Here is a 50566-nt window from a genome sequence, read left to right on the forward strand (position 1 = left end):
CGTTGCGATTAACGTCGCACGACGGGTTCGGGAGGAGGTCGCTGGGAAAAGGACCAGCCCCACAGGCTGGCACCTCGCCCGGCGGCCCACCTCACGGTCAGAGGTGGGTCGGGGCGAACATCTTGAGGGTGGCCGGGAGGACGAGGACCGAGGGGCCCGGGGCGGCCAGGGACTTCGCCAGGTCCTCGCGGAGGGACTCCGGGGTGGTGGTGGCCGCCGGGACGCCGAAGGAGGCGGCCAGGGCGACGAAGTCGGGGCGGGCCAGGTCCGTGCCCGTGGCGCAGCCGTACTCGCGCAGGATGCCGTAGCCGCCGTCGTCCACGATCAGCCAGGTGACGTCCAGATCGTGCTGCCGGGCGGTGGCGAGGTCGGCGATCGAGTACATCGCGCCGCCGTCGCCGGAGACCGCGAGGACCGGGGTGCCCGGTTCCGCGACGCACGCGCCGAGGGCCGCCGGGAAGGCGTAGCCGAGGCCGCCCGCGCCCTGCGCCGAGTGCATGGTGTTGGGGTGCTTGGCGTCGAAGGCCGACCAGGCCCAGTAGGACAGGATCGTCATGTCCCAGAAGGACGGGGAGCGGGCCGGGAGCGCCGCGCGGACGGCGGTCAGCAGGGACCGCTCCAGGGCGACCTCCTGCGCGTCGAGGCGCGCCGCGATGTCCGCCAGGACCAGGCGGACGCGCTCCGGGGCCGTCGGGTCCTCGCGCTCGTCCACCGTCTCCAGCACGGCCTGGAGGGCGAGGCGGGCGTCCGCGTGGATGCCGAGGCCGGCGTGGTTGGCCTCCAGCTTGCCGAGGTCCGCGTCGATCTGGACGACCCGGCCCTCCGGGAAGAACGTGTGGTAGTTCGAGGAGAGTTCCCCGAGGCCCGAGCCCACCACCAGCAGGACGTCCGCGTCCTCCAGGAAGTCGGTCATGCGGCGGTCCTCCAGCCAGGACTGGAGGGACAGCGGGTGGGTCCAGGGGAAGGCGCCCTTGCCTCCGAAGGTGGTGACCACCGGCGCGTTCAGGCGTTCCGCGAGCTGCTTCAGCTTGCCCGAGGCGTCCGAGCGGACCACCCCGCCGCCCGCGATGATCACCGGGCGGGAGGCCCGCGACAGCCAGTGCGCGGCCAGCGCGGTCAGCTCCGGGCGCGGGGCGAGTTCGTGCGGGGTGGCGTCCACGCCCGTGACCTCGGGGACGAGGGTCTCGGCGCGCAGGACGTCCTCCGGGATCTCGACGAAGACCGGCCCGTGCGGGGCGGTCAGCGCCGATTCCCAGGCCTCGGCGATCACCGACGGGATCTGGGAGGGGGTGCGGGCCTCATGGACCGACTTGACCACGTCCCGGAAGGAGGCCGACTGGTCCCGCAGCTCGTGCAGGTGTCCGCGCCGGCCGCCGCCCAGGCCCGCCACCGGGACCTGCGAGGAGATGGCGAGGACCGGGGCCGAGGCGGCCGCCGCCTCGGCCAGGGCGGGCAGTGCCATCAGCGCGCCCGGGCCGGTGGAGAGGAGGAGGGGGACCGCCTCGCCCGTGATCCGGCCGTACGCGTCGGCCGCGAAGCCCGCGTTGTTCTCCGTACGCAGTCCCACGAGACGCAGGTCGGAGCGGCCGACCGCGTCGAAGAGGGCCAGCGCGTGCTGGCCGGGCAGCCCGAAGACGGTGTTCGCGCCGAGGGAGCGCAGCGTCTCCACGACCAGGTCCCCGCCCGTCCGCCCGGGCGGTGGCGCGAGCGCTGCCGCCGTCTGGGCCGCGGTGGGACGGAGTACCAGGTCGTGGTCGTGCGTCACGTGTTAGTTGCCCTTCGCCTTCGCCGCCGCGCTGTGCTTATCGACCCTGCCTGGCGGCAGCGATCTGACGGCTCATGATCGTGGTGAGCTCGTACGCGGTGTGCGAGGCCGCGACCGAGGTGATCTCGGCGTGATCGTACGCCGGGGCGACCTCGACGACGTCGGCCGAGACGAGGTTGCAGGAGGACAGCCCGCGGATGATCTCCAGCAGCTCGCGGGAGGTCATGCCGCCCGCCTCGGGGGTGCCGGTGCCGGGCGCGTGCGCCGGGTCCAGCACGTCGATGTCGATCGAGATGTAGAGGGGGCGGTCGCCGATGCGCTGGCGCAGCTGGTCGGCGACCTCGTCGGCGCCGCGGCGGTAGACGTCCGCCGAGGTGACGATGCCGAAGCCCATCTTGGCGTCGTCGTCCAGGTCCTGCTTGCCGTACAGCGGGCCGCGCGTGCCGACGTGGGAGAGCGCCTCGGTGTCGAGGATGCCCTCCTCCACCGCACGGCGGAACGGGGTGCCGTGCGTGTACTCGGCGCCGAAGTACGTGTCCCACGTGTCCAGGTGCGCGTCGAAGTGCAGCAGCGCGACCGGGCCGTGCTTCTTCGCCACCGAACGGAGCAGCGGCAGCGCGATGGTGTGGTCGCCGCCGAGGGTCATCAGGCGGGAGCCGTTGCCGATCAGCTCGTCGGCCGCGGCCTCGATCGTCTCGACGGCCTCGTTGATGTTGAAGGGGTTCGCGGCGATGTCACCGGCGTCCGCGACCTGCGCGAGGGCGAAGGGGGAGGCGTCCTGCGCCGGGTTGTACGGGCGCAGCAGGCGCGAGGCCTCGCGGATGGCGTTGCCGCCGAAGCGGGCGCCGGGGCGGTAGGAGACGCCGGAGTCGAAAGGCACGCCGACGACGGCGACGTCGGCCTTGCCGCCGACCTCGTCGAGGCGCGGCAGCCGGGCGAAGGTCGCCGGGCCCGCATAGCGCGGGATGCGGGAGGAGTCGACGGGGCCGCGCGGCTGCGTGCTCATGGGGGGTGCCCTTCTGGAGGTCCTGCTGGTGCGGTGCTTCGAGCGTAAGCCGACACCCCGGGGGCGCGAAGTGTACGTTTTATCCACTGCGCACCCCCCGATATGTACGGAGCATCCATGGAGGCCCCGCCCACCCCACCGGTCCCGCTGGCCGCGCTGCTCGCCGATCGCGAGCTGGGGCTGCGGCACCTCGCGGGGCCCACCGAGGCCTATGTGCACGGGGTGCACGCTTCCGAGATGGCGGACCCGTCGCCGTACCTGCTGGGCGGAGAGCTGCTGCTCACGGCCGGTGCGGAGCTGCGGGCCGGCCCCGACGGCGGGGTGGGCGACCTCGACGGCGGGGTGGGCGACCCCGAGGGCCGGCTGGGCGACCCCGACGGCTACGTGACCGGGCTCGTCGCGGCGGGCGCGGCCGCGCTCGGCTTCGGGGTGGCGCCCGTGCACGAGGAGGTGCCCCCCGCGCTGGCGGCCGCCTGCGCGCGGCACGGGCTGCCGCTGCTGGAGGTCCCGCAGCGCACCCCGTTCACGGCGGTCGCCCGGACCGTCTGGCGGCTGATGGCGGAGGCCCGTACGCGGGAGCTGCGCCGGGTCACCGAGGCCCAGCAGTCGCTCGCCGCGGCGGCCGCCCGGCCCGATCCGGTCGCGGCCGTGCTCTCCCGCTTGGCGGCGAGCCTGGGCGGCTGGACGGCCCTGCTCGTCCCGGGCCGGGGCGGGGCGGCGCGGACCGCTGTCGGGCCCGGCCGCGCGGCGGCCGGCGGCGCTCCCGGCGAGGCGGCGCTCGCCGCCGTGGGCGCGCTGGCCGAGCGGGTGGCCCCGGGGGCGACGGCGACCGCCACCGACACCCTGGGCGGGACGCACCTCGCCGCCTACGCCGTGGGCGGCGGCCGGGTACTGGCCCTGGCCACCCCGGGGCGGGCCCCCGGCGACCACACCATCGCCTCCGTCGCCGCGGTACTGCTGACCCTGCTCACCGCGAGCCGCCCCGCGGGGGACGAAGCCGCCGCGCTGACCCGGCTGCTGCTCGACGGGGATCCCGCGGACGCCCTCGCCCCGGGGCCCTGGTACGCCGTCCACGCCCGCGGCGCCGGGGATCCGCGGGCCCTGGCGGCCGCGCTGGGCACCGTACTGCTGGACCCGCGCGAGGACGGCGTACGCCTGCTCACCGACCGGGAGCCCGCCCCGCAGCCCGGGTGGCGCCTCGGGGTCAGCGCCCCGGCCGCGCCCGCGGAGCTCAGTACGGCCGGGGCGCAGGCCGGGCGGGCCCTGGAGCGCGCCGAGGCGGCCCGGACGCCGCTGGCCCGGCACTCCCCCGGCGGCCTCGGCACCCTCCTGGACCCGGCCGAGGCCCGCGCCCACGCCGAAGCCCTGCTCGCCCCGCTGAACCCGGCCCACCGGGAGACGCTGCGCGCCTGGCTGGCCCACCACGGCAGCTGGGACCGCACGGCCGCGGCCCTCGGGGTCCACCGCAACACCGTGCGCCAGCGCGTGTCCCGCTGCGCGGAGCTCCTCGGCACGGACCTCGACGACCCGGACACCCGCATGGAGCTGTGGTTCGCGCTGCGGTGGGCCTGATCCCCTCAGGGACCGCCTCAGGGAGCGCCTCAGGGACCGCCTTGCCTCAGCGGGCCCGGCGGATCGCGGCGACCGTCGGCACCGGCTCGTTCAGCAGGAAGTCCAGGACGATCGCGTTGACCGGTACTCCAGGCGGAACTCACCGGCGCGCGCCACGTTATTTGCGGGCGGTTGGGGCGTGTGGGGATCCACACTCTGGACAGCGGGGACAACTCGCCGGTAACTTAGTCTGAGCAAGCGCTTAGCCATAGGCGGCGGACCGCCGCGACCGAAGGGAGTCGGCCCGTGCGCCGCACCGTTTTCAACGAGGACCACGAGGCGTTCCGCGAGACCATCCGCGCCTTCATCGAGGCCGAGGTCGTCCCCGTCTACGACGAGTGGTTCGCCGCGGGCCAGGCGCCGCGCGACTTCTACCTCAAGCTCGGCGAGCTGGGCCTCTTCGGCATCAACGTCCCCGAGGAGTTCGGCGGCGCGGGCCTGGACACCCACAAGTTCGAGGCCGTTCTCTACGAAGAGACCTCGCGCGCGGGCGTGCAGTTCGGCGGCTCCGGCGTGCACGTGCTGCTGGCGCTCCCCTACATCAAGATGCTCGCCAACGACGAGCAGAAGAAGCGTTACCTCGAAAAGTTCGTCACCGGCGAGGAGATGTGGGCCCTCGCGATGACCGAGCCGGGCACCGGCTCCGACGTCGCGGGCATGAAGACCACCGCCAAGCTCTCCGAGGACGGCACGCACTACGTCCTCAACGGTGCCAAGACCTTCATCACCGGTGGCGTCCACGCCGACCGCGTGATCGTCTGCGCCCGCACCTCCGCCCCGACGGCCGAGGACCGCCGCTTCGGCATCTCGCTGTTCGCCGTGGACACCAAGTCCGAGGGCTACTCCATCGGCCGCAAGCTGGACAAGCTCGGCCTGCGCACCTCCGACACCGCCGAGCTGGCGTTCGTTGACGTGAAGGTCCCGGTCGAGGACCTGCTCGGCGAGGAGAACAAGGGCTTCTACTACCTCGGCGCCAACCTGCCCTCCGAGCGCTGGGGCATCGCCTTCGGCGCGTACGCGCAGGCCAAGGCCGCCATCCGGTTCGCCCAGCAGTACGTGACCGAGCGCACCGTCTTCGGCAAGCCGGTCGCGCACTTCCAGAACACCAAGTTCGAGCTGGCCGCCTGCCAGGCCGAGGTGGACGCCGCCGAGGCCGTCGCCGACCGCGCCCTGGAGGCCCTGGACGCCGGTGAGCTGACCGCCGCCGAAGCCGCGTCCGCGAAGCTCTTCTGCACCGAGGTCGCGCACCGCGTCATCGACAAGTGCCTCCAGCTGCACGGCGGCTACGGCTACATGAACGAGTACCCGATCGCCCGCCTGTACGCCGACAACCGCGTCAACCGCATCTACGGCGGCACCAGCGAGGTCATGAAGTCCATCATCGCCAAGTCCATGGGCCTGTAAGGGAATCGGGCGCTTGGCCTTCCCTCCATGAACGAGGCACTGACGACGCTCCTCGATCTGCTCGACCTTGAGCAGATCGAGGAGAACATCTTCCGCGGTACCAGCCGTTCGGCGCTGGTACCGCGCGTGTTCGGCGGACAGGTCGCGGCCCAGGCGCTGGTCGCCGCCGGGCGGACCGTGCCCGAGGACCGGACCGCGCACTCGCTGCACTCGTACTTCCTGCGCGCCGGGGATCCCGGCGCGCCCATCGTGTACTCCGTCGACCGGATCCGCGACGGCCGCTCCTTCACCACGCGCCGGGTCGTCGCCGTCCAGCACGGGCAGCCGATCTTCCACCTCTCCGCGTCCTTCCAGACGTACGAGGAGGGCCTGGACCACCAGGCCGCCATGCCGGACGCCCCCGACCCGGAGACCCTGCCGACCGCGGCCGAGTCCCTGCCCGGGTACCGCGAGATCTTCCGCGACCCGGGGACGGTGGAGCGGCTGATCGAGGCGCGTAGCGCGGTGGACCTGCGCTACGCGACGACCCCGCCCTGGGGCAGCGTCGGGGCGCCGGTGGAACCGCGCTCGCAGGTGTGGTTCCGTACGGCCGGCAAGCTGGAGAGCGACGACGCGCTCCTGCACACCTGCCTGGCCACCTACGTCTCCGACATGACGCTGCTCGACTCGGTGCTGCTCGCCCACGGGCGCGGCGGCTGGGCCGTCGGCGACGTCGTGGGCGCCTCGCTGGACCACGCCATGTGGTTCCACCGGCCCTTCCGGGCGGACGAGTGGCTGCTGTACGACCAGGAGTCCCCCTCGGCAGCCGCCGGGCGCGGGCTCGGGCAGGCCCGGATCTGGACGCAGGACGGCCGGCTCGCCGTCACCGTCATCCAGGAAGGTGTCGTGCGCGTACCGCGGGCGCGGGCGTAGGCGACGCGCGGGGCCGGCTCGCGCGGGCGGACATTCGGACATACCGTCACTTCATGCCCAGCAGCGAGCCGTCGCCGACCGGACCCGTACACAGACCGGTGACGGACGAGAGCCTCGGCACGGTCCTCGTCGCCGTCGTCACCAACCTGGGGATCGCGGCCGCCAAGGCGGTCGGCGGGGTCGTCAGCGGATCGAGCGCGATGCTGTCCGAGGCCGCGCACTCGGTGGCCGACACCGTGACCGAGGTGATGCTGCTGGCCTCGCTGAAGCGCAGCACGAAGCCCGCGGACGAGGCGCATCCGCTGGGGTACGGGCCCGAGCGGTACATCTGGGCGCTGCTGGCGTCGATCGCGACCTTCGTCGGCGGTGCGGTGTTCGCCGTGTACGACGGCATCCACACGCTGGTGCACGGGGAGGAGCCGGGCGACCCGACGCTCTCCTACGCGGTCCTCGGCCTCGCCTTCCTGCTGGAGGGCTACTCCCTGCTGGTGGCGTGGCGGCAGGTCAAGGGCGAGGCGGCGCGGATGGCGGCGCCGGTCGGCCTGTACGTGAAGCACACCCCGGACACGGCGGTGAAGGCGGTGCTGCTGGAGAACGCGGCCGCGCTGATCGGCCTGGCACTGGCGGCGGGCGGCCTGCTGGGGGCGCAGCTGACGGGGTCGGGGGCGTACGACGGGGTGGCGTCGCTGCTGATCGGGCTGCTGCTGGTGTGGGTGGCGTGGGAGCTGGGCCGCTCGAACGCCCGGTACCTGGTCGGGCGTCCGCTGCCCGCGGCGATGCGGGCGGAGGTCCGGGAGGAACTGCTGTCGGTGCTGCACATCGAGGGGGTACTGGAGCTGACGACCCTGGTCCAGGGCCCGGCGGAGGTGCTCGTCGCGGCGAAGGTCGACTTCCATGACCTGGCGTCGGCGCGGCAGGTGGAGGCGGCGTGCGAGGACGCGGAGGCGCAGCTGCGCGAGCGCTTCCCGGCGATCCGCCGCGTGTACCTGGACCCGACGCCCACGCCTTTGCCTCCGCCTCCGCCCCCGGACTAGTCCCACCAGAAGGACCAGTGGGCGGAGCCCGTCAGGGCCTCGTCCGCATAGGCGCGGATGCTGCCCGAGCCCTGCCAGACGTTGTCGGGGCAGAAGGCGAAGTGCTCGGCGGCGACCGCGAGCGCCTCGGCCCGCGTCCTGGGCGGGGCGGCCACCGAGACGTGGAGCTCGTCGAAGCCGAGCGCGACGACCCGGGCGCCGAAACGGTCCTCCCAGGACCGCAGTACGGCGGCGATGCGGGCGGTGTCGTTCTCGTGGTTGGCCGGTCCGCCCCAGCCGATGGCCGCGAGTACGTCGGCCCCGCGCCCGGCGGGAACGAGCGCGAGCCGCGGGCTCGGCAGGCAGCCGCCGTCCCGGACCAGGTCGCGGGCGAGTGCGCCGGCCGCGGCCTCCGGGTCCTGCCCCGCGATCAGCGGCGCCGCCTGCCCGGGCCAGTCCCTGCCGAAGGGGGCGATGAGCTCGGCGCCCTCCGCGCCCTCCTCGGGGTCGGGCACCGCGCCGCTCCAGTGCTCCCGGAGGACCTGCCTGGCGTCGTGGTCGCCGGGGTCGGACATCCGCTCCGGGTACAGCTCCCGCAGGCGCCACCACTCCTCCAGCCCGCGCCGGTCCTGGAGCAGGACCGGGTACAGCCCGAGGGCGGCCGGGGCCCCGCCGCGGTGACCGGCCAGGCAGTCGCCGCCCACCGCGGCGTCGGACACCCACAGCAGCGGCACCGCCCGGCGCAGGCGCCTGCCGGGCCGGGTGATCAGGGCGCCCGGAGGCAGTCCGAGGTCCGGACCCCGGCCCCGGCCCCGGGAGTCCGCGGCGAGGACGTCCAGGGGGCTCCGCGCAGCTCTCATGCGGGCGACCGTAGCCGCCGCCACCGACAACGCGTGGGCCGGCCGCATGCGCTGCGGCCGTCCCGGCGGGGACACTGCGGCCTTCGGCCCCGCCCCGCGCCCCCCGGCGGACGGAGTTCGCCGCAGCGGCCCGAAGCCCGCGGAGCGGTGCGAGGGGCGCCTAAGGAAGGAGACCCGCGGCAGCCAGCAGGTACGCCACCATCGGGTCGTAGAAGCGCGGGTCCCGGACGTGGTCGTCCAGGGGGATCGCCACCTGGAGGGTTCCCTCGGCCTCACCGAGGAACAGCGCCGGGTCGTTGCAGTCGGCGTAGCCCACCGCGTCCAGGCCCCGCTGGGCCGCGCAGCCCGCCCAGCCGTGGTCGGCCACGACCAGGTCCGGCTGCGGCCGGCCCTCCGCCGCGAGCCCGTCGAGGATCGCGGCCATCGGCGCCGGCGAGTGCGTGTGCCACAGGGTCGCGCCCCGCTCCAGCACCGCCACGTCGGCGAACTGCCACACCGAGCCCTCGTCGGCGATCAGGCCCTGCGGGATCCGTACGATCTCGCAGCCCGCCGCGCGCAGCGCGTCCGCCGTCGCCCGGTGGACGTCCAGCAGGCCACCCGGGTGCCCGGTGGCGAGCAGCACGCTCTGCCGGTCCAGCGCGGCCTTGCGCAGCCGCGCCGCCAGCCGGTCCAGGCCGGCCACGGTCAGCTCCGGGTCGATGGTGTCCTGGCCGAAGCGGTACGCCGGGTCGTCCACGACTCCGCAGCGCTCCGCCATCACCGCGAGCACGTCCTGCTCGTCGGTCCAGCGGTCGCCGAGCTCCAGCCCGAGCCAGTAGTGCCGGTCGCCGTTGGCGAGCTTCCTGTAGTGGGAGAGGTTGTTCTCGCGGGGGGTCGCGACCTGCCCCGCGATCCGGGTCCGGACCAGGTGGTCGATGAGTTCGGCGCGGCTCGGCGGCTGGGCGGCTTGTGCGGGCGTCTCTATCGGCTTCGGCATGGGGTCCATTCTGCCGTCGCCGGGCCGGAGCCGTCTGTTCCATTCCGACCACCGGACCCGGGGGTTCACCCCGACAGGGCCCCGAACGCCCCGTGCGCGAGCCGCCGCAGCAGTGCCTCCGTCGCCTCCCGCCCCAGGGCCGCCAGGTGCGGGGTGGAGTTCAGCAGTCCGAAGACGGCGTGCACGCAGACCCGTACCTCCGCCTCGCCGACCGCCGGGTGCAGGGCCCGCGCGACGTCGACCCACAGCTCCACGTACTGGCGCTGCAGCTGCCGTACGAGCTTGCGGTCGGCCTCCCGCAGCCGGTCCAGCTCCCGGTCGTGCAGGGTGATCAGCGCCCGGTCGTCGAGGGCGAAGTCGATGTGGCCGTCGATCAGCGAGGCCAGTACCGCGGTCGGGTCGCCCGCCGCCTCCGCCACCCGGTGGCGGCCGCCGGTGAGCAGCCGCTCGCTGATGCCGACCAGCAGCTCGGCGAGCATCGCGTCCTTGCCCGCGAAGTGCCGGTAGAGCCCGGGGCCGCTGATGCCGACCGCGGCCCCTATCTCGTCCACGCCGACGCCGTGGAAGCCGCGCTCGGCGAAGAGACGAGCGGCCTCGTTGAGGATCTGCTCGCGACGGGTGGGTGCGGCCGCTCTGGTGCTCATGGGAATCCATTCTAGACAGGGCCGTTAGCGCTCGTTAACCTAAGTCCCACATGCGTTAACGCTCATTAACAGCGTGCACCGAGCAAGGGAGCTCGACCGATGCAGCAGGCACCAGTGCTGACGAGCGCCGCGGACCCGGCGTCCGAGGCCTGGCGGGCCAACGAGGCCGCCCACCGCGAGCTCGCCGAGGGGCTGCGCGCCCGGCTCGACGCGGCCCGCCTCGGTGGCGGGGAGAAGGCCCGCGCCCGCCACACCGCCCGCGGGAAGCTGCTCCCCCGCGACCGCGTGGACACCCTCCTGGACCCCGGGTCCCCCTTCCTGGAGCTGGCCCCGCTGGCCGCCGAGGGCATGTACGGGGGCGCGGCCCCGGCCGCCGGGGTCATCGCGGGCATCGGGCGGGTCAGCGGCCGCGAGTGCGTGATCGTCGCGAACGACGCCACCGTCAAGGGCGGCACGTACTACCCGATGACCGTCAAGAAACACCTGCGGGCCCAGGAGGTGGCCCTGGAGAACCGTCTCCCCTGCCTCTACCTGGTCGACTCCGGCGGCGCCTTCCTCCCCATGCAGGACGAGGTCTTCCCCGACCGGGAGCACTTCGGCCGCATCTTCTACAACCAGGCCCGCCTGTCGGGGGCCGGCATCCCGCAGATCGCCGCCGTCCTCGGCTCCTGCACCGCCGGCGGCGCGTACGTCCCGGCGATGAGCGACGAGGCCGTCATCGTCCGGGGCCAGGGCACGATCTTCCTCGGCGGCCCGCCACTGGTGAAGGCGGCCACCGGCGAGGTCGTCACGGCCGAGGAGCTCGGCGGCGGCGAGGTCCACTCCCGGGTCTCCGGCGTGACCGACCACCTCGCGGAGGACGACGAGCACGCGCTGCGGATCGTACGGAACATCGTGGCGACCCTGCCCGAGCGCGGGGCCCTGCCCTGGTCGGTCGAGGCGCCCGAGGAGCCCAAGGTGGACCCGTACGGGCTCTACGGCGCGGTTCCGGTCGACTCCCGCACCCCGTACGACGCCCGCGAGATCATCGCCCGGATCGTGGACGGCTCCAGGTTCCAGGAGTTCAAGGCGGAGTTCGGGCAGACGCTGGTCACCGGCTTCGCCCGGATCCAGGGGCACCCGGTCGGGATCATCGCCAACAACGGCATCCTGTTCTCCGAATCGGCCCAGAAGGGCGCGCACTTCATCGAGCTGTGCGACCAGCGCGGGATCCCGCTCCTCTTCCTCCAGAACATCTCCGGCTTCATGGTCGGCCGGGACTACGAGGCCGGCGGCATCGCCAAGCACGGCGCCAAGATGGTGACGGCGGTGGCCTGCACGCGGGTCCCCAAGCTCACGGTGGTGGTCGGCGGCTCGTACGGCGCGGGCAACTACTCGATGTGCGGCCGGGCGTACTCCCCGCGGTTCATGTGGATGTGGCCCAACGCCAAGATCTCGGTGATGGGCGGCGAACAGGCCGCGTCCGTGCTGGCCACGGTCAAGCGGGACCAGATCGAGGGCGCCGGCCAGGAGTGGCCCGCCGAGGACGAGGAGGCCTTCAAGGCCCCGGTCCGGGCGCAGTACGACGCGCAGGGCAACGCCTACTACGCCACCGCCCGGCTGTGGGACGACGGGGTCATCGACCCGATGGAGACCCGGCAGGTGCTGGGGCTGGCCCTGACCGCGTGCGCGAACGCCCCCTTGGGCGACTCCGCTTTCGGCATCTTCCGTATGTGACGTGAGGACCTCTTCGATGTTCAGCACTGTTCTGGTCGCGAACCGGGGCGAGATCGCGGTCCGGGTCATCCGCACCCTGCGGGAGCTCGGCATCCGTTCCGTGGCCGTCTTCAGCGACGCCGACGCGGACGCCCGGCACGTACGGGAGGCCGACACGGCCGTCCGGATCGGCCCGGCGGCCGCCGCCGAGAGCTACCTGTCGGTGGAGCGGCTGCTCGATGCCGTCGGGCGGACGGGCGCCGAGGCGGTCCACCCGGGCTACGGGTTCCTCGCCGAGAACGCGGCCTTCGCACAGGCCTGCGCGGACGCCGGGCTGGCCTTCATCGGGCCGCCGGCGAGCGCCATCTCCCTGATGGGCGACAAGATCCGCGCGAAGGAGACGGTCAGGGCGGCGGGCGTGCCCGTGGTCCCCGGCTCCTCCGGCAGCGGGCTGACCGACGCCGAACTCGTCGCGGCGGCCGAGGAGATCGGCATGCCGGTGCTGCTCAAGCCCTCGGCGGGCGGCGGCGGCAAGGGCATGCGGCTGGTCCGCGACGCGGCGGCGCTGGCCGAGGAGATCGCGGCGGCCCGGCGCGAGGCGAAGTCCTCCTTCGGCGACGACACGCTGCTCGTCGAGCGGTGGGTCGACCGCCCGCGGCACATCGAGATCCAGGTCCTCGCGGACTCCCACGGGAACGTCGTCCACCTGGGCGAGCGCGAGTGCTCGCTCCAGCGGCGCCACCAGAAGGTGATCGAGGAAGCGCCGTCGGTCCTGCTGACGCCGCAGCTCCGGGCGTCGATGGGCGCGGCGGCCGTGGAGGCGGCGCGCTCGTGCGGGTACGTCGGCGCGGGCACCGTGGAGTTCATCGTCCCGGGCGGCGACCCCTCCTCGTACTACTTCATGGAGATGAACACCCGCCTCCAGGTGGAGCACCCGGTGACGGAGCTCATCACGGGCCTGGACCTCGTGGAACTCCAGCTGCGGGTCGCCTCCGGCGAGGCCCTGCCCGTCACCCAGGACGGGATCCGGCTGACCGGGCACGCGATCGAGGCCCGCGTCTGCGCGGAGGACCCGGCGCGCGGCTTCCTGCCCTCCGGCGGTACGGTCCTGGCCCTGTCCGAGCCGGACGGCGGGGCGGTGCGCACCGACTCCGGCCTGACGGCGGGCGTGCCGGTGGGCTCGACGTACGACCCGATGCTCTCGAAGGTCATCGCGTACGGGCCCGACCGCGCGGCCGCGCTGCGGGTGCTGCGGGGCGCCCTCGCCGACACGGTGATCCTGGGCGTGCAGACCAACGCCGGTTTCCTCCGCAGGCTCCTCGCGCACCCGGACGTCGTCTCCGGCGACCTGGACACGGGCCTGGTGGAGCGCGACCTGTCCGAACTCCTGCCGGAGGGCGTCCCGCCGGAGGTGTACGCGGCGGCGGCGCTGCTGGCGCGGCCGGACGCCCCCGCGGCCGGCGGGTGGCTCGACCCCTTCGACGTGCCGAACGGCTGGCGCCTCGGTGGTACCCCGGCCTGGACGGTGCACCACTTCCGCCTCCCGGGGCAGGACCCGGTGCAGGTCCGCAGTCGCCCCCTGGGCACGGACTGCGAGCTGCTCGTCTCCGACCCGGCCGAGCCGAATCCGGCCGCACCGGCCCGCGCCCGGATCGTGGCCCGCGCCACCGGCACCGTCACCGTCGAACTCGACGGCGTCACGCACCGCTTCAGCCACGCCACCTCCCCGGAGGGGACCTGGCTCGGCCGCGACGGCGACAGCTGGCACGTGCAGCACCACGACCCGGTGGCCGCCAAGGGCGCGGCGAGCGCGGGCGCGGACACCCTGGCAGCCCCCATGCCCGGCACGGTCACCGTCGTCAAGGTGGCCGTCGGGGACAAGGTCGTGGCCGGGCAGGGCCTCCTCGTCGTCGAGGCCATGAAGATGGAGCACGTCATCTCCGCCCCCCACGCCGGCACCGTCACCGAACTCGACGTCACCCCCGGCACCACCGTCGCGATGGACCAGGTCCTGGCCGTCGTCACCCCGGAGGAGGAGGGCGAATGACCGGGCTGCCCATGACCGTTCCCGCCGCCGGGCTCCCGGCCCGCGTGAGGATCCACGAGGTCGGCGCCCGCGACGGGCTGCAGAACGAGAAGACGGCCGTTCCCACGGAGGTGAAGGCGGAGTTCATCCACCGCCTCGCCGCGGCCGGCCTCACCACCATCGAGGCCACCAGCTTCGTGCACCCCAAGTGGGTGCCCCAGCTCGCCGACGCCGAGCAGCTCTTCCCGCTGCTCGGCGACGTGGAGGCGGCGCTGCCCGTGCTGGTCCCGAACGAGCGCGGGCTCGACCGCGCCCTCGCCCTCGGCGCCACCCGCATCGCGGTGTTCGGCTCGGCCACCGAGACCTTCGCCGCCCGCAACCTCAACCGGACGGTCGCCGAGTCCCTCGCCATGTTCGAGCCCGTCGTGGCCCGTGCCCGGCAGGAGAAGGCCCATGTGCGCGGCTACCTGTCCATGTGCTTCGGCGACCCGTGGGAGGGGCCCGTCCCGGTCCACCAGGTCGTGGCGACCGCCAAGGCCCTGCTCGACCTCGGCTGCGACGAGCTGAGCCTCGGCGACACCATCGGCGTCGCCACCCCGGGCCACGTCCAGGCCCTGCTCGCCGCGCTGAACGAGGCAGGCGTCACGACCGACCGCATCGGCGTGCACTTCCACGACACCTACGGCCAGGCCCTGTCCAACACCCTCGCCGCCCTCCAGCACGGCGTGAGCACCGTCGACGCCTCCGCAGGCGGCCTCGGCGGATGCCCGTACGCGAAGAGCGCCACCGGCAACCTCGCCACCGAGGACCTGGTGTGGATGCTCGACGGTCTCGGCATCGAGACCGGGGTCGATCTGGCCGCCCTCACCGCCACGAGCGTCTGGATGGCCGAACGGCTGGGACGCCCCAGCCCCTCCCGTACCGTCCGCGCCCTCTCCCACAAGGAGTAGTCACACCATGTCCCTCGACCACCGGCTCACCCCCGAGCACGAGGAACTCCGCCGTACCGTCGAGGCGTTCGCGCACGACGTCGTGGCGCCGAAGATCGGCGACCTGTACGAGCGCCACGAGTTCCCGTACGAGATCGTCGCCGAGATGGGCCGCATGGGCCTGTTCGGCCTGCCCTTCCCCGAGGAGTACGGCGGCATGGGCGGCGACTACCTCGCCCTCGGCATCGCCCTGGAGGAGCTGGCCCGCGTCGACTCCTCGGTCGCCATCACCCTGGAGGCCGGGGTCTCCCTCGGCGCCATGCCCCTCTACCTCTTCGGCACCGAGGAGCAGAAGCAGCAGTGGCTGCCGAGGATGTGCTCCGGGGAGATCCTCGGCGCGTTCGGCCTGACCGAGCCCGGCGCGGGCTCGGACGCGGGCGGCACCCGCACCACCGCCGTCCGCGACGGCGACGAGTGGGTGATCAACGGCTCGAAGTGCTTCATCACCAACTCCGGTACGGACATCACCGGTCTGGTCACCGTCACCGCCGTGACGGGTCGCACTGTGTCCGATTCCTCTGGGTCCGGCCGCCCGGAGATCTCCTCGATCATCGTCCCGTCCGGCACCCCGGGCTTCACGGTGGCCGCCCCGTACTCCAAGGTCGGCTGGAACGCCTCGGACACCCGTGAGCTGTCCTTCTCCGACGTACGGGTCCCGCTGGCCAACCTGGTGGGCGAGGAGGGCCGCGGCTACGCCCAGTTCCTGCGGATCCTCGACGAGGGCCGGATCGCCATCTCCGCGCTCGCCACGGGCCTGGCGCAGGGCTGTGTGGACGAGTCGGTGAAGTACGCCAAGGAGCGGCACGCCTTCGGCAAGGCGATCGGCGACAACCAGGCCATCCAGTTCAAGCTGGCGGACATGGAGATGCGCGCGCACATGGCCCGGATCGGCTGGCGCGACGCGGCCTCCCGGCTGGTGGCGGGCGAGCCGTTCAAGAAGGAGGCGGCCATCGCCAAGCTGTACTCCTCCACGGTGGCCGTCGACAACGCCCGTGACGCCACGCAGATCCACGGCGGCTACGGGTTCATGAACGAGTACCCGGTGGCCCGAATGTGGCGGGACTCCAAGATCCTGGAGATCGGCGAGGGCACGAGCGAGGTCCAGCGCATGCTCATCGCCCGCGAGCTGGGATTCGCGGGCTAGTCGGGCGGGTTCTGCCGTACGACGAAGGGGGCCCGAAAAACTTAGGGCCCCCTTACCGTTTTCGGCCAAGGTTAGGCTAACCTTCGTTCCGAACGGCCCAGTGGCGGCCCGGTACGTACGAAAGCGGACATCGACATGCCCAAGTCCCGATCCACCCACTTCTCCCGCCGCGGTCTCATCGCGGCCGGCGGCGCCCTCGGCCTCGTCGCGGCGCTCACCGCGTGCGGCGGCTCCGACGCGGCGAAGGGTGACGGCGGGAAAGACAAGGGCGCCGCCGCTTCGGGCCCGTGGTCCTTCAAGGACGACCTCGGCAAGGACGTCACCGCCAAGTCCACGCCGAAGAACATCGTCGCCTTCACCGGCACGGCCGCCGCGCTCCACGACTACGGCATCCACGTCAAGGGCGTGTTCGGCCCGACCAAGACCGCCGACGGCAAGGCCGACGTGCAGGCCGGCTCGATGGACATCTCCAAGGTCGAGATCCTGGGCAACGTCTGGGGCGAGTTCAACGTCGAGAAGTACGCGGCCCTCCAGCCCGACCTCCTCGTCACCAACACCTGGGACGGCACCCTCTGGTACGTCCCGGAGGAGTCCAAGGACAAGATCACGGGCCTCGCCCCGGCCGCCGCCATCTCCGTGGGCGGCGACGCCACCCTCGACAAGGCGCTGGCCCGCACCGCGGACCTCGCCAAGTCGCTCGGCGCCGACATGAACGCCAAGACCACCGTGGACGCCAAGGCCCGCTTCGAGGCCGCCGCCGCGAAGGTCCGCGAGGCCACCAAGGCCAACCCGGGCATCAAGGTGCTCGTCGGCTCCGGCTCCCCGGACCTGTTCTACGCCTCAACCCCGAAGACCTCGGCCGACCTGAAGTACTTCGAGAGCCTGGGCGTCGAGTTCGCGATCCCGGAGAAGCTCGACGAGGGCGGCTTCTTCGAGAGCCTCAGCTGGGAGAACGCCGGCAAGTACAAGGCCGACGTCATCCTGCTCGACAACCGCACCGGCACCCTTCAGCCGAACGACCTGAAGGCCAAGCCGACCTGGGCCGAGCTGCCCGCGGTCAAGGCCAACCAGGTCATCCCGCGCGTGACCGAGCCGATCTACTCGTACGAGAAGTGCGCGCAGATCCTGGAGGACCTCGCGAAGTCCATCCAGAGCGCCAAGAAGGTCAGCTGACCCTCGGCTCCGGCTCGGGGCCCGCGCGGCCCCGAGCCCCGCACCGACTCCCAGGGGGGACTCACCGCATGACCGTCACCGCATCCGACGCACCGGCGATCGCGCACTTCCGCTTCTTCGAGATGGAAGTGCTCCGTACGCGCCGCCTGGGGCACTCGTTCCTGCGGGTCACGTTCGGCGGCGAGTCCCTCGCGGACTTCCGCTCGGGCGGCTACGACCAGAGCCTCTCGCTCTTCCTGCCGCCCCCGCACCGGGAGCACACCGCGCTCCCGTCCACCGACGAGGACACCTGGTTCGGCGCCTGGCGCGCGATGGCCGACGGGGAACGTCCGGTGATGCGCTCCTACACGGTGCGCGAGCAGCGCCGTACGCCCGAGGGCGTGGACGAGGTCGACATCGACTTCGTCCTGCACGGGGACTCCTCCCCCGCCTCCTTCTGGGCCGGGCGGGCCGTCACCGGCCGCCGGATCATGGCGATCGGCCCCGCCGTCGCCGAGAACAAGTCCGTGCGCTTCCAGGCGCCGGCCGACACCGACGCGCTCTACCTGTACGCGGACGAGACCGCGCTCCCCGCGGCCGCCGCGATCCTGGACCGGCTCCCCGCCGGCATCCGGGTCCGGGGCTGGTTCGAGGTCCCGCACGCGGACGACCGGCTCGCGCTGTCGACGCTCGCGGACGCGGACATCACCTGGGTCGTACGGGAGGCGGGCACCGGCCAGGAGCGCGCCGAGCGGCTGCTCGACGTGGTCCGGACGGCCGAACTGCCCGCCGCCGAAGCCCCGTACGTCTGGCTGGCCGGCGAGGCGGGCACGGTCCGGGCGGTACGTCGGCACTTCGTGCAGGAACGTTCCGTCGACCGCCGCTCCGTACGCTTCACCGGCTACTGGCGGCTCGGCGCGAGCGAGGAGGAGCTCCTCGCCGAGGCGTACGCGGGCAAGGCTCCCAGCGAGGACCCCGGCTCCGCGCTGTAGCTCCACGCAGCACCTCGCTCCAGCTCCAGCTCCAAGCTGCTTTCACTACAGGACCGTTCAAGAGATGGGCCCCGGCTTCCGGCCGGGGCCCATCTCCATTTGGCATGGAAGTTAGGTTAGGCTAACCTAAGCCTCGCATCCCCACCCCCACCCACCCCACCTCTCCCTGCCCGGAGGACAGTTGATGCGCCAGCATCTGCTCAACGAGACGACCACGGACCTCTACCGGCGTTCGGTCACCGAGGGCGTCGAGCGTGTTGCCGCGAAACTCGCCGCCACGCGGCGGCCGCACACCGGCATATCCGTCGACGAACTCGCCCCGGTCATCGCCGGGATCGACCTGGACCGGCCGCTCGAAGACCCGGCCGCCGTCCTCGACGAGCTGGAAGAGGTGTACCTGCGCGACGCGGTGTACTTCCACCACCCGCGCTACCTGGGCCACCTCAACTGCCCGGTCGTCATCCCCGCGGTGCTCGGCGAAGCCGTCCTCTCGGCCGTCAACTCCTCCCTCGACACCTGGGACCAGTCGATCGGCGGCACGCTCATCGAGCGCCGCCTCATCGACTGGACCGCCCAGCGCATCGGCCTCGGCCCCGCCGCGGACGGCATCTTCACCTCCGGCGGCAGCCAGTCCAACTTCCACGCGCTCCTCCTCGCCCGTGACGAGGCCTGCCGCATCGTGATGAAGAAGGAGCTGGACGCGGGCCGCGAGCTCACCAAGGCCGAGCTCCTCCCGAAGCTGCGCATCTTCACCTCCGAGGCCAGCCACTTCAGCGTGAAGAAGTCGGCCGCCATGCTCGGACTGGGCTACGAGGCCGTCATCGCGGTCCCGGTCGACCGCAACCGCCGCATGGACACCGCGGTGCTCGCCCTGGAGCTGGAGGAGTGCGCCACCGAGGGCCTCTTCCCGATGGCCGTCGTCGCCACCGCCGGCACCACCGACTTCGGGTCCATCGACCCGCTCCCCGAGATCGCCCGCCTGGCCGACGAGCACTCCGCCTGGATGCACGTGGACGCCGCGTACGGCTGCGGTCTGCTGGCCTCCCCCACCCGCCGGCACCTCCTCGACGGCATCGAGCGCGCCGACTCGGTCACGGTCGACTACCACAAGTCCTTCTTCCAGCCCGTCAGCTCCAGCGCGATGCTGGTCCGGGACCGCGACACCCTCAAGCACGCCACGTACCACGCGGACTACCTCAACCCGCGCCGGATGGCCGAGGAGCGGATCCCCAACCAGGTGGACAAGTCCATCCAGACCACGCGCCGCTTCGACGCGCTCAAGCTCTGGATGACCCTGCGCGTCATGGGCGCCGACGGCATCGGCTCGCTCTTCGACGAGGTCATCGACCTGGCCGCCGCCGGCTGGGACCTCATCGACGCCGACCCGCGCTTCGAGGTCGTCGTCAAGCCCCAGATCTCCACGCTGGTGTTCCGCTACGTGCCTGAGGGCGAGGTCCGCACCGACCTGGTCGACGAGGCCAACCTGCACGCCCGCAAGGCGCTGTTCGCCTCGGGCGAGGCCGTCGTCGCCGGCACCAAGGTGGACGGGAAGCAGTACCTGAAGTTCACCCTCCTCAACCCGCAGACCACGACGTCCGACATCACGGCCGTCCTCGACCTCCTCGCCGCACACGCCGAGCAGTTCCTGGGAGAATCCCTTGCCGTCCACCACTGAGCCCCACGACTTCATCGGCATCGGCCTCGGTCCGTTCAACCTGGGACTCGCCTGCCTGACCGCGCCGATCGACGAGCTCGACGGGCTCTTCATCGAGTCGAAGCCGCACTTCGAGTGGCACGCCGGGATGTTCCTGGACGGCGCACACCTGCAGACGCCGTTCATGTCGGACCTGGTCACCCTCGCCGACCCGACCTCGCCCTTCTCCTTCCTGAACTACCTGAAGGACAAGGACCGGCTGTACTCCTTCTACATCCGGGAGAACTTCTACCCGCTGCGGGCCGAGTACAACGACTACTGCCGCTGGGCCGCCGACCGCCTCGACAACGTTCTGTACTCCACCTCCGTCACCGAGGTCACCTACGACGAGCAGGCCGGCCTGTACGAGGTCCACACGGACAAGGGGCAGACCCACCGGGCGCGCCGCCTGGTCCTGGGCACCGGCACCCCGCCCTTCGTCCCCGAGGCGTGCGCGAACGTGGGCGGCGACCTCACCCACAACTCCGCCTACATGCAGAACAAGGCGGAGCTCCAGCGGAAGAAGTCGATCACCCTGGTCGGCTCCGGCCAGAGCGCGGCGGAGATCTACTACGACCTCCTGTCGGAGATCGACGTCCACGGCTACCAGCTCAACTGGGTCACCCGCTCCCCGCGGTTCTTCCCGTTGGAGTACACCAAGCTGACGCTGGAGATGACCTCCCCGGAGTACGTGGACTACTTCCACGCCCTCCCCGAGGACACCCGCTACCGCCTGGAGACCCAGCAGAAGAACCTCTTCAAGGGCATCGACGGCGAGCTGATCAACGCGATCTTCGACCTGCTCTACCAGAAGAAGATCAGCAGCCCGGGCCCCGTCCCGACCACCCTGCTGACCAACACCTCCCTGAACTCCGCGGCGTACGACACCACCACGGGTGCCTACACCCTGGGGCTGCGCCAGGAGGAGCAGGAGCGCGACTTCTCGCTCACCACCGAGGGCCTGGTCCTGGCCACCGGCTACAAGTACAGCGTCCCGGGGTTCCTGGACCCCGTGCGCGACCGGCTGAACTTCGACGGCCACGGGCGCCCCGACGCCGCCCGCAACTACAGCATCGACACCACCGGCCGCGGCGTGTTCCTCCAGAACGGCACGGTCCACAACCACTCCATCACCTCGCCCGACCTGGGCATGGCCGCGTACCGCAACGCGTACATCATCGGAGAGCTCCTCGGCCGCGAGTACTACAAGGTCGAGAAGTCCATCGCGTTCCAGCAGTTCGCGGCCCCGGAAGGCACCCTCGCATGAGCACCACCGAAACCCTCTTCACCCACACCGACGCGGCCCTCGGCGAGTTCGCCGTACGCCCGCTGGACCCCTTCGCCGACGCGGAGATGCTCCACGCCTGGGTCACGCACCCCAAGGCCGCGTTCTGGCTGATGCAGGACGCCTCGCTGCCCGACGTCGAGCGCGAGTACATGAAGATCAGCGCCGCCGAGCACCACGACGCCTTCATCGGCCTGCGCGACGGGCAGCCGGTCTTCCTGATGGAGCGCTACGACCCGAGCGAGCTCGAACTGGTCGGCCTGTACGAGGCCCGCCCCGGCGACGTCGGCATGCACTTCCTCGTCGCGCCGAGCGACCGGCCCGTCAGCGGCTTCACCCGCGCGGTGATCACCACGGTGATGGCGTCCCTGTTCGCCGACCCCACGACCGAGCGCGTCGTCGTCGAGCCGGACGTCCGCAACACCGCCGTGCACGCCCTGAACGAGGCCGTCGGCTTCGTCCCCGACGGCCCGGTCCAGAAGCCCGAGAAGGTCGCCCTGCTCAGCTTCTGCACGCGCGCCCAGTTCGAGGCCGCCACCGGCATCACGACGGGGGTCTCGATATGAGCCTCGCCGACGCCGTCTCCCACCTCTCCCCCGAGCTGTGGGCCCGCGCGAACCGCGCGCTGGTCCGCAAGGCCCTGTCGGAGTTCTCCCACGAGCGCCTGCTCACCCCGAAGCCGCTCGGCGAGGACCGCTACTCGGTCGCCAGCGACGACGGCACGGTGGAGTACCGCTTCACGGCCGTGCTGCACGCCCTGGACCACTGGTCGGTGGACGAGTCGTCCGTCACCCGCCACCGGGACGGCGCCGAGCTGCCGCTGGACGCCCTCGACTTCCACATCGAGCTGCGCGAGTCCCTGGGCCTGAGCGCGGAGGTCCTGCCGGTCTACCTGGAGGAGATCTCCTCCACCCTGGCCGGCACGGGCTACAAGTACACGAAGCCGCAGATCCCCTCGTCGGTCCTGGCGAAGTCCTCCTTCCAGGACATCGAGACCGGCATGACCGAGGGCCACCCCTGCTTCGTGGCGAACAACGGCCGCCTCGGCTTCGGCGTGCACGAGTACCTCTCGTACGCCCCGGAGACGGCGAGCCCGGTCCACCTGGTGTGGGTGGCGGCCCACAAGGACGTCTCCACCTTCACGGCGGGCGCGGGCCTGGACCACGACTCCTTCATCCGCGGGGAGCTCGGCGAGGCCGCCCTCACGGCCTTCTCCGCGAAGATGGCCTCCCTCGGCCTCGACCTGGCGGACTACCACCTGCTGCCGGTCCACCCCTGGCAGTGGTGGAACAAGACCGCGGTCACCTTCGCCGCCGAGATCGCCAACCGCCGCCTCGTCCTGCTGGGCGAGGGCGAGGACGCGTACCTGGCGCAGCAGTCGATCCGTACGTTCTTCAACACGACCACGCCGACCAAGCACTACGTGAAGACGGCCATCTCCGTCCTCAACATGGGCTTCATGCGGGGCCTGTCGGCCGCGTACATGGAGGCCACCCCGGCCATCAACGACTGGCTCCACCAGCTGATCGAGGGCGACGAGGTCCTGCGGTCGGTGGACTTCTCGATCATCCGCGAGCGCGCGGCGATCGGCTACCACCACCGCCAGTACGAGCGCGCCACGGACCGCTACTCCCCCTACCGCAAGATGCTCGCCGCCCTGTGGCGCGAGTCCCCGGTGGAGTCGCTGCGCGGGGACGAGCGCCTCGCGACGATGGCCTCGCTCCTCCACGTGGACTCGGAGGGCAACTCCTTCGTCGGCGCGCTGATCGCGGAGTCGGGCCTGACCCCGGCCGAGTGGCTGAAGCCGTACCTGAGGGCGTACCTGCTGCCCCTCCTGCACTGCTTCTACCAGTACGACCTCGCGTACATGCCGCACGGCGAGAACACGATCCTCGTCATCGAGAACGGCGTGGTGAAGCGGGCGATCTTCAAGGACATCGCCGAGGAGATCGTCGTCATGGACCCGGACGCGGTCCTGCCGCCCGCGGTCGAGCGGGTCCGGGCGGACATCCCGGAGGACATGAAGCTGCTGTCCGTCTTCACGGACGTGTTCGACTGCTTCTTCCGCTTCCTCGGCTCGATCCTGGTGACCGAGGGCATCTGCGAGGAGTCGACCTTCTGGCAGGCGGTGGCGGACTGCGCCCACGACTACCAGGACTCGCTCCCCGCCCTGGCGGACCGCTTCGCCCGCTACGACCTGTTCGCCGAGGAGTTCCAGCTGTCCTGCCTCAACCGCCTCCAGCTGCGGAACAACAAGCAGATGGTCGACCTCGCCGACCCGGCCGCGGCCCTCCAGCTGATCGGCACCCTCAAGAACCCCGTCGCGCCCTTCGCGCGGCGGTAGCAAGAAGCGCGGGCGGCTCCCGTCCCGGTCCCTCGGGGGCCGCCCGCACCTCTTCGCACGGTCACTGCTCGCCACCCGCTACCCCCAGGGCACGTCCGGGGCCCGGTGGTAGTTGACGTCCTGCGCGTCCAGCCGCGGCCCCTGCGCCGCCAGCCGCTGGCGGTACGCCTCCCAGCGGTGCGACCCGGCCGGGGACCAGCCCAGTTCCGCCAGGCCCAGGACCCTGGGGAAGGCCATGTACTCCAGGTCCGGCCGGGTCCCGATCGTCTCCGTCCACAGCGGTGCCTCGACGCCGAGTACGGCCGCCTCCGCGACACCGGGCAGGTAGGCGCCCGGGTTCCAGTCGTAGGCCCGCCGGACCGGGACGTACCCCGCCCAGGCCAGCCCGGGCTTCGTCGCCGCGTCGTACTTCATGTCCAGGTACAGCCGGTCCGCCGGCGACAGGATCAGCCGGTGCCCCGCCTTCGCCGCCGCGGCCACCGCCGCCTTCTCCGGCGCCGCCGTCCGGTCGTGGCCCCAGTACTGCAGCACCGCGCCCTCGGCCGGCCGCGCCGTGGCCAGCTGGTGCCAGGCGACCACCGTCTTCCCGTGCTTGCCCACCACCTCCTGGGCCCGGTCCATGAACGCCGCGTAGTCCGCCGCGGGCGTCGAGTGCGCCTCGTCGCCGCCGATGTGGAGGTAGCGGCCCGGGGTGAGCTCCGCGACCTCGCCGAGCACCTCGTCGATGAACTCGTACGTCCGCTCCTTCGCCACGCACAGCGAGCTGAAGCCGACCTTGATCCCGGTGTAGCGCTCGCGCGCCTTGCCGTCGCAGTTCAGGTCCGCGTACGAGGCCTGCGCCGCGTTCACGTGCCCCGGCATGTCGATCTCGGGCACCACGTCCACGTACCGCTCCCCGGCGTACTCGACGAGGGACCGGTACTCGTCCTTCGTCCAGTACCCGCCCGCCCCGCCGCCGACCTCGCTGGCGCCGCCGTACTCCGCGAGCCGCGGCCAGCCGTCGATCGCGAGGCGCCAGCCCTGGTCGTCGGTCAGGTGCACGTGCAGGGTGTTGACCTTGTACTGGGCGAGCTGGTCCACGTACCGCTTGACCTGCTCCACCGAGAAGAAGTGCCGCGCCACGTCGACCATCACGCCCCGGTACGCGAAGCGCGGCGCGTCGGTGACGGTCCCGCCGGGCACCGTCCCCGGCCCGGCCACCGGCAGGAGCTGGCGCAGCGTCTGGCCCGCGTGGAAGAGCCCGGCGGGCGTGCGTGCGGTGAGGGTGACCCCGGTCGGGCCGGACTCCAGCCGGTAGCCCTCGTCCCCGACCCCCTCGGCCTCCTCGTCGAGCCGCAGCCGGACCCCGTCCCCCTCCGCCCCGTCGACCACGGGCAGCGGCAGCCCGCTGGGGCCCCTCAGCTGCTCCGCGAGCAGCTCGCCGATCTGCCGGACCTCCTCGTCCCCGCCCAGGCCGGTACGGATCACCGTGCCCGGCCCGAAGGCGTACCCGGGGCCTTCGGCGCGGGCGGAGACCGGCGCCGGCAGGAGCCGTTCGTACGGGGCGAGGACGGCGGGCCGTGCGTCGCCGGGTTTCGCGTCGTCGCCGTGAGCGGCGGTGCAGGCCGTGGCGAAGGCGGGGACGGTACTGAGGGCGAGGAGGGCGCCGAGCGTGCGTCGCAGGACTCTCATGCGCCCAGGTATAGGGCAACTCGCGGCAGACTCACCCGTCCGGGCCGGTGCGAGAATCGCGGGATGGCGGAAATCATCCAGAAGGACGGCACATGGACCTTCGACGGGGACACGGTGCGCATCGTGCCGGGCCGCGACAAGGGAGTGGGACTGCTGCGCCAGACCCTGGGCGAAGTGGCCGTGCCCCTGCGGGCGCTGGCGGGGATCAGCTACGAACCGGGGCGCAAGGCGGGGCGGTTGCGGCTGCGGCTGCGTGACGGGGCCGACCCCCTCCTCCAGGTCACGGCGGGGCGGCTGCCCGAGGCCTCGGATCCGTACCGGCTGGCGGTGGACTCGGACCGGGCCGGGGTCGCGGAGTACTTCGTGGACGAGGTGCGCAACGCCCTGCTGCTGGACCAGGTGGACCCCGGCCCGTCGGACTCCTACCTCCTGCCCGGGCCGGCCGTGCCGATCACGGTGGGCGCGGGCGACGGGACGGTGGCCTTCGACGGGGACCGGGTGGCCCTGGAGTGGAACTGGACGACGGAGGAGGCCAAGCGCTCCGGGGGGCCGCGCGAGTTCCGGCTCGCGGATGTGCGGGCGGTGGAGTGGTACCCGTCGCGGGGGCTGGAGAACGGGTGGATCCGCTTCACCCTGGCGGGCGCCCCGGCTTCCTCGCCCCCGCCGAAGTACGACCCGTGCGCGGTGGAGCTGTACGGCTTCAAGAAGGACCCGCTGATGGCGCTGGTCGCGGCGGCCGTGGCGCTGCGGATGCCCCACCCGGCGGCCGCCGCGGCGGCGCCGGAGCCCGCGCCGGCCCTCGCGCCCGCTGCCGCGGCCCCCGCGCTCCCGCTCCCGCCCGCGCCCGGGGCGCCGTCGGGCGCGGGCTCTGCGGCGGAAGCCGTGGATCACGACGCCCTGCTGCGGCGGTTGCGCGAGCTCGGTGAGCTGCACCGGGCCGGGGTGCTGACCGCCGAGGAGTTCAGTACGGCCAAGGCGGCGATTTTGGGCCGTTTCTGATCATGCTTGACCGGAATTAACCATTCCTCTGGTCCAGACCAGCGAGATCCTGCCCGGAATCGGGCAGGATCTTTGCGTTCCTGGCCGCGGACCGTCAGTATCGACGGATGCTCGACCGCCGCCCGTCGCATGACGATCTTGTGGACCACCTGGTCCGGACCACCTCGCTCCAGCGGGGCGAGGCCGCCCGGGTGGTGCTCGACGTGCTCGCGTACTTCGACGAGAAGACCGAGGACTTCGTCCGCCGCCGCCACCGCGAACTGCAGTCCGGCGGCGCGGTCAACACCGAGATCTTCGAGCGGATCGCGGTGGAACTGCCGCACCGCGCCGTGGCGCCCCCGGAGCTCTCGCTCCGGCAGTTGCGCCGCATCGTTTACGGCTGACCCGACCCGACCCGGCCCGATCGGCCGGGCTCCGGCGGACGAGAACAGACGAACCTCAGGAGGGGTAACACCTTATGTGCGGAATCGTGGGTTACATCGGCAAGCGCGACGTGGCTCCGCTGCTGCTGGAAGGCCTGCAGCGGCTGGAGTACCGCGGGTACGACTCCGCGGGCATCGTCGTCAACAGCCCGAAGTCCGGCGCGCTCAAGATGGTCAAGGCCAAGGGGCGCGTCCGCGACCTGGAGGCCCGCGTCCCCAAGCGGTTCGCCGGCACCACCGGCATCGCGCACACCCGCTGGGCCACCCACGGCGCCCCGAGCGACATCAACTCGCACCCGCACCTCGACCCCGAGAACAAGGTCGCCGTCGTCCACAACGGCATCGTCGACAACGCCTCCGAGCTGCGCGCCAAGCTCGAAGCCGACGGGGTCGTCTTCGTCTCGGAGACCGACACCGAGGTCATCACCCACCTGATCGCCCGCTCCCAGGCCGACACCCTGGAGGAGAAGGTCCGCGAGGCCCTCAAGGTGATCGACGGCACCTACGGCATCGCCGTCATGCACGCCGACTTCGCCGACCGCATCGTCGTCGCCCGCAACGGCTCGCCGGTCATCCTCGGCATCGGCGAGAAGGAGATGCTCGTCGCCTCCGACGTCGCGGCGCTGATCGCCCACACCCGCCAGGTCGTCACCCTGAACGACGGTGAGATGGCCACCCTCAAGGCCGACGACTTCCGCACCTACACCACCGGCGGTACGACGACCAACGCCACCCCGGAGACCGTGGAGTGGGAGGCCGCCTCCTACGACATGGGCGGCCACGACACGTACATGCACAAGGAGATCTCCGAGCAGCCCGACGCGGTCGACCGCGTGCTGCGCGGCCGGATCGACGACCGCTTCAACACCGTGCACCTGGGCGGGCTGAACCTGGACCCGCGCGAGGCGCGCGGCATCCGCCGGGTCAAGATCCTGGGCTGCGGCACCTCGTACCACGCGGGTCTGATCGGCGCCGGCCTCATCGAGGGCATGGCCCGCATCCCCGCGGACGCCGAGCCGGCCTCCGAGTTCCGCTACCGCAACCCGGTCGTGGACCCCGACACCCTCTACATCGCGGTCTCACAGTCCGGTGAGACCTACGACGTGCTCGCGGCCGTCCAGGAGCTCAAGCGCAAGGGCGCCCGCGTCCTCGGCGTCGTCAACGTGGTCGGCTCCGCGATCGCCCGCGAGGCCGACGGCGGCGTGTACGTGCACGCCGGCCCCGAGGTCTGCGTCGTCTCCACCAAGTGCTTCACCAACACGGTCGTGGCCTTCGCGCTGCTGGCCGTGCACCTGGGCCGGATCCGGGACCTGTCGGTCACCGACGGCAAGCGGATCATCGAGGGCCTGCGCAAGCTGCCCGCCCAGATCCAGGAGATCCTCGACGGCGAGGAGGACATCAAGAAGCTCGCGGCCGAGTACGCCGAGGCGAAGTCGATGATGTTCATCGGCCGGGTGCGCGGCTACCCGGTGGCCCTGGAGGCCTCCCTGAAGCTGAAGGAGATCTCCTACATCCACGCCGAGGCCTACCCGGCCTCCGAGCTCAAGCACGGCCCGCTCGCGCTCATCGAGCCGGCGATGCCGACGGTCGCGATCGTCCCGGACGACGACCTGCTGGAGAAGAACCGCGCGGCCCTTGAGGAGATCAAGGCCCGCAGCGGTCGGATCCTGGCGGTGGCCCACCGCGAGCAGGAGAAGGCCGACCACACGATCATCGTGCCCAAGAACGAGGACGAGCTGGACCCGATCCTGATGGGCATCCCGCTCCAGCTGCTGGCCTACCACACGGCCCTGGCCATGGGCCGGGACATCGACAAGCCGCGCAACCTGGCGAAGTCGGTCACGGTCGAGTAGACCGCACGGCACGACGGAACGGCCCCCGGGGATCCCCCCGGGGGCCGTTCTGTCGTGGCTCGCCGTCGCTTTCCTCAGCTCGCGGCGACCGCACCGCGACCGGAGGCCTTGCCCAGCGCCGTGGGCCAGTGCGCCAGCGCCGCGGTGGCGCCGTACCAGGCCAGCAGCCCGGAGACCGCGGCCACCCAGCCCGCGGCCTTGCCCAGCCCGTCGCTCTCGGCGAAGGCGCCTATCGCGAGGAGCACGAGGGAGAGGGTGAACAGCGCGTACACGCCCTGCCCGAACAGTCCGCCCGACGCGCCCGCGGTGAGGGTCAGCGCGAGCATCGCGAAGAGGACGAGGAACATTCCGGCAGCGTCTGCCGAAACCTTTCCGTCGGCGCCCGAGGCCCAGGTGAACCAGAAGGCACCGAGGCCCGCGAACGCCGTGCCGTTGAAGCCGTTGCCGCCGCGGAACTCGAGGATTCCGAGGACGAACAGGGCCAGGCCGCCGACGTAGGTCGCGAGCGACACGGAGTTGGCAGCGGTCACGCCGTCGATGATCCCGGTGTGGCCGATACCGAACGCGAGAAGGGTGAGACCCAGGGCGATGTTCCCGAGGGTCGAAGTCGAGGCCGTGCTTCCCGCAGAGACACCATTGTCCACGGCGGGCTCCCTTCGATCTGCAGTTGTTTGCTGCGTCCCAGCAGCATTTATCTACCCTTTACAAGGGGGTTCACAACCGCACTATCGAAGTACAGCGGGTTACGGAATGACAACAACGGGTCGCTGTGCCCGCTTGGCGAGCCGGCCCGCCACCGAGCCGAAGATCCGGCCGACGATCCCGTGCGTGGAGCCGACCACGATGGCGTCGGCCGAGTACTCCCGGCCGACCTCCTCCAGCTCGTGGCAGATGTCACCGCCCCGCTCGACCAGGATCCACGGCACCTCGGCCAGATAGTCCGCGCAGGCCAGCTCCAGCCCCAGGACCTCGGTGCGGTGGTCCGGCACGTCGACGAAGACGGGCGGCTCGCAGCCGGCCCACATCGTGGTGGGGAGTCGGTTCGCGACATGGACGATGATCAGACCGGAGCCGGAGCGGCGGGCCATCCCGATCGCGTAGGCGAGGGCTCTCTCACTGGACGTGGATCCGTCGAATCCCACCACCACGCCGTGCCGGAAGGCCGGGTCGCAGGGATGGCGTGGCTGTTCCACCGCGCGCAGGTCGGCCGATTCAGGATCGGCGAGGCGTTTGCGCTTGCGGTCCGCGGGTTCGGAGAATTCGTGACCGGCCATGGATGTCTCGGCGAAGGAGTCCTCGGGGGAAGGGACAGGGGCGGGGCGAAATCGGCGACTCAGGGTGACGGTGCTCTGTCCGGGAAGCATCTTCCCAAGCCCGTACCCACCAGGGTACGGCGACACTCCTGTCCTGCACAGGGCTTGCCGCCTCTGGAGAGCGTCCCAGGGAGCATGACGGAGCGCGGCCCCGTTGGCAATGGCCGCTGCCCCCTACAGCCAGTGACGAGCCGCCCGCCCGCCGGGTACGCGCCACCCGTGCGCGCAGTGACCGAGCCCCGCCGCCCGGCGTTGGACACGAGTCCGACCGTCCAGGAAGAGCCCGCAGGGAGCACGCCGTGCCCGGCCATCCGGTTCACCCCGTCCAGCCCGCTCAGCCGACGCAGTCCGTCCACACGCCGCCGCCGCCCCTTCACTCGTCCGTGCACTCCGCCGGGCGCCCCCACGACGACCCTGCGGGTGACGTGGTGCGCTGGGCCGCCTTCAGCTGCCTGCTCGTTCCCGTCGTCCTGGTGGTCTACGGGACGTCCTTCGGCGGGGCGGCGGTGGCGACCCTGGGGCTGGCGGCCGTCACGGCGGCCTGCCGGGTGCTGCTGCGCCACTCGGAGAAGGTGGAGCGGGCCGCCGCCCGGGTGCTGGCGGAGGACCGGCTTCCGACCGCTCACCGGGGCCGGCACTCGCGCGGCGGGGCCGGAACCCACCGCGGTTGCCACGGTTCCGGCGCGATGTCCCCCCACGACTGACCGGTTCGCACACCCACACCCGCACGTTTTCAGCCAACTTCCCGGCAGGGTGGCCCCCTTGCCGGAATGTCCACCCACCCCCCCTACCACCAGCGACGACAGAGGCCGAGGGGCTCCATGACCCTATGGGTACTGGCCATGACCAACCTGCGCGCTTCCCACCCAGGTAGCGGAGTGGAACGCTTCCTGATCGAATGCTTTTCGCCAAGTTGCCAAGTCGACATAGCGCTGCGTGCTGAACTTGTCACGCCGACACCACGGGACGCAGTAGATTCGATCATGTATTTACGGCGGGGGATCCACGTGCAAGGCCGAGGGGAAACGTGCAGGTGCGACCAGACCAAGGAGTCGCGACACCCAAGGGGGGCTTAGCCATGAGCCAGGATTCCACCGCCGTCGTCGCGGACGCCGGCCGGAAGCTCGCAGGGCGTCGCCGCCGGGAGATCGTCGCGGTGCTGCTGTTCAGCGGCGGACCGATCTTCGAGAGCTCCATTCCACTTTCCGTGTTCGGCATTGACCGGCAGGACGCGGGAGTTCCACGCTATCGACTGCTCGTGTGCGCCGGGGAGGACGGTCCGCTGCGGACCACCGGCGGACTCGAACTGACCGCGCCGTACGGGTTGGAGGCGATCGCCCGGGCAGGCACGGTCGTCGTGCCCGCATGGCGTTCCATCACTTCACCGCCGCCGCCGGAGGCGCTCGACGCACTGCGTCTGGCGCACGAGGAGGGTGCCCGGATCGTCGGACTGTGCACGGGAGCCTTCGTGCTCGCCGCCGCCGGTCTGCTCGACGGCCGGCCCGCGACGACGCACTGGATGTACGCGCCGACGCTGGCCAAGCGCTACCCGTCCGTCCATGTCGATCCGCGCGAGCTGTTCGTCGACGACGGCGACGTGCTGACGTCCGCGGGCACCGCGGCCGGAATCGACCTGTGCCTGCACATCGTGCGCACGGACCACGGCAGCGAGGCGGCCGGGGCTCTGGCCCGCCGACTCGTCGTCCCGCCGCGCCGCACGGGCGGCCAGGAGCGCTACCTCGACCGGTCGCTGCCGGAGGAGATCGGCGCCGACCCGCTGGCCGAGGTCGTCGCCTGGGCACTTGAACACCTCCACGAGCAGTTCGACGTGGAGACGCTGGCGGCGCGCGCCTACATGAGCAGGCGCACCTTCGACCGGCGATTCCGCTCGCTCACCGGCAGCGCGCCGCTCCAGTGGCTGATCACCCAGCGGGTACTCCAGGCACAGCGGCTGCTGGAGACCTCCGACTACTCGGTCGACGAGGTCGCCGGGCGCTGCGGGTTCCGCTCGCCGGTCGCGCTGCGCGGGCACTTCCGGCGCCAGCTGGGCTCCTCCCCGGCCGCCTACCGCTCGGCCTACCGGGCTCGCCGCCCGCAGGCCGATGTGGCTCAGGTGTCCCAGATCCAGGAGAGCGCGGTTCCGCACCAGCGCACTCCGCAGCCCCAGCGGACGGCGGCGGCCCTGGCCGCGGCCGGCCCCTCGGTCACGGAGCTGTACGCCCCCGGCCGGGTCCTGCGCGAGCACGCGTAGCCCCGACGGGTACTGCCTGGCGGAAGGTCCCTCACATCGGTACGGCACCGATGTGAGGGACCTTCCGCATAAGGTGGGACGCATGAACGATCGCATGGTGTGGATCGACTGCGAGATGACCGGGCTCTCGCTGACGGACGACGCACTTATCGAGGTGGCCGCACTGGTCACCGACTCGGAGCTCAACGTGCTCGGCGAAGGCGTGGACATTGTGATCCGCCCGCCGGACGCGGCCCTGGAGACCATGCCCGACGTGGTGCGCGAGATGCACACCGCCTCCGGCCTGCTCGACGAGCTGGCCGGCGGGACCACCCTCGCGGATGCCGAGGCCCAGGTCCTGGCGTACGTACGGGAACACGTCAAGGAGCCCCGCAAGGCCCCGCTCTGCGGAAACTCGGTCGGCACCGACCGCGGCTTCCTGCTGCGCGACATGGCCGCGCTGGAGGGCTACCTGCACTACCGGATCGTGGACGTGTCCTCGGTCAAGGAGCTGGCGCGCCGCTGGTACCCCCGGGCGTACTTCAACAGTCCGCCGAAGAACGGCAACCACCGGGCGCTCGCGGACATCAAGGAGTCCATCGCCGAGCTGCGCTACTACCGGGAGGCCGTCTTCGTGCCGCAGCCCGGGCCCGACTCGGACACGGCGCGGACCATCGCCGCCAAGCACGTGGTCGCGGGCGAGTAGGACACACCGGAGACGGGCGCGGACAAAGGGGGGAGCGAGCACCCTCCCGGACCCTGTACCCTTTTCTTCGGCCGGTCGGTTCTCCGACCGGACATGGTGGGTGTAGCTCAGTTGGTAGAGCACCTGGTTGTGGTCCAGGTGGCCGCGGGTTCAAGTCCCGTCACTCACCCTGCATGAAGGCCTCGGTACGCGAAAGCGGACCGGGGCCTTTCGCATGTGCGGGCACGACCCCCGGCCCCCACGACCCTCCCCCGCCACTACGCGGCGAACGCTTCGGCGTGGTCCTCGCACCAGGCGTCGAAGGAGCGGGCCGGGTGCCCGGTGAGCCGCTCGACCGCGTCCGTGAGCTCGACCGGCAGGCCGTCCCCGGCGGCCCAGTAGTCGAGCAGCGCCTCGGCGTACGGGCCGGGTATGTAGCCGTCGACCTCGGACTTCCACTGCTCGCGGGAGACGGTCCCGAAGGGTATGGGGCGGCCGAGGACGCCGCCGAGTATGGCCAGTTGCGTCTGGAACGTCAGCGACTGCGGTCCGGTCAGGGTGTACGCGCGGCCGGCGAGGGCCGGGTCCGTGAGGACCGCGAAGGCAGCCTCGGCGATGTCGCTCTCCTGGACCGGGTCGCCGTAGGAGCCCGGGTAGGGCAGGTGGACCGGGCGGCCGGACTTCAGCGACCAGGCCCAGCCGAGGGCGTTGCCCGCGAAGGCCCCGGGTCGCAGCAGCGTGGTGCGCAGCGGGGAGGCCAGCAGGACTTCCTCGACCGCGAGGTGGCCGGCGGCGAGCGGACTGTCGGCGGCGTCGGGGGCGAGGACCGAGGAGGAGGACAGGAGCACGATGTGCTCGACGCCCGCGGCGACGGCCTCCTTGACGAAGGCCTCGATGCCGGAGGCCTCCGCGTACAGGAAGACGGAGCGGACACCGGCGAGGGCGCCGGGGAAGGTGGCGGGGTCGCCGAGGTCGCAGTGCACGGTGTCCGGATGGTCCGGCTCGCGGGATGCGAGGCGGTACGGGATGCCGTGGGCTTCGAGGAGGGAGGTGAGGCCGCGGGCGATGGCGCCGCGGCCGCCGGTGACGAGGATCTTCGACATGGCGTCTTCCTGTTCTAGACTGAATACGTGGCACAGATTCTTTGTGACACACTCTCTGCGTCACACAGATAAATTTGGAGCACGGAGAAGCCGATGTCAACCGATTCCCCTCGTTCGGGTGATCAGTGGAGCCGCGCCGAGCTGCTCGCGCGGATCGTCACCGAGAGCCAGCGGCACTACGCCGACTACTCGCTCTTCAGCCAGGCCATGGCCGACCACCTCGGCCTGCACCCCACCGACCTCCAGTGCGTGGGCCTCCTCGACCTGGAGCCCGGCCCCGTGAGCACCGGCGACATCGCCCGCCTCACCGGCCTGACCTCCGGTTCCGCCACCCGCCTCGTCGACCGCCTGGTCAAGGCCGGAGTCGTCGAGCGGCAGTCCGACCCGAACGACCGCCGCCGCTCCCTCGTCGCGCTCTCCCCGGCGGCCCGCGCGCGGATCGGCGCCGCCTGGGACACCCCCGGCCGGGCCTTCGGCGCCGTGCTGGAGGGCTACTCCGACAGCGAGCTCGCCGTCATCGGCGACTACCTGCACCGCGCCGCCGAGGTCGGCCGGGCCCAGGCCAAGCGGCTGGCCTCGGGCGCCCCCGGCGATCCCGGCGATCCCGGCGATCCCGGCGACCCCGCCGCGGCCGGCCCCTGAGACAGGGCTTCCGAACGCCCGGTTCCGCGCCTACGGTCCCGGGCAACGGGCAACGGTGCGCGCCGGAGAAACGGGTGGGTCGGCGCGCGGCTGGAGGTTGTCCACGCATGACCGTGCCCAAGCCCACACCCATACCCGCGCCCCGACCCGCGCCCCGACCCGCGCCCACGGGCCTGCGCGGAGTGCTCGCACTCGGCGGACGCGCTCTCCCCTTCCACGCGTTCCTCGCCCGGCTGCCCGCCGCGCTCTGCCCCATCGGGACGCTCCTGCTCATCAACGAGCGCGAGGGCATCGGCGACGCCGGAACCGTCGCCGCCGCGCTCTGGCTCGGCCAGGCACTCGGCGGCCCGGTCATCGGCCGGCTCGCCGACCGCCGCGGGCACCGCCCCGTACTGCTCGTCGCCTGCGCGGCGAACGCGGCGGCCCTCGCCGCACTCGTCGCGGCCGTCCTGGGCGGGCTGTCGCTGCCCGCCCTGATCGCCCTGGCCGTCGCCGCCGGGCTCACCGTCCCGCAGGTGGGCCCGCTCGCGCGGGCCCGCTGGGCGCGGCTCGCCGGGGACGACAAGGCGCTCGTCGGGTCCGCCCTGTCCTTCGACACCACCCTCGACGAGGCCGGGTTCGTGGTGGGGCCCGCGCTGGCCGGGATCCTCGCGGTGACCGTGCACCCCGCGTCGGCGCTCGTGCTCGCGGCCGGGCTGATCCTGGTGTCCGGGACGCTCTTCGCGCTGCATCCCACGGCGCCGGGCCCGGCCTCCGGCGCCACGGGCGCGCGGGGCGGCGTACGGCTGTGGTCGCCGGGGCTCGCCCTGCTGTTCGCGATGGCCGTACTCCAGGGGGCCGCCTGGAGCGGGGCCAACACCGGGGTCAACGCGCTGGCCGAGGAGGTCGGCGAGCCGGGCGCGGCGGGGCTGGTGTGGTCGGCGATGGCCGTGACCAGCTCGGTCGCCGGCTTCGTGACGGTGGCCCGGCCCGGGACGGCGGACCTGGGCGTGCGGCTGCGGTGGACCATCGCGGCCCAGGCGGTGCTGACCCTGCCGCTGCTGGCGGTGTCGGGACTGTGGGGCGCGGCCCTCGCCGTCGCGGGGATCGGACTGGCCGTGGCCCCGCACCTGATCGCGCTGTTCGGCCTGGTGGAACGGGCCGGTCCGGCGGAGCGGATGGGCGAGGCCATGACCGTGCTCGGCAGCGGGCTGATCGTCGGCCAGGCCCTGGCGGCGGCCGCCGCCGGGCCGCTGGCGGCCGCGTACGGCCATCGGGCCGCCTTCGCCGTCTCCTGCGCGGCCGCCGCCGTCTCCGCACTGCTGGCGCCGGCGGCCTCCAGGACTACGGCGGGCGCTGCTACGGCGACGCGGACATCGCCGCCAGGCCCTTCGCCAGGTCCTCGGCGTTCATGACGGGACCGACTTCCAGCTCGGCGTTGAACTGCAGGAAGAGGTCCTCCATCAGCGGGGGCATCTGCGAGCTGTCCTGGAGGTCGAAGACGATCCAACAGGAGCGCACGCCCTCGTGCAGCCCGAAGTAGGCCGCCTCCGGCTTGACCTTCTCCATCAGCTTCTTGATCGACTGGGGCAGGGCTCCGGACTTGATGCCCTCGTTGCTGGCGGCCGTGTCCAAGTGGGCCCTGAGCATGACTCTCATGCATGGCTCCTTCCGTCACGCCCACGTTCGGCGCGGGACGGGGGCGCGGCAACATTTGCGCCCCCGTCCGGGCGGACGGACGGACGGCCGGACCGCCGGAAGCCGCAGGAGCGGGTCAGGCGCCCCGGACGTGGAAATTGAACTCGGTGTGGCCGAGGCTGCCCATCAGCCGCAGCCAGATGGGCAGGAGCATCTCCGTGCCGCGCGCCGTCCCGATGCCTCCGAGGTCGAGGACGCTCGCCTCCGGCCAGCCGAACGAGTACAGCAGCTCGCGCACGGCCTTCTTGGCGTCCGCGTCCTCGCCCGACAGGAAGACGTGGTGATCGCCCGGGAGCCGGGCCGGATCCACCATGATCTGGCAGTTCATCGTGTTCAGCGTCTTGACCACCCGCAGCCCCGGGAAGCTCCGCTGGATCAGCTCGCCCAGGCTGTCGGTGTCCACCGGGTCCAGGGACGGCGGGAACCCGTTCGAGAAGTCCAGCGGGTTCGCGATGTCGATCAGGGCCTTGCCGTCGAGGTGCTCGGCCTCGGCCTCCTCCAGGGCGGCGATGCTGACCCGCCCGCGGGTGGCGTTGACGAATATCTCCCCCGACGTGCGGCCTCCGGGAAGGCGGCCAGGCCCACCTGCGGGTGCTCGGCCGCCCAGTCGGCGTACTCCGCGCGGGCGAGGGTGGCCTCGGGGTCGCGGGTGCCGATGAGCACCTCGTGGTCCAGGGACGCGAGCCGGGCGGCCACCGTCCGGCCGACGATCCCGGTGCCGAGGACTGCGTAACGCATGATCAGTTCCGTTCCGTTCGAGGGGCGTGAACAACAACCACCCCGTACGGTATGCCGCGCGTGGCCTCCGTTACGTGCGGTCCAGGATCCCGATGTCGTACGGGAGTTCGTAGCGCGTGGGGTCGTCGGGCAGGAACCAGCTGAAGCCCTCCTCGAAGAACACGGCCACCACGTTCACCGCGATGACCAGTCCGAGGAACCACAGCGCGATCAGCCCCACCGTGCGGTACGGACCCGGGCCGCTCGCCGGAACGGCGCGGTCCGCCGTCGCGTGGGCGAAGGCCATGACGATGCCGACCGCGACGACCGAGGCCTGGAAGAGGATCCACGCCCACACGTACAGGTGCAGGCCGAGCACTTCGCTCCCGTATCCCTTGTCGCCCGGCAGGATGTGCAGCATCGTCTGGCGCCACGAGGCGAACGAGCCCGCGATCACGGCGACCAGGGCCAGCCCCCAGCCCATCATGTAGTCGCGGCCGGTCACCGAGCCGTGCGTCAGGGCCGTGCGGATGATGTGGGCCGCCCCCATCGCCGCGAGCAGCATGAACATCCGCTGCACGATGCAGAGCGGGCACGGGTACTCCCACAGCCCGAACTGGTAGAAGAGCCCGCCGCACACGACCCCCGTCCAGCCGATCGCGAAGACGCACGCGAACCAGTACTGGACGCGCCCCAGCAGCCCGCCGTCCGGCTGCGCCTCCTGGAGGAGGCCCCGCATCGCGGCCACGTCAGTAGCTCAGGTTGAGGGCGAGACTGCTGGTGATGTGGTGCGCCATCAGCAGGATCACGGCGACGAGCATGACCCACCAGGCCCCGAGAACGACCATCCGGGAGGAGTCCCGGTACATCGCGATCAGCGTGGCGAGGAGGCCGCCGAAGATGAGGGTGTCCATGGCGCGGACCGTACCGAGACGAGGGCGTGCGACCGGCCAGGCGCGCCCCCGAGGACCGCTCGTGTACGCCGGTTGCCGGTCAGCGGGGGCCCGCCGGCCGGCGGTCGGCGCACGGCAGGTCCGTGCGGGCGGCCCGTGCGCGACGCCGGGCGGCCCGTGCGGCCCGTGCGGACCGCGGGACGCTCAGTTGCCGCGCCGCTTGCGCCTGCTGCGCCGGGCACCCCGGTCCCGGCCGTCGAGCGCGATCCACACCCGGACCTCGGTCCCGCCCAGTACCGACCGGCCCAGCCGGACGTCGCCGCCCGTGGACTCCGCGACCCGGCGCACGATGTCCAGGCCGAGTCCCGTGGAACCGGTGCGTCCGCCGTCGTTGCCGCGCCGCAGTGCCGCGTCCGGGTCATCGATGCCGGGCCCCGCGTCCGACACGAGGACGATGACGGCGTCCCCCGCGTCGTGCACGTCCACCGCGAAGGGGGTGCCCTCGGGGGTGTGCCGGAAGACGTTGCCCAGCATGGCGTCGAGGGCGGCCGCCAACTCCGGCCGGGCCACGGGGATCCGTACCGTACGGTCGACGCCCGCGAGCCGTACCTCGCGGCCCTCGTCCTCGGCCAGCGCCGACCAGAACGCCATCCGGTCGCGGATCACCTCCGAGGCGTCGCAGCCCGCTCCCCCGCCGGCGCCCGCGGCGGCGGGCGCGCGCTGTTCGCGGGCGGTACGGATGATCGTGTCGACCTCGCGCTCCAGCTGCTCGACCGCCGCCCGGGTCTGTTCGGCCGCCGGGCCGTCCCCGAGCGAGGCCGTGTTGAGCCGCAGCACCGTCAGCGGCGTCCGCAGCCGGTGCGAGAGGTCGGCGGCCAGCTCCCGCTCATTGGCCAGGAGTTCCACCACCTGGTCCGCCATGGAGTTGAACGCGACGGCCGCGGATCGGAGTTCCTTCGGTCCGTCCTCCGGGACCCGCGCCCCGAGCCTGCCCTCGCCCAGCTGGTGCGCGGCGTCCGCGAGCCGCTCCGCCGGGCGCACCAGGCGGGCGCCGAGCCGGTCCGCGACCGCCACGGAGCCCACGATCAACGCGAGCCCGACGCCCGCGAGCACCACCCAGGCGGTCGCGACGCCGTTGCTGACCTCGCTCTCCGGCACGTAGATCTCCACCACCGCGATGTCCCCGGACCCGAGCGCGGTCGGCTGGAGCAGCGCCGAGCCGCCGCCCGCCACGGAGGCCGTCGTGGCGCGCCCGATCCGACGGGTCTCCGCCACCGCGTGCTCGCCGGCCCAGCCGGTGCCGATGTCGACGGGCGCGCTGTCGCCGATGGCGGGCACGTGCACCGCCATCCGCCGGGCGGCGCCCATCTGCGTGGTCTCCACCGCCTTGCGCAGCTGCGCCGGGTCGGTGGTGATCGACAGGGTCGGCCCGATGGTGGCGGCCTGCCGCTCGGCGTTGGAGATGGCCCGGTCGCTGGCCATCTCCTGGACGACCAGCCCGAGCGGCACGGCGAAGGCCACGACCACCATGGCCGTGACCGCGAGGCAGACCTTGACCAGCGCCCATCTCACAGCGGCGGCTCCAGCTTGACCCCTACTCCCCGCAGCGTGTGCAGGTAGCGCGGGCTGGCGGCGGTCTCGCCGAGCTTGCGGCGCAGCCAGGACAGGTGCACGTCGATGGTCTGGTCGTCCCCGTACGACTGCTGCCAGACCTCGGCGAGCAGCTCGCGCCGGGCGACGACCACGCCGGGCCGCCCGGCGAGGAAGGCCAGCAGGTCGAACTCCCGGCGGGTGAGGTCCAGCACGGCCCCGTCCAGCTCGGCCTGGCGGCGCAGCGGGTCGATGGCGAGGCCGCCGACGCGCAGGACGCGGGAGGGCGGTTCGGCCCCGGCGGCGGAGCGGGCGCGGCGCAGGACGGCGGCCATCCGGGCGGACAGGTGTTCCACGGAGAACGGTTTCGTCAGGTAGTCGTCGGCGCCGTCGTTCAGCAGCCGCACGATCTCCGCCTCGTCGTCGCGCGCGGTCGCGATGATCACGGGTACGTCGGTGATGCCGCGCAGCATCTTCAGCGCCTCCGACCCGTCCAGGTCGGGCAGTCCGAGGTCGAGGATGACCACGTCGAAGCGGTGGTGCGCGACCTCGCGCAGCGCCTCCAGGGCCGTGCCGACGCTCCGCACGGTGTGCGAGGCCTCGGTGAGGTGCCGGATGAGGGCGGAACGTACGAACTGGTCGTCCTCGACCACGAGCACACTTGCCATGGCCCGCACCGTAGTCCATTCGGGCGACCCCGGGAGGGGTCGGGCCACCTCTGTGACGGGTGGTGCAGTATGTCCACTGATGCGACGAGGACTTGTACATGCCATGGCTTGGACGCTGGCGACCGGGGCGGCGGTGACGCTGTCGTGGTGGGGCGTGCACACCGTCATGTCCGGTACGGCCTACGACCGGCCCCTCGCGGTGCCGCTGACCACGCAGCCCCTGTCCTCCTCGACGTACCGGGCGGATCCCTCGCCCCGGTCCTCGTCCCCGGAGCCCTCCGGGACGCCGTCGTCCGCGTCGGCGGCCCCTTCGCAGTCCCCGGCGGCCTCCTCCGCCCAGCCCTCGTCGAAGCCCTCGGCCGGCGCGAGCCCGGGCCGCCGGGGCGGGGGCGGTGAGTCGGGCAACGTGAAGTCGTACACCGTGGCGGGCGGTCTGGTCGTCTTCGACCTCGGCGCCTCCTCGGCCGAGCTGGTATCGGCGACCCCGGCGGCCGGCTGGCGGATGCAGGTCTGGAAACAGGACGTCTGGATCCGGGTCACCTTCACCCGCGACGGACGCGAGGTGTCGGTCTTCTGCACCTGGCACGACCATCCGCCGGCCGTGGAGGTCTGGAACGGCTGACGCCGCGCCGGCTCAGCGGAAGACCGAGGGCGGGGGCTCCGGCGAGGGCTGGGCGGAGGCGTCCGAGACCGGGGCGGCGCCGCCGGCGAAGTCGGTGAGGGCGCGGCCGTGCTCCACCCGGCCGGGGTGGGGGTCGCTCGCCACGCGGCGGGTGAACTCCGCGAGCGGCAGCTCCCGGTCGGCGGCGACCATGACGGCGTTGCCGAAGCGTTTCCCCCGCCAGACCACCGGGTCCGCGGCCACGGCCAGGTACGCGAAGCGGGACGCGGCCGTCGCGATCTGGCCCCGGAGGTGGGCGAGCGGCGGACCGTCGGCGAGGTTGGCCACGTACCAGCCGGTGGCCGTGAGGACCCGGCGTACGTCGTCCAGGAACTCGGTGCTGGTCAGGTGGGCCGGGGTGCGGGCGCCGTCGAACACGTCCGCGATCACCAGGTCGGCCCAGCCGTCCGGGATCTTGGCGAGCCCGGCCCGGGCGTCGACCGCCCGGACGCGGACCCGCGCCTGCGGGTCCAGCGGCAGGTGTTCCCGTACGAAGGCCACGAGCCCGGCGTCGATCTCGACGATCTGCTGGGTGGAGCGCGGCCGGCCGGCCGCCGTGTAGCGGGCGAGGGTGAAGGCGCCGCCGCCCAGGTGCACCACGTTCAGGGGCTGCCGGGCGGGGGCGACGAGGTCGATGAGGTGGCCGATCCGCCGCTGGTACGCGAAGTCCAGATACCCGGGGTCGTCCAGGTCCACATGGGACTGCGGGGCCCCGTCGATCAGCAGGGTCCAGGCACCCGGGCGCTCCCGGTCGGGCGCCAGCTCGGCCAGGCCGCCGTCCACCTGCCCGGAGACCGCCTCGGGGGCGGTGCGCCCGCGCTGCTGCTGCTTGCCTCTGCCCTTGCTCGCCACCGTCCCATTGTGCCTGGTCAGCGAGGGTTGTCAGCGGCAGTTGTCGGCGGCCTCGATCAGCCGGGCCGCCTCGCCGAGCGCGGCGCGCAGCACCTCCGGGTCGGTGACCGGCCCGACGGCCTCCGGGGGGAGCAGCCAGGCGGCGGCGCCCGCGGAGGGCGAGCAGTCGCCGAAGCGCATCCCGCGCCCGTCGGTCTGCGTACAGGCGCTGCCGGGCAGGTCCCAGGCATCGGCGGTGCCGGGCGGGACGAGGAAGCCGAGGGTGTCGCCCGATCCGTCGTGCAGCACCGGGCCGACCCCGCCGGCCTGGCTGGCGGCCCGGCGGATGATGTCCACGGCCTCCAGTCCCTGGCGGGTGGGCACGGTCACCAGGTCCGGCTCCCCGTCGGGCGCGGTGTTCGTTCCGATGCTCTCCATGCCGCCCTCCACCAAGGGAACCCCTCCTCGATCCGCATACGAGCCGGGAGCGGGGAGTCGCCTCCCACTCCGTATGGGTTCAACGCGCGGAAACGTCAACGGGTGCGGCGGCAAGACGCTGCAAAGGATGGCAGTTCATGGCGGATCGCGGGTGAGATATCCGTTTTGTAGCCAAACGGTGCATGAACCCCCCGTCACTGGCGGTACGTTCATGCGCGCCGGACCTCAGCGACACCGCAGCGTCACACACCACGGACAGAGTCGGGTCGGAGAAACCGGAGTCACCGGGTCACAGTCACCGGCAGTGCGTTCCTTGCCAGAGATGTACCAGAGAGGCCACGTCCATGGCGGCGTTCCCCCACTCACCCAACTCCTCCTTCCGACGGCTGCGCGGACAGCACTCCCCGGCCGAGTTCGCGGCCATGGTGCGCCGGGCGGCCAAGGAGATCGGCGAAACGGTTTCCTGCGACGCCCGCTACATCGGCCGGGTCGAGTCCGGGGAGATCCGCTGCCCCAACTACGCCTACGAGCGGGTCTTCCTGCACATGTTCCCCGGCCGCACCCTGGCCGACCTCGGCTTCCCCCCGCGCGAGAGCGTCCGCGGACGCTCGGCGCAACAGGGCGCCTCCTCCCCGTTCTCCCCCTTCACCCAACGCCCCGGCGTCCGCGGCGGTTCCGCTGCGGACTCCGGTTCCCGTCCCAAGGAGAGCGACGTGCTGCGTCGCGCGTTCATGGCGGGCGGCTCCGCGACCGTGGCGGCCGCGACGCTCGGCCTCACCCTGCTCGGCGACACCCGCCGGATGCCCTCCCGCGCCGGCGAGTCCGAGGCCGCCGCGGTCGAGGACGCCGTACGCCAGATCCGGCTGCTGGACGACCGGCACGGGGCCGACGCGCTGTACCGGCGTGCTGCGGAACCCCTGTGCACCGCCTACGCGTTGCTCGACGCGGGGGCCACCCGGCAGTCCACCGAGGACCGGCTGCACGCCGGCGCGGGCGAGCTGGCCATCTCGGTGGGCTGGCTCGCGCACGACTCCGGCCGCTTCGAGGACGCGCGCTCGCACTACTCGGAGGCGCTGGCCACGGCCCGGGTCTCCGGCAACGCCGGCCTGGAGGCGCACGCCTTCAGCAACATGGCCTTCCTGGCCCGGGACTGCGGACGCCCGCGCGAGTCGGTACGGGCGGCCCAGGCGGGCCGCCGCGCCGCTCGCTCGCTGGGCTCCCCGCGGCTGCTCTCCCTGCTGGCCCTGCGCGAGGCGGGCGGCTGGGCGGGGCTCGCCGACCGCAAAGCCTGCGAGGAGGCGCTGGCCCGGGCGCACACCGAGTTCTCCCGCGGCGCGACGGGCGCCGACCCGGAGTGGATGTCCTTCTTCGGGGAGGCCGAGCTGGAGTCCCTGGAGTCCCGGTGCTGGGCGGCGCTCGGGGAGCACGCCCGCGCGGCCCGGCACGCCCGCCGGGCCGCCGACCTCCAGGACCCGCACTTCGCCCGGAACGTGGCCTTCTACACCGCCGAGCTCGCCGACGACCTGGCCCGCGCCGGTGCCCCCGACGAGGCCGCCTGGGCGGGCGGCCGGGTGCTGGACCTGCTCGCCGAGGTCCAGTCCACCCGGATCCGGTCCATGCTGGCGGAGACGGCCCGGGCCCTGGTGCCCCACCAGCGGTCCCCGCGCGTGGGCGCGTTCCTGACCCGCCACGCGGCCGTCTGACCCGGCCGGCCGCGGCGGGGCACCGCTAGGGGGTGTCTGGCGGATCAGGGCCGGGCCCGGGTCGCCTGGCACCCCCTAGCCGTCCAGGTGCCCCGTGTCGTTCCAGCGCTCCAGCGCGGGGGCACCGTACGCCCAGCCCAGGACCGACAGCGAGGTCGGGTCCAGGCGGATGCGGGCGCCGAAGGAGGCGTCGAAGCCGAGCCAGCGCGCGGCCAGGGTGCGCAGGACGTGGCCGTGGGCGAAGACCAGGACGTCGCGTTCCGCCGAGCGGGCCCAGGTGACCACCTCGTCCGCCCGGGCGGAGATCTCGGCGACGGACTCGCCGCCCGGGACCCCGTCGCGCCAGATCAGCCAGCCGGGCCGGACCGCCTGGATCTCGGCCGGGGCCATGCCCTCGTAGTCGCCGTAGTCCCACTCCATGAGCGTGTCCCAGGACTCGGCCTGCAGTCCGAAGCCGGCCAGGTCGCAGCTCTCGCTCGCGCGCACCAGGGGGCTGGTGCGGACCTCCAGACCGCGCAGGCCGTTCCACGGGTCGCGGGCGAGGCGCTCGCCGAGCAGCTTCGCGCCCCTGCGGCCCTCCTCCAGCAGGGGCACGTCGGTGCGTCCGGTGTGCTTGCCGAGCTGGGACCACGCCGTCTGGCCGTGCCGGGCCAGGAGGATGCGGGGGGCCATATGAGTTTCTCCCGGTCCGTAGGGTTCGCATGAGCTGGTGTACATGGGCTGGTTTGCACGAGTTCGCGCATCTTTGCGGCGATTCTGTCGTCCACCCATCATCCATCACATGAACGCCGGGCAACCTCCCCCGCCTTACACACGTCTTACGTTGTATGACTAATCGGCAGCAGCCCCCTCGATGGTGGGCCGAACTGCTGCTCCTGGGACTCGTCTACGGCGCGTACTCGGGTGGCAGACTCCTCGCCCGGGGCGACACCGGACTCGCCGTCGAACACGGACTGGCGATCCTGCGCGCCGAGGAACTCCTGCGGATCGACTTCGAACGGCCGCTCAACCGGCTGTTCACCCTTCACGGCTCGCTGGGCATACCCGCCGACTTCATGTACGCCTCGCTGCACTACCTGATCACCCCGGCCGTACTGGTCTGGCTCTACCGCCGCCGCCCGCGGCAGTACCGCGCGGCCCGCAGCTGGCTGATGGCCTCCACCCTCCTCGGGCTCGTCGGCTTCGCCCTGATGCCCACCTGCCCGCCCCGGCTGCTCGACCCCGCGTACGGGTTCGTCGACACGATGGCCCGCTTCAGCGACTACGGCTGGTGGGGCGCCGAGGCCAGCGCCCCGCGCGGGCTCGGCTCCTTCACCAACCAGTTCGCCGCCATGCCGAGCCTGCACGTCGGATGGGCCCTGTGGTGCGGGGTCGTGCTCTGGCGCCACGGACGCCACCCGCTGACGCGGGCCTTCGCCGTCGCCTACCCCGCAGCCACCACCCTCGTGGTCATGGGCACGGCCAACCACTACTTCCTGGACGCCGCCGCCGGGGCCGCCGTGATGGGCATCGGCTACCTCGTGGCGACCGCGCTGTCCGCACGAGCAGGCGGTTTCCGCGGTAAGTCCACGATTGTCAGTGGCGGATGGGACACTTCCGCGGGTGAGCTCCTACCCGCCCAGCGGCCCGCAGCAGAGAACTCCGCAGACGACGCTCCGGCAGCGGCTCGCTGAGCTGCGCGGTCCCGCCGTGCCCCCGCGCCCGCTCGACGCCCGCGCGCTGGCGGCGCTCGCCGCCAACCCCGGCTGCGGCAGACGCGCCCTGCTCGACGGAGCGGGCGTGGACAAGACCGCCCTGGCCGCGGCCCTCGGCTCACCGGCCGCCTTCGGGCAGTCGCAGTTCGCCATCGTGCGCGGGAACTCCTTCGAGGCCAAGGTCAAGGGCGACGGCGGCGCCGAGCTGCTGCGGCTGGTGTACGAGCACCTCGGCGCCGGAGCCGAGCCGCCCGGGCCCGACGCCAGGGTCCCCGACCTCACCGCCGCCGGACCCGAGGGCCGGGCCGCGCGCACCGCGCTCGCGCTGCGCGAAGCCACCGCGGCCGGCGGCTGGACCCTGCTCGACCACCCGATGCTGGCCCTGGAGGTGGCGGGCACGCCCGCCTACCTGGAGCCCGACGCCGTCGTGGTGCACCCCGGCGGCCGCTGGACCGTCGTGGAGATCAAGTCCTTCCCGATGATCGACGGGGCCGCCGACTCCGCGAAGGTGGGCGCCGCCGCACGCCAGGCCGCCGTGTACGTGCTGGCCCTGGAGACGACCGCCGGGAAGCTGACCGGCGCCGAGGTCGGGCACACGGCGCTGCTGGTGTGCCCCAAGGACTTCTCCAACGTGCCCACCGCGGCGCCCGTCGACGTCCGCCGGGAGCGCTCCGTGACCCGCCGCCAGCTGGAGCGCCTCGCCCTGGTCGAGGAGCTGGCCGCGGAGCTGCCCGAGGGGCTTAGCTTCGACCCGGCCCGGCCCGCCGCCGAGCTGACCGAGGCCGTTTCCGCCGTCGCCGCCGCCTACGCCCCCGAGTGCCTGGCCGCCTGCGAGCTGGCCTTCCACTGCCGGGAGCGGTCCCGCGCCGCCGGGGAGCCGACCGCGCTGGGCCGTTCCGTACGGGGCGAGCTGGGCGGGCTGACCACCGTCGAGGCGGCCCTCGCCGCCGCGGCCGGCGGGCCGTGCTCCGCCGAAGGCCCCGCAGGGGATCCGACCGCGGCCGCGCTGCACCGGGCGGCCCGGCTGCGCGCCGAAGCCCTGGACCTGGCCGCCGCCCGGCCGCCGCACCACGCCCCGGAGGGCCCCGAATGCCCCTGCTGAGCACCCTGGCCCGGCTGGAGGCGGTCCGCGCGGGCCGCGCCCAGCCGCTCGCGACCGTACGGCACCGCCATCTGAGCGAGCGCCCGCTGGTCCTCGTACCGCTGACCACGGCCGGCGAGGCGGGGGCTCCGCTCGGCGCGATGCTGGGCAGCGACCGGGACGAACCGCGGATCCTCGTCATACCGCAGCCCCGCGACCGGGACCTGCGCTGGGGGTTCCTGGCCGAACTGGCCGCGCAGATCGTGCCGTACCTGGACGCGTACGCGGACGTCGTGGAGCCGGCCGAGCGGACCGAGACCGACCCGGAGAGCGGCAAGAAGGTCAAGGTCGAGGCCGAGCTGTGCGTGGACGCGCCGCAGATCATCGTGCCGAGCCGGTCGGGCATCGAGTACGTGCGCCTGCTCGGTCGGTCCATGCGGTTCCGGCGGACGGCCGAGGAGGATCCCGAGAACCCGTACCCGGCGCCCGCCCAGGTCCCGCTGCTGGGGCGCTGGTTCACGCACCTCTCCGAACGTTCCCGGGTGCCCGGGTCCTCCATGCTGCTGTCCGCCACGGAGCTGCTCGGGCGGCACTGGGCGACCGGCCAGAGCAACCTGGAGGACCAGCACCTCGGCGCACTGCTGGGCTGGATCGACCCGCCCGAGGGCGCCTCGGGAGCCGAGTGGGCGCTGCGCGTGGAGCTCGCGCGGGACGGCGACGGCCAGTTGCTCCACCCGCCGGCCGGGCCGGCCACCGACCCGGCCTTCGACAACAAGCTGCTGGCCCCGGCCATCGCCCGGTTCGACGCGGCCCGGGCGGCGGGCGGGGCCCGCGACGGCGCCCACGCGCGGCTCGCCGAACGGGCGGTCCACGCCCTGGTCGCCGAGCAGATGCGCGACACCTGGCGGCAGACCTGGCAGGCGGTCGACCTGCTGCGCTCGCTCCCGCCCGGCGAGCGGACCGAGGAGCGCTGGACCCGCGACCGTTGGTCCTTCACCGGCCACCGGGACCGCGTCCGCGCGGGCGAACCGCCGCAGCCGCGCCGGGACGACGCGGTGACGGCGGCGCAGAAGCTGGCCACGCGCGAGACCGAGCAGGTACGCCTCGACGCGCAGGAGGCGCTGGACGATCCGCTCGTCATGGCGGGCCGGCGCCACGCGGGCGAGGCCTTCGCGGGCGAGGTCACCGAGGTGGTGATGGAGTGGACGGAGGCGAAGCGGCCCCGCCCGCGCCCGCTGGTGACGGTGGCCACCGAGGACCGGCCCCAACTGGCGGACGGGGGCGGCGGGAAGGTGTTCCGCTCGCTGGACGGGCGCCAGCAGGCCTTCGAGTTCGTCCGCCGCGAGGAGGACGGGCAGCTGGTGCTGCGCGTGCTCGACAAGATGGGTACGGGCCGGGAGCCGGCCGAGGGCTCGGTGCCCGAGAAGGGCGACCGGGTGTGCTGGACGCTCTTCGAGCACGACGCGCGCGGCGGCCCGAAGCTGCCGGACCCGGAGCACACCCCGTGGACGCACGGCGGGCCCCCCGGGCACCTGAGCTCCGTACCCCTGCCCGACGCCGTGACCGACGAGGACCTGCTGTGACCGCCTTCGACCCGGGCGCGGCCGCCGCCGAGGCGACCGCCGCCATCCTGCGCGACACCCTGCACGGCACCGAGCGGGGCGTGGTCGTCGACTCCCCGCCCGGCGCGGGCAAGTCCACGCTCGTGGTCCGCGCCGCGCGCGAGCTGGCCGCGGCCGGACGCCGGCTGATGGTGGTGGCGCAGACCAACGCGCAGGTGGACGACCTGGTGCTGCGGCTCGCCGACAAGGACCCGGAGCTCAAGGTCGGCCGACTGCACAGCAGCGACGGCGACGCGTACGACCCGGCCCTGCGCGAGCTGCCGTCGGTGGTGCTCTCCGCCAAGCCGGGGGACCTCGCCGAGCTGCCGATCACCATCTCCACGGCGGCGAAGTGGGCCTACGTCAAGGACGTGGAGCCCTGGGAGCACGCCATCGTCGACGAGGCGTACCAGATGCGCTCGGACGCGCTGCTGGCCGTGGCCGGGCTGTTCGACCGAGCGCTGTTCGTGGGCGACCCGGGGCAGCTGGACCCCTTCAGCGTGGTCGGCGCGGAGCAGTGGGCCGGGCTGTCCTACGACCCTTCGGCGTCGGCGGTGTCCACCCTGCTGGCGCACAACCCGCAGCTGCCGCAGCACCGGCTGCCGGTGTCGTGGCGGCTCCCGGCGACGGCCGCGCCGCTGGTCTCCCGCGCCTTCTACCCGTACACGCAGTTCCGCAGCGGTACGGACCACGGGGACCGGAGCCTGACGTTCGGGGTCGCGGGCGACGGCTCGGGCCCGGACCGGGTGCTGGACGAGGCCGCCGAGTCGGGGTGGGGGCTGCTGGAGCTCCCGGCCCGGCACACGCCCCGTACCGACCCGGAGGCGGTACGGGCGGTGGCGCTGGTGGTGCGCCGGGCCCTGGACCGGGGGGCGGTGTCCACCGACGAGCAGTCGCCGGGGCCGGTCCCGCTGACGGCCGACCGGATCGCCGTCGGCACCGCCCACCGCGACCAGGCCGCGGCGGTCCGCGCGGCGCTGACGGCGCTGGGCGTCACCGGGGTGACGGTGGACACCGCAAACCGGCTCCAGGGCCGCGAGTACGACCTCACGGTGGTGCTGCACCCGCTGTCGGGCCGCCCGGACGCGACGGCCTTCCACCTGGAGACGGGCCGGCTGTGCGTGCTGGCCTCGCGGCACCGGCACGCCTGCGTGGTGGTGGCCCGGGCGGGCATCGCGGAACTCCTGGACGACCACCCCTCGACGGAACCGGTCCAGCTGGGCGTGACGGTGAAGTTCCCGGACGGCTGGGAGGCGATGATGTCCACGTGGGATTTCTGGTCCAACCACCGTGTCCCGTGGCGGCCGTAGCGCCTGGTGGCCTCAGGAGCCCGTCACTTCGTCCATGAGCATCCGCAACGTCAGGGAGCGCTTCTCGGGCGGCAGGGCAGCCAAGGCAGCCCGCGCATGGGGTATCGCCGAGATACGGGTCAAAGGGGCAATGAGTTGATCTTGAAGCCCTGATGGCTGTTCAGCTCTCCGTTTCATCCTCGGCAAGGATGCGGTAGACGGTGGCGACCGAGGGGCGCTTGCCCTGGTTCTTGCCCGAGGTGATGACGAGCTTGCGGGCGATCTCGGGAACGGGAACCCCGCCTGCCCGCAGCAGAACCTATCGCGAAGGGCTTTGTGCGAAAGCTGCTTTGCGAGAGGTTGTGAGAACGAAGATCAGGGGCAAACCGGACTTGGTCCGGTGGGGGTCCGCGATCTCTCAGAACTACTCATTTCTGCGAGCACGAAGCGTGACAGCCTCCACCAACGGTCATCACGCGGTGGGGTCGTTGTCGATCTGGAGTTGGTTCACCCACTCCTGGACCGCCGCGAGGCCGCGAGCTGCGCTGGATACCTCGTACGCGAACCTGGCCACTCCTCCGGAATACGCGGCTCGTCGGGCCGGAGGTGTTCGGCGCTCCCGTCCCCGGGCCGGTGGTACCGGCGGGCTGCGTCGGTCCCGTACCGGCGGGTGGCGTCGAGCAGCGCGTTGGGTCGAAGCGTGACGAGTGTGCAGTCGACGCGGGCCTCGTCGTCACACACCCCGTGGGTCGCCCCGGCGCACTGCCCGGCCTCGCCCTCGTCGAATAACGCGATGGCCAGACCGGCACAGCCCACAACACGGCCAGACGCTCATCGCCAGGATTGTCGAGCCAGCCGAGCTCCCGCTGACAGTCACTCTCTGCCCGTAAACGGCATCCGAGGGCTCCGGGACGGCGGTTGAGCCAGCCTTCCTCCGGTTCCGGTCAAGTTGACGACGAACCGGTTGCCGCATGCATCGATTCGGTAGGTTCGCTTGGTCATCTAAATGATCATGCTTCAGTAGGGGGAATCTTGCATTTACGGGGAAGACTGCTCGCGGCTCTGTCGGCGGTAGCGTCGGCCGTGGTCCTGCCGCTGGCGGCGGCGTCGCCTGCCAGCGCCAGCGCGCCGGTGCAGAGCTGTAACGAAACCCATCAGGCCCGTATCTTCTTCTGGGCGGTGGCGTGCACCCAGCCCGGTCAGCCGGTCCTACGTTGTTGGCATGGGTTGAACGGGCCGTCGTAAGGTCCAGAGATCCAGAGACACCGGGTATGGCTTTCAGCCGGTTGCCCCT

At 72.6% G+C, this 50566-nt stretch carries 45 protein-coding genes, 1 tRNA gene and 1 pseudogene; 29 read left to right on the top strand and 18 right to left on the bottom strand.

Annotated features, from left to right (window positions below; translation table 11 throughout):
• Positions 1–97: 97 nt before the first annotated feature.
• Together AB0M99_RS31845 and speB are read right to left on the bottom strand one after the other, a co-directional pair.
• Positions 98–1765 (bottom strand): thiamine pyrophosphate-binding protein, encoded by a 1668-nt coding sequence (locus tag AB0M99_RS31845; protein ID WP_365926628.1) that lies wholly within the window; start codon positions 1763–1765, stop codon positions 98–100.
• Between the two features lie 37 nt (positions 1766–1802).
• A complete protein-coding gene (gene speB, locus AB0M99_RS31850; RefSeq protein ID WP_361757108.1) occupies positions 1803–2771 on the bottom strand; it encodes an agmatinase in 969 nt (322 codons plus the stop codon).
• A 117-nt stretch (positions 2772–2888) separates the two neighbouring features.
• Here speB and AB0M99_RS31855 point away from each other — a divergent pair, with 117 nt between their 5' ends.
• The 4 genes from AB0M99_RS31855 (at position 2889) to AB0M99_RS31870 (ending at position 7732) form a co-directional block, all read left to right on the top strand.
• Positions 2889–4343 (top strand): helix-turn-helix domain-containing protein, encoded by a 1455-nt coding sequence (locus AB0M99_RS31855; protein WP_365926630.1) that lies wholly within the window; start codon positions 2889–2891, stop codon positions 4341–4343.
• Between the two features lie 285 nt (positions 4344–4628).
• Positions 4629–5786, top strand: a complete 1158-nt coding sequence (locus tag AB0M99_RS31860) for an acyl-CoA dehydrogenase family protein (protein WP_365926632.1) — start codon at positions 4629–4631, stop codon at positions 5784–5786.
• 27 nt (positions 5787–5813) lie between these two features.
• A complete protein-coding gene (gene tesB, locus AB0M99_RS31865) occupies positions 5814–6698 on the top strand; it encodes an acyl-CoA thioesterase II (protein ID WP_365926634.1) in 885 nt (294 codons plus the stop codon).
• 53 nt (positions 6699–6751) lie between these two features.
• A complete protein-coding gene (locus AB0M99_RS31870; RefSeq protein WP_365926636.1) occupies positions 6752–7732 on the top strand; it encodes a cation diffusion facilitator family transporter in 981 nt (326 codons plus the stop codon).
• Here the strand turns inward: AB0M99_RS31870 and AB0M99_RS31875 are convergent.
• The 3 genes from AB0M99_RS31875 to AB0M99_RS31885 all read right to left on the bottom strand — a co-directional run bounded on the left by AB0M99_RS31875 (position 7729) and on the right by AB0M99_RS31885 (position 10191).
• Positions 7729–8571: a DUF4253 domain-containing protein gene (locus AB0M99_RS31875; RefSeq protein ID WP_365926638.1), complete on the bottom strand. Its 843-nt coding sequence runs from the start codon at positions 8569–8571 to the stop codon at positions 7729–7731. The two genes, AB0M99_RS31870 and AB0M99_RS31875, sit on opposite strands and share 4 nt — an antisense overlap.
• Before the next feature lie 160 nt (positions 8572–8731).
• Complete coding sequence (locus tag AB0M99_RS31880; protein WP_365926640.1) at positions 8732–9556, bottom strand: phosphatase; 825 nt, start codon at positions 9554–9556, stop codon at positions 8732–8734.
• Positions 9557–9612: 56 nt separating this feature from the next.
• Complete coding sequence (locus AB0M99_RS31885; protein WP_365926642.1) at positions 9613–10191, bottom strand: TetR/AcrR family transcriptional regulator; 579 nt, start codon at positions 10189–10191, stop codon at positions 9613–9615.
• A gap of 99 nt (positions 10192–10290) precedes the next feature.
• Here AB0M99_RS31885 and AB0M99_RS31890 point away from each other — a divergent pair, with 99 nt between their 5' ends.
• The 10 genes from AB0M99_RS31890 (at position 10291) to AB0M99_RS31935 (ending at position 23511) form a co-directional block, all read left to right on the top strand.
• Positions 10291–11907 carry a carboxyl transferase domain-containing protein gene (locus AB0M99_RS31890; RefSeq protein ID WP_365926644.1) on the top strand — a complete coding sequence of 539 codons (1617 nt, stop codon included), beginning with the start codon at positions 10291–10293 and terminating at the stop codon, positions 11905–11907.
• Positions 11908–11923: 16 nt separating this feature from the next.
• Positions 11924–13933, top strand: coding sequence for a biotin carboxylase N-terminal domain-containing protein (locus AB0M99_RS31895; protein ID WP_365926646.1), 2010 nt, complete (start codon positions 11924–11926; stop codon positions 13931–13933).
• Positions 13930–14862: a hydroxymethylglutaryl-CoA lyase gene (locus AB0M99_RS31900; protein WP_365926648.1), complete on the top strand. Its 933-nt coding sequence runs from the start codon at positions 13930–13932 to the stop codon at positions 14860–14862. Before AB0M99_RS31895 ends, AB0M99_RS31900 begins: the two co-directional genes overlap by 4 nt.
• Before the next feature lie 7 nt (positions 14863–14869).
• Positions 14870–16045 (top strand): acyl-CoA dehydrogenase family protein, encoded by a 1176-nt coding sequence (locus tag AB0M99_RS31905; RefSeq protein ID WP_365926650.1) that lies wholly within the window; start codon positions 14870–14872, stop codon positions 16043–16045.
• 135 nt (positions 16046–16180) lie between these two features.
• The gene (locus tag AB0M99_RS31910; protein WP_365926652.1) at positions 16181–17218 is read left to right on the top strand and encodes an ABC transporter substrate-binding protein; all 1038 of its coding nucleotides are present in this window, start codon (positions 16181–16183) and stop codon (positions 17216–17218) included.
• 68 nt (positions 17219–17286) lie between these two features.
• Positions 17287–18189, top strand: coding sequence for a siderophore-interacting protein (locus AB0M99_RS31915; protein ID WP_365926654.1), 903 nt, complete (start codon positions 17287–17289; stop codon positions 18187–18189).
• 184 nt (positions 18190–18373) lie between these two features.
• Positions 18374–19864 carry an aspartate aminotransferase family protein gene (locus AB0M99_RS31920; protein ID WP_365926656.1) on the top strand — a complete coding sequence of 497 codons (1491 nt, stop codon included), beginning with the start codon at positions 18374–18376 and terminating at the stop codon, positions 19862–19864.
• Positions 19848–21149 carry a SidA/IucD/PvdA family monooxygenase gene (locus AB0M99_RS31925; RefSeq protein ID WP_365926658.1) on the top strand — a complete coding sequence of 434 codons (1302 nt, stop codon included), beginning with the start codon at positions 19848–19850 and terminating at the stop codon, positions 21147–21149. Before AB0M99_RS31920 ends, AB0M99_RS31925 begins: the two co-directional genes overlap by 17 nt.
• Positions 21146–21733: a GNAT family N-acetyltransferase gene (locus AB0M99_RS31930; RefSeq protein WP_365926660.1), complete on the top strand. Its 588-nt coding sequence runs from the start codon at positions 21146–21148 to the stop codon at positions 21731–21733. Before AB0M99_RS31925 ends, AB0M99_RS31930 begins: the two co-directional genes overlap by 4 nt.
• The gene (locus tag AB0M99_RS31935) at positions 21730–23511 is read left to right on the top strand and encodes an IucA/IucC family siderophore biosynthesis protein (RefSeq protein WP_365926662.1); all 1782 of its coding nucleotides are present in this window, start codon (positions 21730–21732) and stop codon (positions 23509–23511) included. The genes AB0M99_RS31930 and AB0M99_RS31935 overlap by 4 nt, the downstream gene beginning before the upstream one ends.
• A gap of 78 nt (positions 23512–23589) precedes the next feature.
• On the opposite strand, the gene AB0M99_RS31940 is transcribed toward AB0M99_RS31935, so the two are convergent.
• Complete coding sequence (locus AB0M99_RS31940) at positions 23590–25182, bottom strand: beta-N-acetylhexosaminidase (RefSeq protein WP_365926664.1); 1593 nt, start codon at positions 25180–25182, stop codon at positions 23590–23592.
• A gap of 63 nt (positions 25183–25245) precedes the next feature.
• Between AB0M99_RS31940 and AB0M99_RS31945 the strand changes: the two genes are divergently transcribed.
• From AB0M99_RS31945 to glmS, 3 genes are all read left to right on the top strand, one after another.
• A complete protein-coding gene (locus tag AB0M99_RS31945) occupies positions 25246–26181 on the top strand; it encodes a DUF4429 domain-containing protein (protein ID WP_365926666.1) in 936 nt (311 codons plus the stop codon).
• A 107-nt stretch (positions 26182–26288) separates the two neighbouring features.
• A complete protein-coding gene (locus tag AB0M99_RS31950; protein ID WP_365926668.1) occupies positions 26289–26564 on the top strand; it encodes a hypothetical protein in 276 nt (91 codons plus the stop codon).
• 74 nt (positions 26565–26638) lie between these two features.
• Complete coding sequence (gene glmS, locus AB0M99_RS31955; protein WP_365926670.1) at positions 26639–28456, top strand: glutamine--fructose-6-phosphate transaminase (isomerizing); 1818 nt, start codon at positions 26639–26641, stop codon at positions 28454–28456.
• A 74-nt stretch (positions 28457–28530) separates the two neighbouring features.
• On the opposite strand, the gene AB0M99_RS31960 is transcribed toward glmS, so the two are convergent.
• Together AB0M99_RS31960 and AB0M99_RS31965 are read right to left on the bottom strand one after the other, a co-directional pair.
• On the bottom strand, positions 28531–29100 hold the full coding sequence (locus AB0M99_RS31960; protein WP_365926672.1) for a GPR1/FUN34/YaaH family transporter: 570 nt from the start codon (positions 29098–29100) through the stop codon (positions 28531–28533).
• Positions 29101–29199: 99 nt separating this feature from the next.
• Complete coding sequence (locus AB0M99_RS31965; RefSeq protein WP_365926674.1) at positions 29200–29730, bottom strand: universal stress protein; 531 nt, start codon at positions 29728–29730, stop codon at positions 29200–29202.
• A 422-nt stretch (positions 29731–30152) separates the two neighbouring features.
• Here AB0M99_RS31965 and AB0M99_RS31970 point away from each other — a divergent pair, with 422 nt between their 5' ends.
• From AB0M99_RS31970 to AB0M99_RS31985, 4 genes are all read left to right on the top strand, one after another.
• A complete protein-coding gene (locus tag AB0M99_RS31970) occupies positions 30153–30473 on the top strand; it encodes a hypothetical protein (RefSeq protein WP_365926709.1) in 321 nt (106 codons plus the stop codon).
• 374 nt (positions 30474–30847) lie between these two features.
• Positions 30848–32020: a helix-turn-helix domain-containing protein gene (locus tag AB0M99_RS31975; protein WP_365926676.1), complete on the top strand. Its 1173-nt coding sequence runs from the start codon at positions 30848–30850 to the stop codon at positions 32018–32020.
• A gap of 82 nt (positions 32021–32102) precedes the next feature.
• Positions 32103–32705, top strand: a complete 603-nt coding sequence (gene orn / locus AB0M99_RS31980) for an oligoribonuclease (RefSeq protein ID WP_266577198.1) — start codon at positions 32103–32105, stop codon at positions 32703–32705.
• Positions 32706–32801: 96 nt separating this feature from the next.
• Positions 32802–32874, top strand: a tRNA-His gene (locus AB0M99_RS31985).
• Positions 32875–32962: 88 nt separating this feature from the next.
• Here AB0M99_RS31985 and AB0M99_RS31990 read toward each other — a convergent pair.
• Positions 32963–33787 carry an NAD(P)H-binding protein gene (locus AB0M99_RS31990; RefSeq protein ID WP_365926678.1) on the bottom strand — a complete coding sequence of 275 codons (825 nt, stop codon included), beginning with the start codon at positions 33785–33787 and terminating at the stop codon, positions 32963–32965.
• Positions 33788–33880: 93 nt separating this feature from the next.
• Between AB0M99_RS31990 and AB0M99_RS31995 the strand changes: the two genes are divergently transcribed.
• A complete protein-coding gene (locus AB0M99_RS31995; protein ID WP_365926680.1) occupies positions 33881–34429 on the top strand; it encodes a MarR family transcriptional regulator in 549 nt (182 codons plus the stop codon).
• A gap of 107 nt (positions 34430–34536) precedes the next feature.
• Positions 34537–35823, top strand: coding sequence for an MFS transporter (locus AB0M99_RS32000; RefSeq protein WP_365926682.1), 1287 nt, complete (start codon positions 34537–34539; stop codon positions 35821–35823).
• Here AB0M99_RS32000 and AB0M99_RS32005 read toward each other — a convergent pair.
• The 6 genes and pseudogenes from AB0M99_RS32005 to AB0M99_RS32030 all read right to left on the bottom strand — a co-directional run bounded on the left by AB0M99_RS32005 (position 35768) and on the right by AB0M99_RS32030 (position 39974).
• Positions 35768–36067 carry a hypothetical protein gene (locus AB0M99_RS32005; RefSeq protein WP_365926684.1) on the bottom strand — a complete coding sequence of 100 codons (300 nt, stop codon included), beginning with the start codon at positions 36065–36067 and terminating at the stop codon, positions 35768–35770. The genes AB0M99_RS32000 and AB0M99_RS32005 overlap by 56 nt on opposite strands.
• Before the next feature lie 115 nt (positions 36068–36182).
• Positions 36183–36844: pseudogene (locus AB0M99_RS32010) on the bottom strand (NAD(P)-binding domain-containing protein).
• Between the two features lie 70 nt (positions 36845–36914).
• A complete protein-coding gene (locus AB0M99_RS32015) occupies positions 36915–37562 on the bottom strand; it encodes a disulfide bond formation protein B (RefSeq protein ID WP_365926711.1) in 648 nt (215 codons plus the stop codon).
• 10 nt (positions 37563–37572) lie between these two features.
• Positions 37573–37737 carry a DUF5993 family protein gene (locus AB0M99_RS32020; RefSeq protein ID WP_365926686.1) on the bottom strand — a complete coding sequence of 55 codons (165 nt, stop codon included), beginning with the start codon at positions 37735–37737 and terminating at the stop codon, positions 37573–37575.
• Between the two features lie 183 nt (positions 37738–37920).
• The gene (locus AB0M99_RS32025) at positions 37921–39288 is read right to left on the bottom strand and encodes a HAMP domain-containing sensor histidine kinase (protein ID WP_365926688.1); all 1368 of its coding nucleotides are present in this window, start codon (positions 39286–39288) and stop codon (positions 37921–37923) included.
• Entirely contained in the window at positions 39285–39974 is a 690-nt protein-coding gene (locus AB0M99_RS32030; protein ID WP_365926690.1) for a response regulator transcription factor, read from the bottom strand. The genes AB0M99_RS32025 and AB0M99_RS32030 overlap by 4 nt, the downstream gene beginning before the upstream one ends.
• Positions 39975–40053: 79 nt before the next feature.
• Between AB0M99_RS32030 and AB0M99_RS32035 the strand changes: the two genes are divergently transcribed.
• Complete coding sequence (locus tag AB0M99_RS32035; RefSeq protein WP_365926692.1) at positions 40054–40596, top strand: hypothetical protein; 543 nt, start codon at positions 40054–40056, stop codon at positions 40594–40596.
• Between the two features lie 12 nt (positions 40597–40608).
• Here AB0M99_RS32035 and AB0M99_RS32040 read toward each other — a convergent pair whose 3' ends face one another.
• Both AB0M99_RS32040 and AB0M99_RS32045 read right to left on the bottom strand, forming a co-directional pair.
• Entirely contained in the window at positions 40609–41487 is an 879-nt protein-coding gene (locus AB0M99_RS32040; RefSeq protein ID WP_365926694.1) for a fused MFS/spermidine synthase, read from the bottom strand.
• A gap of 30 nt (positions 41488–41517) precedes the next feature.
• Complete coding sequence (locus AB0M99_RS32045) at positions 41518–41904, bottom strand: hypothetical protein (protein WP_365926696.1); 387 nt, start codon at positions 41902–41904, stop codon at positions 41518–41520.
• A gap of 344 nt (positions 41905–42248) precedes the next feature.
• Here AB0M99_RS32045 and AB0M99_RS32050 point away from each other — a divergent pair, with 344 nt between their 5' ends.
• The gene (locus AB0M99_RS32050) at positions 42249–43607 is read left to right on the top strand and encodes a tetratricopeptide repeat protein (RefSeq protein ID WP_365926698.1); all 1359 of its coding nucleotides are present in this window, start codon (positions 42249–42251) and stop codon (positions 43605–43607) included.
• A 75-nt stretch (positions 43608–43682) separates the two neighbouring features.
• Here the strand turns inward: AB0M99_RS32050 and AB0M99_RS32055 are convergent, their stop codons facing one another.
• Complete coding sequence (locus AB0M99_RS32055) at positions 43683–44279, bottom strand: histidine phosphatase family protein (protein WP_365926700.1); 597 nt, start codon at positions 44277–44279, stop codon at positions 43683–43685.
• 155 nt (positions 44280–44434) lie between these two features.
• Between AB0M99_RS32055 and AB0M99_RS32060 the strand changes: the two genes are divergently transcribed.
• From AB0M99_RS32060 to AB0M99_RS32075, 4 genes are read left to right on the top strand one after another with little or no spacing between them, the layout of a single operon-like run.
• Positions 44435–45280, top strand: a complete 846-nt coding sequence (locus tag AB0M99_RS32060; protein WP_365926702.1) for a phosphatase PAP2 family protein — start codon at positions 44435–44437, stop codon at positions 45278–45280.
• A complete protein-coding gene (locus AB0M99_RS32065; protein WP_365926704.1) occupies positions 45210–46403 on the top strand; it encodes a hypothetical protein in 1194 nt (397 codons plus the stop codon). Before AB0M99_RS32060 ends, AB0M99_RS32065 begins: the two co-directional genes overlap by 71 nt.
• Positions 46391–47965, top strand: coding sequence for a hypothetical protein (locus AB0M99_RS32070; protein ID WP_365926705.1), 1575 nt, complete (start codon positions 46391–46393; stop codon positions 47963–47965). The genes AB0M99_RS32065 and AB0M99_RS32070 overlap by 13 nt, the downstream gene beginning before the upstream one ends.
• Positions 47962–49293 carry an AAA domain-containing protein gene (locus AB0M99_RS32075; RefSeq protein WP_365926707.1) on the top strand — a complete coding sequence of 444 codons (1332 nt, stop codon included), beginning with the start codon at positions 47962–47964 and terminating at the stop codon, positions 49291–49293. The genes AB0M99_RS32070 and AB0M99_RS32075 overlap by 4 nt, the downstream gene beginning before the upstream one ends.
• Positions 49294–50566: the final 1273 nt, after the last annotated feature.

It is taken from the genome of Streptomyces sp. NPDC051183 (assembly GCF_040682455.1).
GTDB lineage: Bacteria > Actinomycetota > Actinomycetes > Streptomycetales > Streptomycetaceae > Streptomyces.

Excerpts from the sequence above, each read along its gene's own strand:
- speB (WP_361757108.1), bottom strand. The coding sequence starts at position 2,771 with ATGAGCACGCAGCCGCGCGGCCCCGTCGACTCCTCCCGCATCCCGCGC.
- AB0M99_RS31855 (WP_365926630.1), top strand. The coding sequence starts at position 2,889 with ATGGAGGCCCCGCCCACCCCACCGGTCCCGCTGGCCGCGCTGCTCGCC.
- tesB (WP_365926634.1), top strand. The coding sequence starts at position 5,814 with ATGAACGAGGCACTGACGACGCTCCTCGATCTGCTCGACCTTGAGCAG.
- AB0M99_RS31870 (WP_365926636.1), top strand. The coding sequence starts at position 6,752 with ATGCCCAGCAGCGAGCCGTCGCCGACCGGACCCGTACACAGACCGGTG.
- AB0M99_RS31875 (WP_365926638.1), bottom strand. The coding sequence starts at position 8,571 with ATGAGAGCTGCGCGGAGCCCCCTGGACGTCCTCGCCGCGGACTCCCGG.
- AB0M99_RS31880 (WP_365926640.1), bottom strand. The coding sequence starts at position 9,556 with ATGGACCCCATGCCGAAGCCGATAGAGACGCCCGCACAAGCCGCCCAG.
- AB0M99_RS31885 (WP_365926642.1), bottom strand. The coding sequence starts at position 10,191 with ATGAGCACCAGAGCGGCCGCACCCACCCGTCGCGAGCAGATCCTCAAC.
- AB0M99_RS31890 (WP_365926644.1), top strand. The coding sequence starts at position 10,291 with ATGCAGCAGGCACCAGTGCTGACGAGCGCCGCGGACCCGGCGTCCGAG.
- AB0M99_RS31895 (WP_365926646.1), top strand. The coding sequence starts at position 11,924 with ATGTTCAGCACTGTTCTGGTCGCGAACCGGGGCGAGATCGCGGTCCGG.
- AB0M99_RS31900 (WP_365926648.1), top strand. The coding sequence starts at position 13,930 with ATGACCGGGCTGCCCATGACCGTTCCCGCCGCCGGGCTCCCGGCCCGC.
- AB0M99_RS31905 (WP_365926650.1), top strand. The coding sequence starts at position 14,870 with ATGTCCCTCGACCACCGGCTCACCCCCGAGCACGAGGAACTCCGCCGT.
- AB0M99_RS31910 (WP_365926652.1), top strand. The coding sequence starts at position 16,181 with ATGCCCAAGTCCCGATCCACCCACTTCTCCCGCCGCGGTCTCATCGCG.
- AB0M99_RS31915 (WP_365926654.1), top strand. The coding sequence starts at position 17,287 with ATGACCGTCACCGCATCCGACGCACCGGCGATCGCGCACTTCCGCTTC.
- AB0M99_RS31920 (WP_365926656.1), top strand. The coding sequence starts at position 18,374 with ATGCGCCAGCATCTGCTCAACGAGACGACCACGGACCTCTACCGGCGT.
- AB0M99_RS31930 (WP_365926660.1), top strand. The coding sequence starts at position 21,146 with ATGAGCACCACCGAAACCCTCTTCACCCACACCGACGCGGCCCTCGGC.
- AB0M99_RS31935 (WP_365926662.1), top strand. The coding sequence starts at position 21,730 with ATGAGCCTCGCCGACGCCGTCTCCCACCTCTCCCCCGAGCTGTGGGCC.
- AB0M99_RS31940 (WP_365926664.1), bottom strand. The coding sequence starts at position 25,182 with ATGAGAGTCCTGCGACGCACGCTCGGCGCCCTCCTCGCCCTCAGTACC.
- AB0M99_RS31945 (WP_365926666.1), top strand. The coding sequence starts at position 25,246 with ATGGCGGAAATCATCCAGAAGGACGGCACATGGACCTTCGACGGGGAC.
- AB0M99_RS31950 (WP_365926668.1), top strand. The coding sequence starts at position 26,289 with ATGCTCGACCGCCGCCCGTCGCATGACGATCTTGTGGACCACCTGGTC.
- glmS (WP_365926670.1), top strand. The coding sequence starts at position 26,639 with ATGTGCGGAATCGTGGGTTACATCGGCAAGCGCGACGTGGCTCCGCTG.
- AB0M99_RS31965 (WP_365926674.1), bottom strand. The coding sequence starts at position 29,730 with ATGGCCGGTCACGAATTCTCCGAACCCGCGGACCGCAAGCGCAAACGC.
- AB0M99_RS31975 (WP_365926676.1), top strand. The coding sequence starts at position 30,848 with ATGAGCCAGGATTCCACCGCCGTCGTCGCGGACGCCGGCCGGAAGCTC.
- orn (WP_266577198.1), top strand. The coding sequence starts at position 32,103 with ATGAACGATCGCATGGTGTGGATCGACTGCGAGATGACCGGGCTCTCG.
- AB0M99_RS31990 (WP_365926678.1), bottom strand. The coding sequence starts at position 33,787 with ATGTCGAAGATCCTCGTCACCGGCGGCCGCGGCGCCATCGCCCGCGGC.
- AB0M99_RS31995 (WP_365926680.1), top strand. The coding sequence starts at position 33,881 with ATGTCAACCGATTCCCCTCGTTCGGGTGATCAGTGGAGCCGCGCCGAG.
- AB0M99_RS32000 (WP_365926682.1), top strand. The coding sequence starts at position 34,537 with ATGACCGTGCCCAAGCCCACACCCATACCCGCGCCCCGACCCGCGCCC.
- AB0M99_RS32005 (WP_365926684.1), bottom strand. The coding sequence starts at position 36,067 with ATGAGAGTCATGCTCAGGGCCCACTTGGACACGGCCGCCAGCAACGAG.
- AB0M99_RS32015 (WP_365926711.1), bottom strand. The coding sequence starts at position 37,562 with ATGCGGGGCCTCCTCCAGGAGGCGCAGCCGGACGGCGGGCTGCTGGGG.
- AB0M99_RS32020 (WP_365926686.1), bottom strand. The coding sequence starts at position 37,737 with ATGGACACCCTCATCTTCGGCGGCCTCCTCGCCACGCTGATCGCGATG.
- AB0M99_RS32030 (WP_365926690.1), bottom strand. The coding sequence starts at position 39,974 with ATGGCAAGTGTGCTCGTGGTCGAGGACGACCAGTTCGTACGTTCCGCC.
- AB0M99_RS32035 (WP_365926692.1), top strand. The coding sequence starts at position 40,054 with ATGCGACGAGGACTTGTACATGCCATGGCTTGGACGCTGGCGACCGGG.
- AB0M99_RS32045 (WP_365926696.1), bottom strand. The coding sequence starts at position 41,904 with ATGGAGAGCATCGGAACGAACACCGCGCCCGACGGGGAGCCGGACCTG.
- AB0M99_RS32050 (WP_365926698.1), top strand. The coding sequence starts at position 42,249 with ATGGCGGCGTTCCCCCACTCACCCAACTCCTCCTTCCGACGGCTGCGC.
- AB0M99_RS32055 (WP_365926700.1), bottom strand. The coding sequence starts at position 44,279 with ATGGCCCCCCGCATCCTCCTGGCCCGGCACGGCCAGACGGCGTGGTCC.
- AB0M99_RS32060 (WP_365926702.1), top strand. The coding sequence starts at position 44,435 with ATGACTAATCGGCAGCAGCCCCCTCGATGGTGGGCCGAACTGCTGCTC.
- AB0M99_RS32070 (WP_365926705.1), top strand. The coding sequence starts at position 46,391 with ATGCCCCTGCTGAGCACCCTGGCCCGGCTGGAGGCGGTCCGCGCGGGC.